We start from the raw sequence: 57,671 nt of genomic DNA, 5'->3' as shown, positions 1-57,671 counted from the left end.
GAGCTGCAATAAAAAACCGGACATCCTGTCCGGTTCACTGTAAGCCTCAGCATTCGGGGGAATAATCGAGGTGTGGTGTGGTCATCCAGTGATTTAAGTAATGAGACACCGCCTGTGTCTCGCAATGTCCAATAATCGGTAAATGCGGCAGCGACGATTTCAATTGATGCATGGCGTTGCCCATGATGAACCCGCTGCCAACGCGCTCCAGCATTTCGCGGTCATTCATTGCATCACCAAACGCCATACAATCCGCCATTGATAGCGACAGATGCTGGCACAGATGCGCCAGCGCCGCGCCTTTGTGGCAATCCAGCGGCAGTACTTCCAGACAATCCCACGCTGAAAAACAGATATTGGCGCGCTCGCCCAGGGCTTGTTGCAACTCTACTTTTAACGCCTGCAGCATCTCATGCGGCGCAATAAAACAAATTTTGGTCACCTCATGCGCTGACATCTGACGCAAATCGCGCAGCTGATAATGGAAGCCACTCATCACGTGCGCTTCTAATGCACCCAACAACGGTTTATCGGTGAACCAGCCCTCATCGTTGAAGATATGAATCGATGCCGGCGTTTGCCAATGCGTGTGGATCACCTCTTCGGCTACAGAAGAGGACAGATCACAGCCAAACAGCTGCTGACCTTCCAGATCGTGAATGCGTGTGCCATTGCCGGTGATCAACCAGGCCGGCAGAGTGAGCTGTTCACGTACCACCTGCACATCCATCAGATGGCGACCCGTGGCAAAGGCAAGGGTGATATCGCGCTGATGCAAGGCATGCAGGGTGTCGATGGTTTCATTCCCTAACCGGTGCGTCGGCAGTAACAACGTGCCATCCATATCAAATGCCGCGAGGCGAGCCATGCAATGTCTCCTGTCTGAGTGAGGAATCTACTATCGCCTGGTAATTACGGAACTAATAGTGAATACTTTCAGGAAACTGTTCCGGGTTTAGCCATGCGCCAACTTCATCGGGTTAATCAATTTCAGCGACTGTGGCAGCTCAGCCAGGGCGAGCCTCTGCGTTTGAGCGTTGCCGCCATGGCACAGCACTGTTTTTGCAGTGAGCGCCATGTACGTACCTTATTACGCCAGTGGCAGGATGCTGGCTGGCTGCACTGGCGCGGCGAATCCGGCCGGGGAAAGCAAGGCGAACTGACGTTTCTGATTTCCCCTGAACAACTCCGCCAACAGCTATTAACCCAACAGCTGGAAGCGGGCGAGGCGATACAGGCGTTGCAGGTACTGGATCTTCATCCTGAGCGGCTGGTGAAAATGCTGCGGCCGCTGATGGGGGGCCAATGGCAGAACCAGGCGCCGGTGCTGCGTATTCCCTATTATCGCGCGATGGAGCCGCTGCGGCCGCTGCGTCTTACCGGAAGGGCTGAGCAGCACCTGGTACGGCAGATTTTCTCTGGCCTGACGCGCTTTAATGGCGACGATGTAGAAGGCGATCTTGCGCATCACTGGCAACATGATGGCAGCGGCTGTGACTGGTATTTCTGGTTACGACCGCAGCTCAGCTGGCACAACGATGAGCCAATTCATGCGGCGCAGCTGGTTGCTCAGTTACAGCAGATTATGCAAACCGTGCGCGGCAGTCGCCTGCTGGCCTCAATCGAACATATCGAGGCGCCACATCCGCTGGCACTGCGTATTCAATTGCGTCAGAGCGACTATTGGCTGCCGCAGCGTCTGGCACACCAATACTGCCTGCTGCCACATCCTGATGCGATGGATATAGGCAGCGGTCCCTGGAAACTGACCCATTTCACTGATGAGTTGGTTCGCCTGGAAAGTCATGCTCGCTGGCATCTGCAACGACCGCTGATTCAGGTAGTGGAATACTGGATTACACCGCAGCTGTTTGCACATGGTCTCGGTACCAGCTGTCGTCATCCGGTGCAAATCGCCATTGGCGATCCTGACGAGCTGGACGCATTGCGCCCGGTCGATCACAGTATCAGCCTCGGCTTCTGTTATCTGGCACCGCGCATTTCCGCCGACTTTACTGCCGCACAGGTCACAACACTGATTGCATTAATACAACACAGTGGAGTGATTCAGCAGTTACCGTTGGATGAAGGCTTGATTACCGTAAGCAAGGAGTTGCTGCCCGGTTGGCCCGTGCCCTCTGCCGGGATGACCACCGCCAGGCTGCCTGCGAGACTGACACTGCACTACCATCTCCCTATCGAACTGCATGTGATGGCGCAGGCGCTGGTGCCTTTGCTGGCCCAACAGGGCTGCGAATTAACCTGTGTTTTTCATGATGTGAAAAACTGGCGTGACGATATCGACCTGAGCGATGCCGATGTGGTGATGGGTGACCGTCTCATTGGCGATGCGCCGCTGTTTACCCTGGCGAACTGGCTGGAGAACGATCCGGTATGGGCTCCCATACGCGCCCCGGTGCTAACCGCGCCGCTTAACGCTATCGCCCATCAGCCCAGCCCAGAGCAACGCGCGGCATTGACGCACCAGCTGTTCCAGCAGTTGATGCGTGATGGACATTTGTTGCCGCTGTTTAACTATCGCTATCAGGTGTTTGCCCCGCCCGGCGTTGAAGGCATCCAGCTCAATACACTGGGCTGGTTCGATTTCACCCGCGCCTGGATTCCACCGCCCGCGACCGCAGGGACTGTTCAGCCCGCGCCTGAGCCAGTACCATAGATGCACTGATTTTTGGGGAAATTGAGATGAAACGAGCCGTTGTCGTATTCAGTGGCGGACAAGATTCCACCACCTGTCTGATTCAGGCACTGCAACAGTATGATGAAGTGCACTGTGTCACCTTCGATTATGGTCAACGCCATCGCGAAGAGATTGAAGTCGCGGCTGAACTCGCGCACAAACTGGGTGCCCGTGCGCACAAAGTGCTGGATGTGACGCTGCTGAATGAACTGGCGGTCAGCAGCCTGACGCGCGATAACATTCCAGTGCCCACTTACGATCCTGACGCCAGCGGTTTGCCGAGTACTTTTGTACCAGGCCGCAATATTCTGTTCCTGACCTTAGCCTCCATTTACGCTTATCAGGTAGAAGCCGAGGCGGTGATTACCGGTGTCTGCGAAACAGACTTCTCTGGCTATCCTGATTGCCGCGATGAGTTTGTTAAAGCGCTCAACAATGCCGTTAGCCTCGGCATGGCGCGCAACGTTCGCTTCGAAACGCCACTGATGTGGCTGAATAAAGCCGAAACCTGGGCGCTGGCAGATTACTGGCAGCAACTGCCACTGGTGCGGGCGGAAACCCTGACGTGCTATAACGGTGTCAAAGGCGACGGTTGCGGTGAGTGCGCCGCCTGCCATCTGCGTGCGCGGGGGTTGGCGGATTACCAGGCCAATGCTGCAGCCGTCATGGCAGCAATGAAACAAAAGAGCGGTTTTAACTGATTGCGTTGAATCGAGGTTGGGACGCATTGAGCGGCTTAGGCTGGCGTTTCTGACGCCAGCTCGCTCTGCTGTTAATCGCTTTCCACCATCAACGCTGACAGACGATCACGCAACTCCCCTTCCATCGGCACCGCTTTTTGCGTGCGCAAATCGATGCAGACGAAGGTTAACGCTGCGTCCGCCACCACCGTGTTATCGCTTGCCAGCAGCACGCGCTGCGAAATAATGCCGCTTTTGCCATTCAACTGTGACACTTCGCTCTCAATATGTAATACGTCGCCCAGCACCGCCGGACGACGATAGTTAATGTTGATATTGACCACCACAAACGCCAGCTTCTGATCCATCAGCCAGTGAAAAGCATCGACATCCTCCAGCCACTGCCAGCGCGCCTCTTCCAGAAACTCGAGATAACGTGCGTTGTTCACATGCTGATAAACGTCCAGATGATAGCCGCGTACTTTGATTGTGGTTTGCATTATTGCTCCTGTTCAGACTGTGAATGGCAACTGGTATGACCTGTTGAGCATAGCACAGCCTGATTGGGTGCTTTATCAATCCTTCAAAGTCGCGACCCGCCTCACAGTTTCAGCCGACCACTGTTACGTTCCACCAGAGCATTGCCGATGCCTGGAATCTCCTTAAGCTGATCAATGGCGGTAAACGGACCATACTGCTCGCGATAACTGACAATCGCCTGAGCTTTCTTCAGGCCGATGCCGTTCATTGCGGCTGCGAGCTGTTCAGCGCTGGCTTGATTGATGCTGACCTGTCCCTCTTGCGGCGAGGATACTTGCGTCGCCTGCGTTTCGCTGGGGCTTTCGGCCGCGGACAGTCCGGTGGTATAGAGTGCGCCACCCAGCGCCAGCGTGATACATAGAGCGCGAAAAGTTGATTTCACCATGCTGTGTTTCTCCTTGTGTTTGACAGCCACAGCAGAGTGTCACAGCGTGTTTTCAGGCTCAAAAGGGCAATTACAGAAATGGAAAAGGCCGCAGAAGCGGCCTTTGAGTTGTTGCAGCGGATTCACATTTTTTGTGAGGCTTACTGGTTTTGTGCAGCCGCGCCGTATTTGATTTTCGCGTCTTTACGCAGGTTTTCCAGCAGCGCTTCAAACGCAATCTGTGCGTTATTCTGCGTCACGCCTTTCACCATCTCATCAATCTGCGCCTGTGGCATATTACCCGGGCTGACTTTATCCAGCGCGACCAGTACCACGTTACCCTGCATATCTTCGCTCACACCCCAGGACGGTTTGTTGTCCGCGGGTTGTGGCAAGTTAAAGGCAGACTGCGCAACCGGATCCTGTGCATTACGATCAAAGGATTTGCTGGCGCTCAGGGTCAAGCCTGCCGCTTTCAGCGCATCTTCTTTACCGGCTTTCAGATCAACCAGCAGCTTATCGGCCTGAGCTTTAGCCTGCTGTGTGGCTTTGTCATGCTTCAGCGTGTCGGCAATCTGCGCTTTCACCTGATCCAGCGGTTTTACGGCTTCAGGCTTGTGCTCGCTGATGCGCAGCACAAACGCACGATCGCCATCGACGCTGATGATGTCAGAGTTATTACCCGGCGCACCGTTTTGGCCCACCAGTCCACCGTTGAAGATCGCCTGCTTGACCTGATCGAAATCGAGTTCAGCCGGAACATTATCACGCGTGATCCAGCCGGTTTCCGTGACTTTCAGACCGGAAGCCTGTGCAGCACCCGCCAACGACTCGTTGTCATTGCTGGCCGCTTCACTGACTTTCTGCTGCAGCTTGTAGAAGGCGTCGACTGCCTTTTCCTGCTTCACCTTGTCAGCAACAGCGTCATGGATCTCAGCCAGCGGCTTAATCTGCTCGGCCTGGATATCATCCAGACGTACCACCAGGAAACCGACTGAAGATTTGATCACGCCTGACAACTGGCCTTTCTGCGTCAGGTTGGCATTTTTAAGCTCATCCGGCGTGGTGCCCGGCTCCAGCCACCCCATATCGCCGCCTTTGCGTGCTGAGATCGGGTCAATGGATTTGCTTTTTGCCAGCGTGGCGAAGTCTTCACCCTTCTTCAGCGCTTCCAGAACGGCATTGGCATCCGCTTCAGTTTTGGTCTGAATCACGCTGTAGCGATTGCGCTGCGGCTGTGAATAGTCAGCTTTGTGTTGATCGAACCAACTCTGAATGTCCGCTTCGCTCACGGTTTCCTGCATGCTGGCTGCATCCATTTTGATGTAGCTGACGCGGAACTGCTCAGGTGCCATGAAGCTGTTCTGATGCTGCTGGTAATACTGATTGATCTCATCATCACTGGCCGTTTGTTTCGCTGCCAGCGCGTTAACATCAATCACCGCCTGACGAATTTCACGCTGCTGCGAGACCAGGTCCACCAGCTTGCTGGTTTCACCTTTCAGCATGAAATCGGTATTAGCGACCGCGTTGATCAACTGCTGTGTGGCTAACTGCTTACGCAGCGCCGCCGCGTATTGATCCGGCGTAAAGCCCATCTGATTGATTAAGCCGTTGTACTTTGCGTTATCAAACTTGCCGTTAGTCTGGAAAGCTTTTTGATTGAAGATCGCCTGCTTGATCTGATCATCGCTGATGCCAATCTTCAGATCTTTGATGTATTGATCGAGCAACGCCTGATCAATCAGCTGAGATAGCGCCTGCTGACGCATCTGCTGCATGTAACCTTCGTTGCTGGCCAGCTGCGAGAATTGATCGCCCAGCATCTGCTGCTGACGATTACGCTCGTTGTTAAAGCCCTGCTCAAGCTCTGCACGGCTAATTTCATGGCCATTAACTTTGGCGGCATAATCGCTGCCACCGCCGATCAGGTAGTTGCCCACCCCGGTCAGTACGAAAGACAGGATGATCAATCCCAGAATGATCTTGAGCACGACATGATTCGACGCCGCGCGTAAATTGTCCATCATGGTATGACAACACTCCGCTGTAGTGTGAATGTAAAGCTCTGACACGATGTCATCATCGTGCAACTGCTGTTCAGGCTGGCAGTTGGCAACCATGCGGAGACAATAGCCTGTGGCCATCGCCGCGCATCAAGAATAAAAAAGGCACATCAAAAATGATGTGCCCGTATGTTACATGAGAACGGCTTTTTCGTCCTCAATCCATAGAAGAAAATGCTTCAATGGATGTGTCAGCGGTCATTAATTGACTGAGTCTTTCAGTGCTTTACCTGCACGGAAGCCCGGAACTTTACCAGCCGGGATGGTGATCTCTTTACCGGTTTGCGGGTTACGGCCTGTACGAGCAGCACGCTCACGTACAGAGAAAGTACCGAAACCAACCAGTGCCACTTCATCACCGCCTTTCAGCGCGTCAGAAACGGAGCCCATGAATGCATCTAACACACGTCCCGCTGCTGCTTTAGAAATGTCAGCGTCTGCAGCAATTTTGTCGATCAACTGTGACTTATTCACTCTATTCATCCCCTCTTTTATTATTCACATCGCACCCGCGCTTCCCGCCCGGTGCGAACGCGCAGCCAGTTATATCAAGCCTGTGGAGCTGAAACAACGGTATTCATCTTAATCGTTGATTCAACAGCCCCCTAAATTAGCGGCACAAAAAAAAGCTGGCAAGCACCATTTGGCCTGCCAGCTTCGCTTTTTAACGGTTTTTGCCGTTAATCACTATTTTGCCGTCGCAACCTGCATGCCGTAAGGCGCATTTTCCAGTGCCAGGTTCAGCACTTCTTCAATACGCTTCACAGGATGGATGGTCAGATCGGCAATCACGTTCTGTGGAATCTCTTCCAGATCGCGCTTGTTTTCATCCGGGATCAGCACGGTTTTGATGCCACCACGATGCGCTGCCAGCAGCTTCTCTTTCAGACCACCAATCGGCAGCACCTGACCGCGCAGAGTGATCTCACCTGTCATCGCCACATCAGAGCGCACCGGGTTACCGGTCAGACAAGAAACCAGCGCCGTACACATGGCTATACCGGCACTTGGACCATCTTTCGGCGTTGCCCCTTCCGGAACGTGCACGTGGATATCACGTTTCTCGTGGAAATCCCCGTTGATGCCGAGTTTCTCCGCACGCGCGCGAACCACTGTCAGCGCCGCCTGGATAGACTCCTGCATCACTTCACCCAGTGAGCCGGTGTAAGTCAGCTTGCCTTTACCCGGTACGCAGGCGGTTTCAATGGTCAGCAGATCGCCTCCCACTTCCGTCCATGCCAGACCGGTGACCTGGCCTACGCGGTTTTCAGTGTCCGCTCGACCATAATCAAAGCGCTGCACGCCCAGGAAATCGTGAAGGTTTTCACCATTAATCTTGATGCTCTTCTTACTTTTGTCCATCAGCAGCGTTTTCACTGCTTTACGGCACAGCTTGGAGAGTTCACGTTCCAGACTACGCACGCCCGCTTCACGGGTGTAGTAACGGATAATGCCGATGATGGCGCTATCGTCAACACTGATCTCTTTTTCTTTCAGTGCATTACGCTCAATCTGCTTCGGCAGTAAGTGCTGTTTGGCGATATTCAGTTTTTCATCTTCGGTATAACCCGAGAGACGAATCACTTCCATACGATCCAGCAGCGGTGCCGGGATGTTCATGGAGTTAGAGGTCGCCACGAACATCACGTCAGAGAGATCGTAATCCACTTCCAGATAGTGATCGTTGAACGCAATGTTCTGCTCTGGATCCAGCACTTCCAGTAATGCCGAAGCGGGATCGCCGCGCATATCGGACGACATCTTATCGATCTCATCCAACAGGAACAGCGGGTTCTTCACGCCGACTTTCGCCATTTTCTGGATCAGTTTGCCCGGCATAGAACCGATGTAAGTGCGACGATGTCCGCGGATTTCCGCTTCATCGCGCACGCCGCCCAGTGCCATACGTACATATTTACGGCCGGTGGCTTTGGCAATTGACTGGCCCAGCGAGGTTTTACCCACGCCTGGCGGTCCGACGAGGCACAGAATGGGGCCTTTAATTTTGCTGACGCGACTTTGCACCGCAAGATACTCAAGAATGCGGTCTTTCACGCGTTCCAGACCGTAATGATCGGTATCCAGCGTTTCCTGCGCCTTCAGCAGGTCTTTTTTCACCTTGCTGCGCGCAACCCATGGCACCTGAACCATCCAGTCGATGTAACCGCGCACCACGGTGGCTTCTGCAGACATCGGCGACATCATTTTCAGCTTCTGCAGTTCTGCTTCGGCTTTTTCGCGCGCTTCAGTCGGCATTTTTGCCGCTTCAATTTTACGTTTCAGCGCTTCGTATTCGTCCGGCGCATCATCCATCTCGCCCAGCTCTTTCTGAATGGCTTTCATTTGCTCATTCAGATAGTACTCACGCTGGCTTTTCTCCATCTGCTTTTTCACGCGATTGCGAATGCGCTTCTCAACCTGCAGCAGATCGATTTCGGATTCCATCATCGCCATCAGATATTCAAGACGTTCGTTGATGTCGGACATTTCCAGCACTGACTGCTTATCAGCCAGCTTCAGCGGCATATGCGCTGCTACGGTGTCGGCGAGACGCGCCGCATCGTCGATGCTGTTCAGTGAGGTCAAAACCTCAGGAGGAATTTTTTTATTCAGTTTGATGTAGCCTTCAAACTGATTAATCGCCGTACGCACCAGCACTTCCTGCTCACGCTCTTCAATTTCTGGCGAGATCAGGTATTCGGCCTGAGCAACAAAATGGTCGCCATTATCAGCCAGTGTGGTGATGTGCGCACGCTGCAAGCCTTCAACCAGCACTTTCACCGTGCCATCGGGCAGCTTGAGCATCTGCAATACGGAAGCGACGGTCCCTACAGAGAAGAGATCGTTAATACCAGGTTCATCCGTTGAAGCCTCTTTCTGGGCAACCAGCATGATCTTCTTGTCATGATCCATTGCCGCTTCGAGGCAACGAATCGATTTTTCCCGACCAACAAATAACGGAATTACCATGTGCGGATAAACCACCACGTCGCGCAAAGGCAACACGGGGATTTCAATGCGTTCAGAACGCTCAGGATTCATAGAGCTCTCTCTTAGTTTAATGTCCGCCAGGTGATGGGTACCGCGTAAAAGAAGTTTGCAGTTCAACCCACAGGATATTGAGTATATGGGGATGCTTGGTCGACATTCAATGTCAGGGGAGAGAGAAAAACAAAAGGGGAAACATTTTCCCCTTTTTTAAGATAACAACATGGTTCGATTGTTTATTTATTCGCCAGAAGCCTGAGCTTCGTGCTTACCATAAATCAACATCGGCTCGGATTGACCGTCAATCACTGACTCATCAATCACCACTTTTTCCACGTCATCCATCGATGGCAGATCGTACATGGTTTCCAGCAACGCACCTTCTACGATAGAACGCAGACCACGCGCACCGGTTTTGCGTGACATCGCTTTCTTAGCGATCGCCGTCAGCGCTTCATCACGGAACTCCAGCTCCACACCTTCAAGGTTAAACAGAGCCTGGTACTGTTTGGTCAACGCATTCTTCGGTTCGCGCAGGATCTGAATCAGGGCTTCTTCACTCAATTCACTCAGCGTCGCCACCACCGGCAGACGACCAATGAATTCTGGAATCAGACCAAATTTGATCAGATCTTCTGGCTCAACCTGGGACAGTAACTCGCCTTCGCTGGCTTTCTGCGATTTACCTTTCACCGTCGCGCCGAAGCCGATACCGGATCCGGTTTCCACGCGCTGGGAAATCACTTTGTCGAGGCCAGCAAAAGCACCACCACAAATGAACAGGATCTTAGACGTATCAACCTGCAGGAACTCCTGCTGTGGATGCTTACGCCCACCCTGCGGCGGAACCGCGGCAACGGTACCTTCGATCAGCTTCAGCAACGCCTGCTGTACGCCTTCACCAGAAACGTCACGCGTGATTGACGGGTTGTCTGACTTACGAGAAATCTTGTCGATTTCATCGATATAGACGATACCGCGCTGTGCTTTCTGCACATCGTAATCACACTTCTGCAGCAGTTTCTGGATGATGTTTTCCACATCCTCACCCACATAACCGGCTTCGGTCAGGGTGGTGGCATCCGCCATGGTGAACGGAACATCCAGCAAACGCGCCAGGGTTTCAGCCAGCAAGGTTTTACCGCTACCGGTTGGACCGATCAGCAGAATGTTACTTTTGCCCAGTTCGATGCCATTACTGGTATCGCCGTTGCGCAAACGTTTGTAGTGGTTATAGACCGCTACCGCCAGCACTTTTTTCGCCCTTTCCTGACCGATGACGTAATCATCTAAATGATGACGGATTTCATGCGGCGTCGGCAGTGCACTGCGCTCACGGTGCGGAGCCACTTCTTTAATCTCTTCGCGAATGATGTCGTTGCATAAATCAACACATTCGTCGCAAATATACACTGACGGCCCGGCAATCAGCTTACGGACTTCATGCTGGCTTTTGCCGCAGAAAGAGCAGTACAGCAACTTACCTGAACCGTCTTTGCGCTTATCTGTCATCAGCTAACCTCTTTTCGTTCTCAGACCCAATTTGGTGTACGGCACTGGCCGCACATCAACGGCCGATATTCATGCAACTCATCGTGCTGCCCCGTTAACTATAGCGTAAGGGGCAGCCAGATGTGTCTTATTGGCGATGCGTCAGAATGGAATCGACCAAGCCATACTCTACCGCTTCGCTGGCAGAGAGGAAACGATCGCGCTCGGTGTCACGTTCGATCTCTTCCAGTGATTTGCCAGTGTGTTCAGCCATCAACTCATTCATACGCTGCTTCACTTTCAGAATTTCACGCGCATGGATTTCAATATCCGTCGCCTGGCCCTGGTAACCGCCCAGCGGCTGGTGAATCATGACGCGGGAATTCGGCAGGCAGAAGCGCTTACCTTTGGTACCTGCAGTCAGCAGGAACGCCCCCATTGAACAAGCCTGACCCATACAAATGGTGCTGACGTCCGGCTTGATGAATTTCATGGTGTCGTAAATTGACATCCCGGCAGTAATCACGCCGCCTGGCGAGTTAATGTAGAGATAAATGTCTTTTTCAGGATTCTCAGCTTCCAGAAACAGCATCTGCGCCACGATCAGGTTGGCCATATGATCTTCAACCTGGCCGGTCAGGAAGATCACACGCTCTTTGAGCAGGCGGGAGTAAATGTCGTATGAACGCTCGCCGCGCGAGGTTTGTTCGACCACCATTGGCACCAGCGCCATGTGCGGTGCAGTAAATTCACGATCGCCACTGTATGACATTACCGTCTCCTGATAAATTTCATTGGCAACATTCTGTACCGATATTACGTGAGGCGCGTCGGGAAAACTATGCGCTGCCCTCTCACTCCGACATAACAGGACGGTTAATCAGCCAGTCTCACTGTTTTCATGCATTCTCCCTGTATCTGGGGATGCTGCCCAGTTGTTTCAAGCATAACAACCTTTTGCCCATTCGCTAACACGGAAAAAGAGCTTAGCGAACAATTTGCCGATTAATTAAGCAAATAGAGGACAATTCTATGCGGTTAATGCCCTAAAACGAAAAAGCCCGCGACTTTTCAGTCGCGGGCTTCGCACTTTCGGTTAACTAACGAATCAGGCCGCTGAGGTCTGGTTCATCAGTTCCTGGAAGTTGGTTGCTTTATCGGTCACTTTGGCTTTCGCCAGTACCGCTTCAACAGCCTGCTCTTCCAGAGCAACGTTGCGCATATTGTTCATTAGCTCGTTGTTCTTGCTGTAGAACTCGATCACTTCCTGCGGATCTTCGTACGCAGAAGCCATCTCTTCGATTAGCGCTTTAACGCGGTCTTCGTCAGCTTTCAGCTCGTTGATGCGAATCACTTCGCCCAGCAGCAGACCAACAACAACGCGACGTTTAGCCTGCTCTTCGAACAGCTCACGTGGCAGCTCGAAAGCTTGCTTCTCGTTGCCACCAAAACGCTGCGCAGCCTGGCGACGCAGAACGTCGATTTCGCTGTCGATCAGTGCCACTGGCACGTCGATGTCGTTGGCTTCAACCAGACCATCAATCGCCTGAGATTTCACGCGGTTACGGATAGCGCCTTTCAGCTCACGATCCATGTTCTTACGCACTTCTGCACGCAGACCGGCAACTGAACCATCTTCAACGCCGAAGCGCTTGATGAACTCTTCAGTCAGCTCTGGCAGCTCGCGCGTTTCCACTTTCTTCAGCACGATTTCGAACTTCGCATCTTTCCCTTTCAGGGTTTCAGCGTGGTAATCGTCTGGGAATTTCACGTCGATAGTGAAGGTTTCGCCCGCTTTGTGGCCAACAACACCTTCTTCGAAGCCTGGGATCATACGACCCTGGCCCATCGCCAGTACGAAGTCAGACGCTTTGCCGCCTTCGAACTCTTCGCCGTCTACTGAACCGGAAAAGTCGATGGTTGCGCGATCTTCAGCAGTCGCTGCAGCATCGCTCTCTTTCCAGGTCGCCTGCTGCTTCTGCAGGGTTTCCAGCATGGTATCAACGTCAGCATCGGTGACTTCAACCACTGGCTTCTCGACTTCGATAGCATCCAGGCCTTTCAGCTCAACTTCTGGATACACTTCGAACTCAACCGCGTAGGTGAAATCTTCACCTTCTTTGTACTCACCTGGCACGTAGTTTGGTGCGCCAGCTGGGTTGATTTTCTCTTTGATGATGGCGTCAACGAAGTTGCGCGTCATCAGCTCGCCCAGCACGTCCTGGCGAACAGAAGCACCGTAGCGCTGAGAAATGATGTTTGCCGGCACTTTGCCTTTACGGAAACCGTCGATACGGACTTTCTTAGCCACTTCCACCAGTTCTTTCTTCACTGCGCTTTCGATGCTGTCTGCTGCAACAGTAATCGAAATGCGACGGCCCAGACCCTGAGTGGTTTCTACTGAAACTGTCATCTTGTTACCTCAAAAAATCACGTGCTCGGTCAACTTCAGACACCACACATTAAATGCGCCGTATCCAACAATCGGGACGGCCTCTGCAGGCAGAACCTAATCCCTGTCACCAGAAGCGTCCCGAAGACATTCCGGAAAAATAGACGCCGCATTATAGCGGCATCGCTGGAATGAGTCGAGGCTGCAAACTCACCACTTTTTAGCGGTTTTGCTGCTTTTTTGCGCCATGGATCGCGTTCAAGGGTAATAGATGAAAAGAAAACGGCCCGCAGGCCGTTTTGAGAGAGGATGAAGTGTGAACTCAGGCGAGGGTGCCCGCTCCCCGACAGTTAGGTGACGCCAGCACGGTATCTTGCAAGCCATCCCACTCTTTTTGCGTGTAAGTGTGTAGTGCCAGTGCGTGCACGCTCCCTGCTAACTCTTCGGTCAGTTCGCCATAAATGGCGCGATGACGCTGCAGGAATCGCTGGCCGGTAAACACATCGCTGACAATCACCACTTTGAAGTGACTTTCAGAACCAGCGGGCACGTTATGACGATAGCTTTCATCATGCACTTCGAGATGTGCAGGTTCGAACGCCTTACGCAGCTTTTCTTCTATTTGTTCGCGAATCATTGTTAACACTCCTCAACGGCGAGCGCTGTGCCCATCTGTTTAAATATTAGTAGGTTTTTTGGCCAACCCGCAGGCGCGCCGGAAATAATTCCTGATCTGCTGCGCATCTTAGCGGGCTCATTCGTCAGGTCAATGCTGTTGCATGACCGCCTGTCCGAAAAAAGCCTTTACAATCAATTTCCACTGGCACGGGGCTTTTTTCGCCGTCGCGCAATGCTATGATGGCCGCAGTTTTGCAAACCAACCCATATGCTAACGAGAATGAGTATGTTGAAAAAACTGTTATTCCCTCTGCTGGCTGCATTTATTTTGGCCGGCTGTGCCAGCAATAACACCACCCTGAACATTCAGCCTAAGATCCAGCTGCCACAGCAAGATCCTGGTCTGATGGGTGCCACCATCAGCGTTAACGGTGCCGATCAGCGTTCCGATCAGGCTCTGGCAAAAGTGAATCGTGACGGTCAGTTAGTCACCTTAACGCCATCGCGCGATCTGCGTTTCCTGTTACAGGAAGTGCTGGAGAAGCAGATGACAGCACGCGGTTACATGATCGGACCAAACGGTGCGGTTGACCTGCAGATTGTCGTCAATGGTCTTTACGCTGATGTGACACAAGGTAACGTGCGTTACAGCATTACCACCAAGGCTGACATTTCCATCATTGCGACCGCAAAAAACGGTAACAAACAGGTTAAAAATTATCGTCAGACTTACAGCGTAGAAGGCGCTTTCACCGCCACTAACGCGAAGATCACCAACGCGGTCAACTCTACCCTGAGCGACGTGATTGCTGATATGGCGCAGGACACCAGCGTTCACGAATTTATTAAACAAAACGCCCGCTAATTCCTCAGCTATTCTGCCCGGTCACCTTTGGCCGGGCATCATTTCAGGTTGGTTATGACTTCTCACTATCTGCGCATTTTCACCCAACGTAATGCAGCCGTATTGCTGCTGCTCGGTTTTGCTTCCGGACTGCCTTTAGCTCTGACAGCCGGGACCTTACAGGCGTGGATGACCGTAGAGAATGTCGATCTGAAAACCATCGGTTTCTTCTCCCTTGTCGGCCAGGCTTACGTGTTTAAGTTCCTGTGGTCGCCGATGATGGATCGCTATACCCCGCCGTTTCTTGGCCGTCGCCGTGGCTGGTTACTGGTTACTCAACTCGCACTGATCGCCGGCATTATCGCCATGGGCTTTATGCAGCCTTCGCGCGATCTGACGCTGCTGGCTGCCCTGGCCGTGCTGGTTGCCTTCTGTTCTGCATCGCAGGATATCGTGTTTGATGCCTGGAAAACCGATGTGCTACCGCCAGAAGAACGGGGCAGCGGTGCCGCGATTACGGTGTTGGGTTATCGCCTGGCGATGCTGATTTCAGGCGGACTGGCGCTGTGGCTTGCCGACCGATATCTGGGATGGCAGGCAACCTACTGGTTAATGGCGCTGCTGATGTTGCCAGGTTTGATTGCGACATTGCTGGCCAAAGAGCCCACAGCACCCGCGCGTGAGCCGCACACCCTGCGTCAGGCCGTTTCGTTCCCTTTAAAAGACTTCTTCCTGCGTAACAATGCCTGGCTGCTGATCACCTTAATCATCCTTTATAAGCTGGGTGATGCTTTTGCTGCGTCGCTCACCACCACTTTCCTGATTCGCGGCGTAGGTTTCAGCGCCGGCGATGTCGGACTGGTGAATAAAACGCTGGGATTACTGGCAACCATCATTGGTGCGCTGTACGGCGGTGTGCTGATGCAACGCCTGAGCCTGTTCCGTGCCCTGATGATTTTCGGCATTCTTCAGGCGGTTTCCAACTTCGCTTATTGGCTATTGGCCGTGACGCCGCCTCATTTATGGAGCATGGCCAGCGCGGTGTTCATTGAGAATCTTTGCGGAGGGATGGGCACCGCCGCGTTTGTGGCGCTGCTGATGACGCTATGCAATAAGTCGTTTTCCGCAACGCAGTTCGCGCTGCTCTCTGCCCTTTCCGCTGTCGGGCGTGTTTACGTCGGACCCGCAGCGGGATGGCTGGTCGAGCTGTGGGGCTGGCCGACCTTCTATGCTTTCACCGTGTTTGCAGGCGTGCCTGGCTTAATGCTGCTGTGGATTAGCCGCAGCACCCTGCAAGCCATTCAGCAGAGCGGGGAGTTTGTGATGCGAACCCGCTGGTCGCAGGGCTATCGCTGGACAGTGCGTCTGTTTAGCTTCGGTAGTGGCCTGCTGGCACTCTGGTTGGTGATGCTAGCCCTGAATGCCGCTGGCATCTGGCATGTCAATGCGCTGCTGACACCGCTTTTTGAGATGGGTATGGCACTGGCGCTGGTGGCCGTGGCGCTGGGTGTGATTCTGGATTGTCTGGCGTTAAGAAAAAGGCCGGAGAAAAATCTGAGTTAAGTAATGATAATTTGCCAGTCGCTAAATATTTGGCTAAAAAAATAACAATGAACTCATTTTAACGAATAGCATTTTTTTCATCGCGAAAAAGAAACATTAAATTAACAAACCAGGATTATATTTAAATCCGGTGCGCAATTACTTTGTAGAAAACTCATCACCCAAATGCTACACAATTGTTAAATAAATGGGCATTAATAGTACGGTTTATGCTTTCCCTGATTTTTCTGCGGTTTCTATCATTGTTTTTTGTTATATTGACGCCAACTGCTTGTCGCAATTAATAATTTGTCACCCTGCGCAACATCTGTGACACCCTTAGCAAAAGGTGTCAACAGCCTTCTGACACATCCTTAAGCTGGTTTACACTGCATAAACCTTCCCGTAAAATGCGCGCACACTTAAACGACAATAGAGCCCTTTGTCATTGAGGTCGTTAAATGAGACTCAGGAAATACAATAAAAGTTTGGGGATTTTGTCATTAATTGCAGGCGCTGTATTACTCAGTGGCTGCGATAGTGCGTTGTTAAATCCCAAAGGACAGATTGCACTGGAGCAACGTTCGCTGATTCTGACAGCTTTTGGCTTGATGATGATCGTGGTTATCCCGGCAGTCTTCATGGCAGTATTCTTTGCCTGGAAATATCGGGCAACCAATACTAATGCGACTTATAGCCCTAACTGGTCACACTCTAACAAAGTGGAAGCCGTGGTCTGGACGATTCCAATCCTGATCATTATCTTCCTCGGGGTGCTGACCTGGAAATCGACCCACGCACTGGAACCGAGTAAACCGCTGGTTTCTGACGTGAAGCCGGTTGAAATCGATGTGGTTGCGCTGGACTGGAAATGGCTGTTTATCTACCCTGAACAGGGTATTGCAACCGTGAACCAGATTGCCTTCCCGGCAAATACTCCGGTGAACTTCAAGATCACCTCCAACTCCGTAATGAACTCCTTCTTTATTCCTACGCTCGGTAGCCAGATCTACGCCATGGCGGGCATGCAGACTAAACTGCACCTGATCGCCAATGAGCCAGGAACATTCGACGGTATCTCTGCGAACTTCAGTGGTCGCGGTTTCTCTGGCATGAAGTTCAAAGCCATTGCAACCAAAGACGATGCGGAATTCCAGCAGTGGGTGGCTAAAGTTAAAGCAGCACCTAACGCGCTGACCACCATGGATGATTTCGAGAAACTGGCTGCGCCAAGCGAAAATCACCCGGTGGAATATTTCTCAACTGCGAATCCAGAACTGTTCAAGCAGGTTATTGATAAGTTCATGATGAGCCACGGGAAGATGGACATGCCAGAGCACAAAGGCATGGACATGAATCACGCCGCTGCTGCGGGAGCCGAGGAATAATACGATGTTCGGAAAATTAACACTGGATGCAGTGCCATACCACGAACCCATTATCGTGGTTACGGTAGCCGCAATCATCTTAGGTGGTCTGGCACTGGTTGCCGCGATTACTTATTTTGGTAAGTGGCAATATCTGTGGTCAGAATGGTTCACCTCCATTGACCACAAAAAACTGGGTATCATGTACATCATCATGGCTTTCGTCATGCTGCTGCGCGGCTTTGCCGATGCGGTAATGATGCGTACCCAACAAGTGATGGCTTCCGCAGGCGAAGCCGGCATATTACCACCGCACCACTACGACCAGATCTTCACCGCGCACGGCGTGATCATGATCTTCTTCGTGGCGATGCCTTTCGTGGTAGGTCTGATGAACATCGCGGTACCGCTGCAAATCGGTGCACGTGACGTTGCCTTCCCGTTCCTGAACAACCTGAGCTTCTGGTTTACTGCGATCGGTGTGATCCTGGTGAACATCTCTCTGGGTGTGGGCGAGTTCGCACAGACTGGCTGGTTGGCTTATCCACCGCTTTCGGGCGCGGAATACAGTCCTGGCGTCGGGGTCGATTATTGGATCTGGAGTCTCCAGTTATCCGGTATCGGTACGACTCTGACCGGTATCAACTTCTTCGTGACCATTCTGAAGATGCGTGCACCGGGCATGGACCTGTTCAAAATGCCTGTCTTCACCTGGGCATCACTGTGTACTAACGTCCTGATCATCGCTGCGTTCCCGGTTCTGACCGTGACGCTGGCACTGTTGACGCTTGACCGTTACCTCGGCTTCCATTTCTTCACCAATGAAATGGGCGGTAACATGATGATGTACGTCAACCTGATTTGGGTCTGGGGTCACCCGGAAGTATACATCCTCGTTCTGCCGGTATTCGGTGTGTTCGCGGAAGTCACTGCGACCTTCTCCAAAAAGCGTCTGTTCGGTTACACCTCTCTGGTGTGGGCGACCATCGCGATTACCGTTCTGTCGTTCATCGTTTGGCTGCACCACTTCTTCACCATGGGTGCCGGTGCCAACGTTAACGCCTTCTTCGGTATTATGACGATGATCATCGCGATTCCGACCGGCGTGAAAATCTTCAACTGGCTGTTCACCATGTATCAGGGTCGCGTTGAGTTCCACTCAGCGATGCTGTGGACGATTGGCTTCCTGGTCACCTTCTCTATTGGTGGTATGACCGGTGTTCTGCTGGCCGTTCCAGGTGCGGACTTCATTCTGCACAACAGCTTGTTCCTGATTGCTCACTTCCATAACGTAATTATCGGTGGTGTGGTGTTCGGTTGTATGGCTGGCGTGACCTACTGGTTCCCGAAAGCATTCGGCTTCACCCTGAACGAAAAATGGGGTATCCGTGCATTCTGGTTCTGGATCATTGGTTTCTTCGTCGCCTTTATGCCGCTGTACGCACTGGGCTTCATGGGTATGACCCGTCGTATCAGCCAGGACATCGATCCTCAGTTCCACTCACTGCTGGTTGTTGCAGCAGGCGGTGCGGCACTGATTGCATGCGGTATCTTGTGCCAGCTGACTCAGTTCTACGTTTCTGTGCGTGACCGCGACCAGAACCGCGATCTGACCGGTGACCCGTGGGGTGGTCGTACGCTGGAGTGGGCAACCTCTTCACCGCCTCCGTTCTATAACTTTGCTGTTATCCCTGAAATCCACGAGCGCGATGCGTTCTGGGAAATGAAAGAGAAAGGCGAAGCTTATAAGCAACCAGAAAAATATGAAGAAATTCATATGCCGAAAAACAGCGGCGCAGCCCTGATTATCGCAGCCTTCATGACCGTGTTTGGTTTCGCGATGATCTGGCACATCTGGTGGCTGGCTGGCCTTACCTTCCTGGCCACAATTGTGACCTGGATTGTGAAGAGCTTCGACGAAGACGTGGATTACTACGTTCCGGTTGCTGAAGTAGAGCAGATCGAGAAGAAGCACTTTGACGAAATCAGCAAAGCAGGTCTGAAATAATGTCAACTGAAACTGCAAAACACCACCACGACGCCCATGCGGAGCATGGGCATCACGATGCAGGAGCCAATAAAGTCTTTGGCTTCTGGATCTACCTGATGAGTGACTGCATTATCTTCGCAACCCTGTTTGCGACCTATGCAGTTATGGTCAATAACACTGCCGGTGGTCCGGCAGGTAAAGACATCTTTGAACTGCCGTTTGTGCTGGTTGAAACCGCGCTGCTGCTGCTCAGCTCCATTACTTATGGAATGGCAGTGATTGCGATGAACAACCAGAACAAGGGTTCAGTCATCAGCTGGTTGGCTCTGACCTTCCTGTTTGGTGCTGGATTCATCGGCATGGAAATCTATGAATTCCATCACCTGATCCTGGAAGGCTTCGGTCCTGACCGCAGTGGTTTCCTGTCCGCGTTCTTTACGCTGGTCGGTACCCACGGTCTGCACGTGACCTCAGGCCTAATCTGGATGGCAGTGATGATGTTCCAGATTTCTAAACGTGGTCTGACTGCAACTAACCGCACCCGTATCATGTGCCTGAGCTTGTTCTGGCACTTCCTGGATGTGGTTTGGATCTGCGTATTCACCGTTGTCTATCTGATGGGAGCCATGTAATGAGTCATTCAGTTAACGAACATGGCGCTTCTCACGGTAGCGTGAAGTCTTACATGATCGGCTTCATCCTTTCTATCATCCTGACCGGTATTCCGTTCTGGATGGTAATGGATGGCGGCGCATCACACGGCACGATTCTGGGTGTGGTTCTGGTGTGTGCGGTGGTTCAGGTGTTAGTACACCTGGTCTACTTCCTGCACCTGGACAGCAAGTCAGAGGGCGGCTGGAACATGGTGGCGATTGTCTTCTCAGCACTCATTATTTTGATTGTTGTCGTCGGATCACTGTGGATCATGTGGAACCTCAACTACAACATGATGGCCGACTAAAGAGTCACACGTAATGATTAAGCAATACCTGCAAGTAACAAAACCAGGAATTATTTTCGGCAACTTAATTTCTGTGATCGGTGGATTCTTGCTGGCTTCGAAAGGCAGCATTGATTACCCCCTGTTTCTCTATTCACTGGTGGGCGTTTCGCTGGTTGTCGCATCAGGTTGTGTATTCAACAACGTGATTGACCGCGATATCGACATCAAAATGGAGAGAACGCGGAACCGTGTTCTGGTCAAAGGCCTGATCTCGGCGAAAGTAAGCCTGGTTTATGCAACCGCATTGGGTATTGCTGGCTTTGCGTTGCTGTATTTCGGCGCTAACCCGCTGGCCATGTGGCTGGCGGTGATGGGCTTCGTTGTCTATGTGGGCATTTACAGCCTGTATATGAAACGCAACTCCGTGTATGGCACGCTGATCGGTAGCCTCTCTGGTGCAGCACCGCCAGTGATTGGCTACTGCGCAGTGACCAACCAGTTTGATGCTGGCGCTTTGATCTTGTTGGCTATTTTTAGCCTGTGGCAGATGCCGCACTCGTACGCGATTGCGATTTTCCGCTTCAAAGATTATCAGGCGGCTAACATCCCGGTTCTGCCTGTCGTGAAAGGTATCTCGGTAGCCAAAAATCATATTACGCTGTACATCCTGGCGTTCATGATTGCTACGCTGATGCTGACACTTGGCGGTTACGCGGGCTACAAGTATCTGGTGGTCGCCGCGGCGGTGAGTGTGTGGTGGTTGGGCATGGCGCTTTCAGGTTACAAAACCTCAAACGATAAAGTTTGGGCGCGTAAACTGTTTGTGTTCTCGATTGTCGCTATCACAGCATTGAGCGTGATGATGTCGGTTGATTTTATGACGCCGGCCTCTAAAGACCTGCTGACTTACGTCTGGTAATACAGCTCCGCAACACCAGAAAGGGCGCGAATTTCGCGCCCTTTCTTTTTGTTACCACTGCTTAACAACAATTGTTTTACCCGCCCTGCCCTGCTCCTTAAAATGAGTGCAGCAAAATTACAGAGGTTGGAATGAACGATAATAAAATGACGCCAGTAGAGCTTCGGGCTACATGGGGTTTAGGCACAGTTTTTTCCCTGCGCATGCTGGGAATGTTTATGGTCCTGCCGGTACTCACCACGTACGGTATGGCGTTGCAGGGAGCCAGTGAAACCTTAATTGGTCTGGCAATTGGCATCTATGGTCTGGCGCAAGCCGTATTCCAGATTCCGTTTGGTCTGTTGTCCGATCGCGTCGGTCGCAAACCGCTCATTGTTGGCGGGCTGTTAGTGTTCGTGCTGGGCAGTATTATCGCGGCGATGACCACCTCAATCTGGGGCGTGATTCTGGGTCGTGCTTTGCAAGGCTCTGGCGCAATTGCCGCTGCAGTCATGGCGTTACTCTCAGATCTCACTCGCGAACAAAACCGTACTAAAGCGATGGCGTTTATTGGCATCAGTTTCGGTGTGACCTTTGCAATTGCGATGGTGGTAGGCCCAATTGTCACCCATGCTCTGGGGTTGCATGCACTTTTCTGGATGATCGCTATTCTGGCCTCGCTGGGCATTGTTATCACGCTATTGGTGGTGCCGAGCGCACCCAATCACGTGCTTAACCGTGAGTCCGGCATGGTAAAAGCCAGCATTCGTGAAGTGTTAGCCAATCCTAAACTCCTCAAATTAAACATCGGTATTCTTTGCCTGCATATCCTGCTGATGTCGAGTTTTGTGGCTTTGCCGGGCCAGTTTGAACAAGCAGGCTTCCCGGCATCTGAACACTGGAAAGTCTATTTGGTCACCATGCTGGTCGCTTTCGTTCTGGTGGTGCCTTTCATCATCTATGCCGAAGTGAAACGCCGCATGAAGCGCGTTTTTGTTACCTGCGTGGCACTGATCATTATCGCGGAAATCGTACTGTGGGGTGCGGCTGGTCATTTCTGGACACTGGTGATTGGCGTGCAGCTGTTCTTCCTCGCCTTCAACCTGATGGAAGCCATTCTGCCTTCGCTGATCAGTAAAGAATCACCGCCGGGCTACAAAGGCACAGCGATGGGCATTTACTCCACCAGCCAGTTCATTGGCGTGGCGATTGGCGGCAGCATGGGCGGTTGGATCTTCGGTCACTTTGATGCGCAGACGGTGTTTCTGGTGGGTGCGATTGTGGCGGCAACCTGGTTGTTTGTGGCGATGTCGATGCAGGAGCCGCCGTACGTCAGCAGCCTGCGCATGGTGCTCAGTGATGCCGTATTAGCGGTGCCTAACCTTGAGAAGCGTTTAAAAGCGCAGCCGGGTGTCTCTTCAGTCTTTATCGTGCCGGAAGAGAAAAGTGCTTACATCAAGATCGACAGTAAAGTGACGAGCCGCGTCGAAATTGAAGCGCTGCTCGCCAGCTGTTAGTTAGTCGTCACAAACTTTGTGGCGGCGCGATTAACCGCACCGCCACAAACCGTCACGCTAATTAAAGCGACATATCAACCACGATGCGCCCTTCAATTTTTCCCGCATGCATACGCGCAAAGATGTCGTTAATTTTGGTCAGCGGTTCAACCGCCACGTTGGCTTTCACTTTATGACGCCCAGCGAAATCCAACGCTTCCTGCAGATCTTTACGCGTACCGACAATTGAACCGCGCACCGTAATCCCGTCCAGCACCATATCGAAAATCGACAAATCAAATTTGCCCGGTGGCAGACCGTTCAGCACCATAGTACCGCCACGACGCATAGTTCCAATCGCTTGCTCAAACGCCTTCGGTGAAACAGCCGTGACCAGCACGCCGTGCGCACCACCGAAGCTTTCCTGGAACACTTTAGCCGGATCGACGTTCTTCGCATTGGCCACTACGCTGGCACCGAGACGCTTGGCAAAGGCCAGCTTCTCATCATCGATATCCACCGCAGCGACATTCAGTCCCATCGCCACCGCATATTGCACTGCCATATGGCCCAGCCCACCAATACCGGACACCACCACCCAATCACCCGGCTTGGTGTCGGTCATCTTCAGGCCTTTGTACACCGTCACACCCGCACACAGAATCGGTGCGATTTCGTTGTAATCGATGTTTTCCGGAATGATGCCGACATAATTAGCGTCCGCGAGGCAATATTCTGCGAAACTGCCGTTCACCGAATAACCGGCATTCTGCTGTGACAGGCACAAGGTTTCCCAGCTATCCAGACAGTGCTCGCAGTGACCGCATGCGGAATAGAGCCACGGCACGCCTACTCGATCGCCCAGTTTTAAATGCTTCACACCTTCACCCAGCGCCACTACCTGTCCTACGCCTTCGTGGCCGGGAATAAACGGGGGATTAGGCTTAATCGGCCAGTCGCCTTCGGCGGCATGTAAGTCGGTATGGCACACGCCAGTCGCCGCGATTTTCACCAGAATCTGGCCCGGTCCCACTTGCGGTACTGGCACCTGCTCAATCACTAACGGTTCGCCAAAGGCTTTGACAATAGCGGCTTTCATGGTGGTTTTGATTTGCATATTCATCTTTCACTCTCCATTTGATCGGATGCGGACTCAGAACAGGCCCAAAGGCGCAGTGCCATAGCTGACCAGCAGATTTTTGGTTTGTTGGTAGGCGCTGAGCGCCATTTTGTGCGTCTCGCGCCCCACTCCCGACTGCTTATAGCCACCGAAAGCGGCGTGCGCAGGATAGATGTGATAGCAGTTAGTCCAGACGCGACCGGCTTTGATACCACGCCCCATGCGGTACGCCAGATTGGTATCACGCGTCCATACACCCGCGCCGAGGCCAAATTGCGTTTCATTGGCAATCGACAAAGCTTCCGCTTCATCTTTAAAAGTGGTGATGCCAATAACAGGCCCAAAAATCTCTTCCTGGAAACACCGCATCTGGTTGGTGCCTTTGATCAGGGTTGGCTGGATATAGAATCCGTTATCCAGTTCAGCAGCGACGCTGGCGCGATCGCCTCCGGTCAGAATTTGCCCCCCTTCGTCGCGCGCGATGTTGATGTAAGACAGGATTTTGTCGAATTGCTGACGGGAAGCCTGAGCACCGATCATGGTGTCGGTATCCAGCGGATCGCCTCGGCGGATATTCGCCACTTTATCCATCACCCGCGCCATAAACGGCTCATAGATGGATTCATGGATCAACGCACGCGACGGACAAGTACAGACTTCGCCTTGGTTGAAGAAACCGAGTACCAGCCCCTCCACTGCTTTTTCGATAAAGTCTGATTCACCGTCCATCACATCGGCAAAGTAGATGTTAGGCGATTTGCCGCCCAGCTCGACGGTACAGGGAATGATGTTTTCAGCCGCACACGCCATGATATGACGCCCAACCGGTGTTGAGCCGGTGAACGCGATTTTGGCGATACGTTTGCTGGTGGCCAGCGCTTCACCGGCTTCCCGGCCAAAGCCCTGCACCACGTTAAGCACACCCGCCGGGAACAGATCGCCGATCAGCTCCATCAACAGCGTGATGGCCAGTGGCGTTTGTTCGGCCGGTTTCAGTACCACGCAGTTACCCGCAGCCAGCGCCGGAGCCAGTTTCCATGCCGCCATTAACAGCGGGAAGTTCCACGGGATGATCTGCCCGACCACACCCAGCGGCTCATGGAAATGATAAGCCACCGTGGTTTCATCAATTTCGGCGGTACTGCCTTCCTGTGCACGCAGACAACCGGCGAAGTAGCGGAAATGATCCACCGCCAGCGGCAGGTCGGCATTGAGCGTTTCACGGATCGGTTTGCCGTTGTCCCAACTCTCTGCCACAGACAACATTTCAATATTTTGTTCAATGCAGTCGGCCACTTGCAGCAGCAGATTGGCACGGTGTTGCACGCTGGTTTTTCCCCAGGCGTCAGCGGCCTGATGAGCAGCGTCCAGTGCTAAATCGATATCCCGCGCATCAGAACGCGGAAACTGCGCAATATCGCTGCCATCAACAGGCGAGGTGTTCGTAAAATACTGGCCGCTGAGCGGCTCTGTGAATTTGCCCGCAATAAAATTGCCGTAGGTCACTTTAAAAGTGACCAAAGCGCCGGCCGTGCCGGGATGTGCATAACGCATCGCAAACTCCTTCGTGTAGGGTCGTTTATTGTTAGCTGGCAGCGGCAACCTGTGGGTCAACAGATTGAACAGCCCGCTGCCTGATAAGCTATTGCAGCGGGCGTGCCAGTTTTTTTCAGCTTGCGAATTTTCGAAAAATCGTTATATCTATCATTGATTTATAAAACTAATAGCCCTTTTAAACGCGCGGGTTCTGCCACCAAAATCCTCATCTGTGTTGCGTATCGCAACACCGCAGAAACCAAGCCGCTACAATGCTGCAACACTTTCGCTTAGGCATGAGGTTACCAATGCAGGGAAATTCAGCCGCGTCTGCCGTTAATACCAACCCGCTGTTAAGCGACTCCTGGTTTCGTAGCCAGCTGTATGGTCTCGACCGCACCGCCGATGATTTTCCTCGCGTCCGCCAGGGTGAGCTGGCTGATGTGCTGGCCAGTAATGCCGGGCTACAACAATTCGCCCAGCCGGTGATCAAACAGCTGGCGCAGAAACTGGCGGAAAAACAATCTGTGGTGATCCTTTCGGATGCCACCGGTTTGGTGCTGAACACCTTTGGCGACATGCAATCGATGGAGAAAGCGCAGCGATTTGCACTCGCTCCCGGCAATTTGTGGAGCGAATGCGGGCGCGGCACCAATGCAATTGGCACTGCACTGGCGATTGACGATGGCTGTGAAATTGAAGGCCAGCAACATTTTCTCACCTTGAATCAGGGGCTGTACTGCGCCGCCATGCCGTTGCAGATGCCCAACGGTCAGATTGCGGGCGTGCTGGATATCTCTGGCCCAGCGCACTTCCCGCATCCGCAAACGTTTCAGTGGGTCAAAGCCGCCGCTAAACAGATCGAGTATTTGTGGGTTAAGCAAAGCCTGCATCCCCAACAATGGTTGATGAGCCTGCACGTTGAGCCGCACGGCATTGATACCAGTGATGAGCTGCTGCTGGTGTTCTCCGATAATGTGCTCACCGCCGCAAACCGCCTGGCGATGCGTGAACTCAATCTCACCACCGAGCAGTTGGGCACCCTGACATTCCAGCAGCTGTTTGATCAACTGGAACAGCAGGCCAACACCATTCCTCTCCCGATTCATTTTGCCCAGCAGCGTTACTACTTCCGCCTGCGGGCACCGCACCGCACGCATTTCGCCACACCGAGCGAACCCGCCGCCGATCTTCCCTTCTCGCTGGGTCGTGATGGCGAGAAAATGGTGCGACTGATGAATGCCGGTGTGTCGTTGTGCATTCACGGTGAAACGGGCAGCGGTAAAGAGTATGTCAGCCGTGCGCTGCATCAGCAGAGCCGCTGGCGCGAGGGCAAATTCGTCGCCATCAATTGCGCTGCCATTCCGGAAGCGTTGATTGAATCAGAGCTATTTGGTTATCAGCCTGGCGCCTTTACCGGAGCCAGCAAAAATGGCTACATCGGTAAAATCCGCGAGGCGGATGGTGGCGTGCTGTTTCTTGATGAAATTGGAGATATGCCGCTGGCGCTACAAACCCGTTTGCTGCGTGTGCTGCAAGAAAAAGAGGTCGCGCCGCTCGGTTCCAGTCGCAGCTGGCCGGTGAATTTTGCCGTGATCTGCGCAACGCACCGTGATTTGGCGCAGCGTGTGGCCGAGGGCGAGTTCCGCGAGGATCTTCTCTATCGCTTGCAGGAATTTTCCATGACCATCCCGCCGTTGCGTGCCTGGCCAGATATCGAAGACTTTATTGGTCGGTTATGGATTGAGTTGGGCGGCGCAGATCGCGATATCCAGCTTTCTCCCGCCTTGCTGGCATCGCTGGCACAATTGCCATGGCCCGGCAACGTGCGGCAGTTACGCAGTTTATTGCGTGTACTGTTAGCGCTCGCCGATGAAGGCGAAGAAGTCACTGATGTGCATTTGCCAGCCGAGTATCGCCGAGTAGCGGCGGTGCCAGTGGAAGATAAGCAGAGCCATGATGAGCGGCTGATTAGCGAAACGCTTCAACGCTTCAATGGCAATATCAGTAAAGCGGCGGAGGCATTAGGTGTCGCGCGCAGCACGCTCTATCGCCGTGCCGCACGCGACAAACGCGATTAGTCGCGGAAGTTCTTGAACTGGAAGGGCTGACCCAGGTTGCCACCGCGCACCAGCGCCATCGCACCCTGCAAATCGTCACGTGATTTACCGGTCACGCGCAGCTCTTCACCCTGAATCTGCGTTTGCACTTTCAGCTTGCTGTCTTTAATCAGCTTCACCAGCTTTTTAGCGATATCGCTTTCGATACCCTTTTTCAGCTTGGCTTCTACGCTCCAGCTTTTACCGCTGTGAATGATCTCTTCTGGCACTTCAATCGCTGCGCCTTCAATGCCGCGTTTCAGCAGCTTTTCACGCAAAATATCCACCAGCTGTTTAACCTGGAAATCAGATTCGCTGGTGATTTTGATGGTCTCATTCTTTTCGTTGAGCTCAATGCTGGCGCTCACGTTGCGGAAATCGAAACGGGTTGAGATCTCACGGCTGGCATTCTCCACCGCATTACGCACTTCCGGCAGTTCGACTTCGGAAACGATATCGAAAGATGGCATCTTTTCTTCTCCTGATACTAAAGTGACATGCATAATACGCGTCTTATGGCGCTAATTAAACACGATACGCGGAAAGCTATACTTAACCATGTCGTGAAATTGAGAACCCGTCAGCGGGAGGCAAAATGAAAATTACCGTGTTGGGTTGTGGCGCCCTGGGTCAAATTTGGCTCGCCGCGCTCGCACGTCAGGGACATGAGGTTCAGGGCTGGTTGCGCGTGCCGCAGCCCTATTGCTCGGTGAACGTGATTGATCCGCAAGGACAGGTCAGCAATCACACGTTTATCGCCAACGATCCGCTGTTTCTTGCCGAAAGCCAGCTGTTGCTGGTGACACTGAAAGCGCCACAAGTTTCCCCGGCAGTCAAAAACCTGCAAAGCATCCTGCCTGCTCATGCTGCCATTTTGTTATTGCACAATGGCATGGGCACGCTGGAAGAGCTGAAGGAGTTGCAGCAACCGCTGCTGCGCGGCATTACCACCCACGCGGCGATGCGCGATGGCACGGTGATCAAACACGTCGCGCAGGGCATCACACATATCGGTCCCACCGGACGTGAAAGTGCCGCGATGAGCGATATCGCCGATATCCTGCACCAGGCTTTGCCGGACGTGGCCTGGCATGACAACATTGCTTCTGCCAGTTGGCGCAAACTGGCGGTGAACTGCGTGATTAATCCGCTTACCGTTGAACACGATTGCCAGAACGGTGCCCTGCGCGCCTGGCCGCAGCAGATTGCCACGCTGTGTGAAGAGATTGCCTGGGTCATGGAGCGTGAAGGCCAGCACATTGCGGTCGATAACCTGCGCGACATCATCTATGACGTCATCGACAGCACCGCAGCGAATACTTCCTCAATGTTGCAGGATGTGCGCGCACAGCGCCTGACAGAAATTGATTACATCACCGGCTACCTGCTGCGCCGCGCTCGCGCGCAGGGCATTGCGCTGCCGGAGAACACCCGTTTGTACGATCTGATTAAACGCAAGGAGTCCCAATATGAGCGCGACCGCATCGGTTCTGGTTTGCCTGGCACATGGCAGTGAAGAGATTGAAGCTGTCACCACTATCGACCTGCTGGTCCGCGCGGGCTTAAGCGTCACCACCGCCAGTGTCGAAAGCGATGGCACGCGCGAAATTATCTGCTCGCGCGGCGTGCGCCTGCTGGCCGATGCGCCACTGGTTGAAGTGGCGGATAACGACTACGACGCCGTGGTACTGCCTGGTGGCCTGAAAGGTGCGGAGACGTTCCGTGACAGCCCATTGCTGGTGGAAACCGTGCGCCAGTTTCACCTGGCAGGAAAAATCGTTGCCGCGATTTGTGCTGCCCCCGGCACGGTGCTGATCCCGCACGATCTGTTCCCTGTGGGCAATATGACGGGCTTTCCTGGCTTGCGTGACACCATTCCCGATAAGCACTGGATGGATCGCCGCGTAGTGTGGGATCCGCGCGTCAATCTGTTATCCAGCCAGGGGCCTGGCACTTCGATTGATTTTGCGCTGAAGCTGATTGATCTGCTGGTGGATAAGGAGAAAGCGCGTGAAGTTGCGTCACAGCTGGTATTAGCGGCAGGGATTTATAACTATCAGGAATTTGAAGAGCGCGAATAACCGCGTTGTGATGGGGTAAAACGCCTGTTTAGCAGCGTATTTCAACAGGCATTGCGATTTAACGGACCCCCGCGATTCAACACAGTCCCGATGATTTAGCGGACCTCGTAGCGGCGCGATTCATCGCCTGTATAGACGATGAATCACGTCGTTACCAGGTTTATCATCGTTACGGACGATAGACCTTCACGTTTTTAAAGCCTTGCTCATGCAGATACAGCGCCTGTAACCGGCTCATCACACCGCGATCGCAATACAGCAACCAGGTTTTGTTCTGATCCAGATCGCCAAACTGAGTGCTCAGTTTGTAGAACGGCAGGGATTTGACTTCAACGCCTTCCAGCGCCAGCGGTGATGCTTCTTGCTCATCCACAGAGCGGATATCCAGCACCACATCATCTGCGGTGAACGAGACCACCGTCTCCACTTCCACCACTTCTTCCTGTGCCTTCTCCGCAATCTCGCGGATATCGACGTTGCTGGCTTCCTGCACCATGCGATTGAGGATCTCGAAATCGAAGTTTTGCTCTTCCGCTTCGATCTTCGCTTTCACCGCTTTTACCGTTGGGCTTTTCGAAATCACACCGCAGTATTCCGGCATGGTTTTGGCAAAGTCTTCGGTGCCGATGTGGCGCGCCAAATCGATGATGTGCTCTTTATCATGCGAGATAAGCGGACGCAGGATAAGGGTATCCGAAGCGTTATCAATCAAACGCAGGTTGGTCAGCGTCTGGCTCGAGACCTGCCCCAGCGCTTCACCCGTCACCAGGGCTTGCACGCCGTAGCGCTCAGCGACCATGGACGCCGCACGCACCATCATGCGTTTCAGCACCACACCCATCTGGCCATCATCGACTTTCTCAAGAATTTCACCGACAACCGGCTCGAAGTTGATCGCCACAAAGCGTACGCGATGCGAACGACCAAAACGTTGCCACAGGTAATGCGCGACCTGACGGACGCCGATTTCATGCGCGGCACCGCCGAGGTTGAAGAAGCAGTAATGCACGCGGCAACCACGACGCATCAGCATATAGCTGGAGACGCCGGAGTCGAAGCCACCAGAAATCAGCGACAGCACATCTTCTTGTGTCCCGATAGGGAAACCACCCAGCCCTTCATAACGGCCGGTGATCAGCAGCAGACGATCGTCTTCAATCTCGAGATTGACCGTCACATCAGGATTTTTCAATTGCACACGTGCGGACTCAATGTGCTGATTGAGCCCGCCACCCACGTAACGCTCGACCTCAATCGAGCTGAAGCTGTGTTTGCCACGACGCTTTACACGCACGCAGAAACTTTTCCCTTCCAGGCGCTCACGATTCAGAGCCAGTGTCTGCTCGAAGATATCGTGCATATCGGTATAAGGCTGATCCTCAACCTCCAGTACATGGTGAATACCGGGAATACGCGTGAGCTCATCAATAACGACGGTACGCAGCGCTTCTTTTTTAGCGCGTACTTCAATATGGTCCCAGTGACGCACCACGGCGATTTCGTCGTCGACAGTACGCAGGGTATTGCGGATGTTGCCGGTCAGGATCTTGATAAAGCGCAGACGCACCGACTGACTTTTGATGGTGATTTCAGGGAAGAGCTTAATGATAAACTTCATGGCGACACAGCTTCGTTGGGCAAATAAGTGCTAAAACCATCGGCACTTAACTGTTAAAATCATATAATTACGGGTAACGCAGAGGCGCCCGCATCCGAGGCGCAAAAGTATACCACCTTTGTCAGATGACCGCTTCTGCAACCGCAATCACATTCATTATTTTGCTAATTAATCCTCGTCGGCTACCATGACCGATTGCAAGATGATTCCTAACCTGTGAGTCGACACTGATTATGCCGAAAAAAGCCGAAGCGCCAGCCAGTTTTGAAAGCGCATTGCAGCAGCTGGAACAAATCGTTAGCCGTCTGGAAAGTGGCGAACTGCCACTGGAAGAAGCATTGAACGAATTTGAACGCGGCGTACAGCTGGCACGCACCGGTCAGCAAACCCTGCAGCAGGCTGAACAGCGCGTGCAGATCCTGCTCAGCGACGATAAAGATGCCGCGCTCGCCCCGTTCACGCCGGAAAATGACTGATGGATTTCGCCAAATTACTCAACGCGTATCACGAACGCGTCAATCTGGCGTTGACACGCTTAATAGATCCACTTCCTTTTCAGAGTTCTCCTCTGGTGCAATCCATGCAATATGGGGCACTATTAGGCGGTAAGCGTCTGCGTCCGTTTTTGGTTTACGCCACGGGCGAGATGTTAAAGGCCGAGACGGCCAGCCTGGATGCGCCGGCCGCTGCCGTAGAGTGCATTCATGCTTACTCTCTGATTCATGATGATCTGCCCGCGATGGATGACGATGCATTACGCCGCGGACAGCCAACCTGCCATATAAAATATGGTGAAGACACAGCGATTCTCGCTGGTGATGCGTTGCAAACCCTGGCGTTTTCGATTCTGGCCGATGAGCCTATGCCCGGCGTCAGCCCGCAAGCGCGCATTGCGATGATTTCAGAACTGGCCCAGGCCAGCGGTGTGGCAGGCATGTGCGGAGGCCAGGCACTGGATTTGGCCGCCGAAGGCAAGCAAATCGACCTCGCTCAGCTGGAGCAGATTCATCGTCATAAAACCGGCGCATTGATTCGTGCTGCGGTGCGTCTTGGCGCACTGACCGCAGGTGAACGTGGCCGTGCGGCACTTCCGGTTCTGGATACCTACGCCAACGCCATCGGACTGGCGTTCCAGGTGCAGGATGACATTCTTGATGTGGTGGGCGATACCGCGGTGCTGGGCAAAACCCAGGGCGCGGATCAGGCATTGGGTAAGAGCACTTACCCGGCCTTGATGGGGCTGGAAAATGCCCGTCGTAAAGCATGGGATCTTTATCAGGAAGCACTGGGTGCGTTAGAGATTCTGGCGGCGCAGTCTTATAACACCACCGCATTACAAGCACTGGCAAGCTTCATAATTGAACGCGATAAATAACTTTCATAATGAGTCTCTGATGAGTTTTGATATTGCAAAATACCCGACACTGGCGTTAGCAAGCACGGTTCAGGAATTACGTTTATTACCGAAAGAAAAACTTCCGGTACTGTGTGACGAACTGCGTCAGTATCTGCTGGATAGCGTGAGCCGGTCTTCCGGCCACTTTGCTTCGGGTCTGGGCGTCGTCGAACTAACAGTCGCGCTGCATTATGTTTATAACACCCCGTTTGACCATCTGGTGTGGGACGTTGGCCATCAGGCCTATCCGCATAAGATTCTGACCGGGCGCCGCGATCGAATCGGCACCATCCGCCAGAAAAATGGCCTGCATCCGTTCCCGTGGCGCGGCGAAAGTGAATACGACGTATTGAGCGTCGGCCACTCATCGACCTCGATCAGCGCCGGATTGGGCATGGCTGTGGCCGCTGAGCGTGAAGGTAAAGGCCGTCGTACTGCCTGCATCATCGGCGACGGCGCCATCACCGCCGGTATGGCGTTTGAAGCCATGAACCACGCTGGCGACATTAAGCCTGACATGTTGGTGATCCTCAACGACAACGAGATGTCGATCTCAGAGAACGTCGGCGCACTCAACAATCGTCTGGCCCAGATTCTCTCCGGTAAAACCTACTCACGTCTGCGCGAAGGCGGCAAGCGTGTGTTGGGCGGCCTGCCTCCGATCAAAGAGCTGGTGAAGCGCACCGAAGAGCACCTGAAAGGCATGGTGGTACCCGGCACGCTGTTTGAAGAGCTGGGCTTCAACTACATTGGTCCGGTTGATGGACACGATGTCCTGACGCTGGTGAGCACGCTGAAGAACATGCGCGACCTGAAAGGCCCGCAGTTCCTGCACATCATGACCAAAAAGGGCAAAGGCTACGCGCCTGCCGAGCAGGATCCCATCGCCTGGCATGCGGTACCGAAGTTCGATCCGGCCAGCGGTTCTCTGCCGAAAAGCGCGCCAGGCCTGCCGAGCTACTCGAAAATTTTCGGTAGCTGGCTGAGCGAAATGGCTGCTGACGATCCGCGTTTAATGGCGGTGACGCCGGCGATGCGCGAAGGTTCTGGCATGGTCAGCTACTCTCGTGACTATCCGCAACAGTACTTTGACGTGGCGATTGCTGAACAGCATGCGGTGACCTTTGCTGCAGGTATGGCGATTGGCGGTTACAAGCCGGTGGTGGCGATTTACTCCACCTTCTTGCAGCGCGCTTACGATCAGCTGATCCACGATGTGGCGATCCAGAAACTGCCGGTGCTGTTCGCTATCGATCGCGGCGGCATTGTGGGCGCCGATGGGCAAACACATCAGGGCGCATTTGATATCGCCTTCCTGCGCTGTGTGCCCGAAATGGTGATCATGACGCCAAGCGACGAAAACGAATGCCGCCAGATGCTCTACACCGGCTATCACTATCAGGCTGGTCCGAGTGCGGTGCGCTATCCGCGCGGCACGGGCACCGGCGCCACGCTGGAGCCGCTCGCCAGCCTGCCGCTGGGCAAAGGTATTGTGAAGCGCCGTGGTGAAAAGCTGGCGATCCTTAACTTCGGTACGCTGTTGCCTGAAGCCCAGGCCGCAGCTGAAGCGCTTAACGCCACGCTGGTGGATATGCGTTTCGTGAAGCCACTGGATGAAGCCTTGATTGCCGAACTGGCCACCAGCCATGATTCACTGGTGACGCTGGAAGAAGGTGCCATCAAAGGCGGAGCCGGTAGCGGCGTCAATGAATACGTAATGGCGAAACGCCTGCGTGTTCATGTGCTGAACCTGGGTCTGCCAGACGAGTTTATTCCGCAAGGCACGCAGGAAGAGGTTCGTCAGGATTATCAGCTGGATGCCGCCGGTATTCAGCAACAAATCACTGACTGGCTGGCGCAGTAATCCCCTCCCCGCTCCTGCTGCTATGCTTAGGGCATTCCTAACGCATAAGAGCAGGAGCTCCCATGAAAACCATTCGTTTAGGCCAGACCGACTTACAGGTTTCGCGTCTCTGTTTAGGCTGCATGACTTACGGCGATCCGATGCGCGGCAATCACGCATGGACCCTGCCCGAAGAGAGCAGTCGACCGCTGATCAAGCAGGCGCTGGACGCGGGCATCAACTTTTTCGACACCGCCAACAGCTACTCCGATGGCAGCAGTGAAGAGATCGTCGGGCGCGCGCTGAAAGATTTCGCCCAACGCGATCAGGTCGTGGTGGCCACCAAAGTCTATTTTCCGCTCAGCAACCTTTCTCAGGGGCTGTCACGCAAGAACATCCTGCAGTCCATCGACGACAGCCTGACGCGTCTCGGCATGGAGTATGTCGACCTGCTGCAGATTCACCGCTGGGATTACGACACGCCGATTGAAGAGACGCTTGAGGCGCTGAATGAGGTGGTGAAATCGGGTAAAGCCCGCTACATCGGCGCTTCTTCGATGCATGCTGCACAGTTTGCTCAGGCGCTGGATCTGCAAAAGCAGAATGGCTGGGCACGTTTTGTCAGTATGCAGGATCAGTACAACCTGATTCAGCGTGAAGAAGAGAACGAGATGCACCCGCTGTGTGAACGTGAAGGTATCGCGGTGCTGCCGTGGAGCCCGCTGGCGCGCGGTAAACTGACGCGTCCATGGGGTGAAACCACCGCACGCTCGGTATCGGATAACGTCATGGAAAAACTCTATACCGGTACCGAAGAGAATGATGCGGCGATTGCAGAGCGTCTGGCGACCATTGCCGCCGATAAAGGCGTGACGCGTGCACAAGTGGCGCTGGCGTGGCTGCTGCATAAACCCGTGGTCACAGCACCGATTATCGGTGCATCACGCGAGCAGCAGTTTGCAGAGTTGGTGAAAGCGGTGGATGTGGCGTTGAGTTCAACGGATATCGCTGAACTGGAAACGGTGTATCAACCGCATCCAGTGGTGGGATTCGAGTAATTATTGAACCGGGTCGCCATAAACGGCGACCCTACCATGTTGAGTGCGCACAGTGGGTAATCCGTAGAGTGCACATTCTCAGCCACATTGGGCAAACCGTAAGATGCACATTCACAGTGACATTGGGTAATCCGTTGGGAGCGCATTGATGCGCACCTGCCGAATTAAAGCACCAGCCCCAATCCATACAAAATCACGGCGGAAATCACGCCCGCGATAATGTCATCGACCATAATGCCCATGCCGCCATGCACGTTCTGATCGAACCAGCGAATCGGCCAGGGTTTCCACATATCAAAGATGCGGAAGATGACAAACCCGGCCAGCACCCATTGCCAGCTCATCGCCGGAATCGCCATCAGCGTAATCCACATGCCGATAAACTCATCCCAGACAATGCTGCCGTGATCGTGCACGCCCATGTCTTTGGCGGTGCGATGGCAGAGATAAACGCCCACGCTAATGCCAATCAGCACCAGCAGAGAGTAAATCTGCAACGGCAAAAAGGTCATCAACCACCAAAAGGGAATCGCGGCAATCGAACCGGCGGTGCCTGGCATGATCGGGCTCAGGCCACTGCCAAAACCGGTTGCCAACAGATGCCAGGGATTGCTCAGGCGCAGGCGGCTTTTCGCTACATCTTTACTTCGCATTAAAGTGATCAAATCCCTTGTGATTAAAACGACGTGGCTTGCCATTTTCCAGCAGCGTCAACCCGTCGGCTTCAGGCGCAATCTGCCCGATGCAGGTATAAGGCACACCAAGATGACCCAGCGCCACGTCCAGCGCACCACGATTGACTTCCGGCACGGTAAAGCACAGCTCATAATCTTCGCCGCCACTTAACGCCCAGGTCAGCACCTGCTCCGTTTCAAAATGATCGCGCAAGGCCGCGGAAAGTGGCAACGCTTCCAGATTGAGGCGCGCACCGACGCGGCTCGCCGTGAGAATATGGCCGAGATCAGCAATCAAACCATCGGAGATATCGATCGCCGATGTCGCCAGATTGCGCAGCGCCTGGCCCTGCAATACACGTGGCATCGGGCGCAGATGGCGCTTGATCAACACTTCATGGACAGCCGGATCGTTCAGGCGATGACGATGTTGTAGCAGCGACAGGCCAGCCGCGCTGTCACCCAGTGTACCGGTGACAAAGATCCAGTCACCAGGTTTGGCCCCCGAACGCTTCAATGCGCGCCCAGTCGGCACCAGACCGTGAATACCCAACGTCAGGCTCAGTGGTCCGCGCGTGGTATCACCACCAATCAGCTGCATATCGTAATAATCCAGCAGCTCAAATAAGCTATCGCTGAATGCGGCCAGCCAGCTTTCATTCACTTCAGGCAAGGTAATCGCCAGCGTCAACCACGCCGGATCGGCACCCATTGCCGCCAAATCACTGAGATTCACGGCCAGCGCTTTGTAACCCAGATCGGCAGGATGGATATCACGCAGGAAGTGCACGCCCGCCACCAACGTATCGGTGCTAATGGCCAGCGTCTGTTTTTCGGGCACGTTCAGTAACGCACAGTCGTCACCAATTCCCTTCTCCACATCGCGGCGGGAGCTGGTAACGCGGTTAAAATAACGTGCGATCAGTTCGAATTCACCACAGGACATAAGTCAGGTCTCAATGAGAAAAAGGCCGGTAAACCGGCCTTTCGCATTTATTTTTTGTTGGGTCGAATTTGTGGGGCTGCTTTATCCAGCACGCCGTTGACAAACTTGTGACTGTCTTCGGCGCCAAACACTTTGGCCAGTTCGATGCCTTCGTTGATGGCTACTTTATAAGGCACATCAGAACGTTTGCTCAGCTCATACAGCGAAATACGCAGAATGGCTTTCTCAACCTGGCCCAGCTCTTCCAGCTGACGTGACAGGTAAGGCTTCATCAGACCGTCCAGGTACGCGCTGTTAGTCGCCACACCGGCCAGCAATTCGCGGAAATAGCTAATATCGACGTCTTTGACGTCTTGTTCCGCCAGAAACTGGTATTCCACATCGGCAATGTCGTTGTTCGACAGCTGCCAGGAGTAAAGCGCCTGGACAGCGCACTCACGGGCGCGACGACGAGCAGCAGGTTTCACAAAATTCCCCTTCCAAAAATCAGGCTTTGATGGCTTTCAATACGTTAATCATTTCGAGTGCAGTCAGGGCCGCTTCGGCGCCTTTATTACCTGCTTTGGTGCCGGCGCGTTCAATCGCCTGCTCGATGTTTTCGGTGGTTAACACGCCGAAAGTCACCGGAATTTCGCTGGTCATCGCCACGTTGGCAATGCCAGAGCTGGCTTCACCTGCCACATATTCGAAGTGGGCGGTGCCGCCACGGATCACGGTTCCCAGTGCCACGATTGCGTCGTGCTTACCGGCTTTTGCCAGTGCGCGCGCTGCCAGAGGCAGTTCGTAAGCGCCTGGAACCCAGACCACAGTGATGTTTTCTGCTTTAACCTGGCCAATACGCTTCAGCGCATCGACCGCGCCATCCAGCAGGCTGTCATTAATGAAGTTGTTAAAACGCGCAATGACGATGGCAATGTTAGCATCAGGCGCGGCAACAGGAGCTTCGATAACTTTCATACATATCCTTTGGGTGTTTGATTTATGGCCCCGCAGAAGGGGGCGGATTCTATCATACTCTTCGACAACGCGCTCAGGCTTTTCAGTCGGTGCTTAAGCGGGCGTCAGGGTCAGTCGCAGGTCTGCGCCAACCTTGCGTACGTCACTAAACTTCAGCGCTGGCGCATCGGACAATTGTTCCAGCCCAGGCAGTTCACACAGGCCGCGCGCCGCATTGCCCAGCAGCTTTGGCGCCACGTAGACAATCAGCTCATCGACCAGTCCAGCCTGTAACAGCGCCCCCGCCAGACTGGCACCAGCTTCGACCCACACCGTGTTAATCTGACGCTGGCCGAGCAACATCATCATCGCCACCAGATCCAGTTGTTCTCCGCGCAGCGGCACCGCAATTTGGCTGACGCTGTCTGGCCATGTTTGCTGATCGGCTTCAGTACGCATCAGCCAGGTTTCACCAGGTTGTTCGATCAGACGGTGTTGTGGCGTGACGCGCTGCTGGCTGTCGATCACTACCCGCACCGGTTGGCGCAGCGTGGCTTCATCGAGTTGCTGACGCACATCCGCGTTAAGCTCATTCCAGCGTACGGTCAGTGAGGGATCATCCGCCAGCACAGTGGCACTGGAGGTAAGAATAGCCGAACTCTGGGCACGTAATTGTTGCACATCGCGCCTTGCCGCCGCCGAGGTTATCCACTGACTTTCGCCACTGGCCATCGCGGTGCGCCCATCAAGGGATGCGCCGAGTTTGAGCTGAATCCACGGGAAGCCGGTACGCATACGTTTCAGAAAACCACGATTCAATGCTTCCGCTTCGCTCATCATTAAACCGTGGCTGACTTCAATGCCGGCCTGCTGCAAGCGATACAATCCACGCCCCGCCACTTGCGGGTTTGGGTCTTGCATTGCCGCTACCACGCGGCTGACACCCGCGGCAATCAACGCGTCGCAGCACGGCGGGGTTCGACCATGATGGCTGCAGGGTTCCAGCGTGACGAAGGCCGTCGCGCCTTTGGCTTTTGCTCCGGCCATGCGCAGCGCGTGTACTTCAGCATGCGGCTCACCGGCGCGGTGATGCCAGCCTTCGCCGACAATCTCGCCGTCGCGCACAATAACACAGCCCACATTAGGGTTCGGTGTGGTGGTGAAACGTCCGCGTCGCGCCAGTTCCAGCGCGCGCGCCATGTAGCGTTCGTCAGTCATGGCTTAGTCCTGTAAGCGGGCGATCTCTTCGCCAAAATCACGGATATCTTCGAAGCTGCGATACACCGAAGCAAAGCGGATGTAGGCAACTTTATCGAGCTTCTTCAGCTCTTCCATCACCAGATTGCCCACCAGTTTGCTGGGAATTTCGCGCTCGCCGGTCGCGCGAAGTTGCGTTTTGATATGATTCACTGCGTTATCGACGGCGTCCGCGCTCACCGGGCGTTTCTCCAGCGCCTTCATCATGCCGCTGGCAAGCTTATCTTCGTTAAAGGGTTCACGCACATCGTTGCTTTTCACCACGCGCGGCATGACTAATTCAGCCACTTCAAAGGTGGTAAAACGCTCATGACACACCAGACACTGGCGGCGGCGACGCACCGAAGAACCTTCACTGACCAGACGTGAGTCGATGACTTTGGTGTCCACAGCGGAGCAGAAGGGGCAATGCATGACGTTTCCTGTCGCGAGATAAATAGGCCACACAGTGTAGCGCGATCTCGGGAGCAACTGAATACACGAGACCGAATCACCGCCCGGCTCACAGTCGCAGTACGCGCTCCGCTGTAAACCTTAAAAGCCACTAAGCTTAAACAGCCAATCCGGCATATTTGCAGGAGGTCACATGGGTCTGTTCAATTTCGTGAAAGAAGCAGGTGAAAAGTTATGGGATGCCGTCACCGGCGCTGACGATCCCAGCAAAAAATTACAGGATCACATTAACCAACTCGGCTTACCTGATAGCGACAAAGTTAAAGTCGATGTGCAAGGCGATACCGTTACTGTGAGCGGTGATGGCATCTCGCAGGAGTTGAAAGAGAAAATCCTGGTTGCCGCCGGTAACGTGGCAGGGATTACGAAGGTCGATGACAAGGTCACCGTCACCGACAGTGCGCCAGAAGCGGATTTCTATACGGTGAAAAAAGGCGACACCCTGAGCGCGATTTCCAAACAGGTTTACGGGAATCCTAATGAATACAACAAGATTTTCGCAGCAAACAAGCCAATGCTGACGCATCCTGATAAGATCTACCCAGGCCAGGTATTACGTATTCCGAAATAACAGAAAGGACAATGCATGACGATCAGGACGTTTTGGGCGCCCGCCGCACTTTCGCTGCTGGTGCTCAGTGGTTGTAGTTCAACGCCGACTTCACCGCAGGTCAAAGAGTTACATCAGGAAGTCAGCCAGCTTAACCAGCAGATGCGCAAACTCACCAATCAGGCAACGGCGCTGGAGATTCAGGGGCAACTGAATGGGCAGTCAACCCAGGGGGCATGGTTGCTACCGCAAGCCAACACTCCCGTCGAGTTACAGACGCAAGTGGGCAAATTGCGCCTGTCACTGTCTCGCGTCGAGGGGGAAGCCAGTGGTAGTCGCGCCAACCTGAATATCCGTTCCACCGATGACCAGCCGGTCCCCGCGCTGAGCGCCACCGTGGTGTGGGGTGAGCTGGATCCAGCCAGTGGCAAACCGCTGAATGCGGAGAGTTTGAGCCAGACCATTCAGGTTGAGGCGAGTCTGATGCCACGCAGTTCAGTGACGGTGCCGCTGCGCCTGAGCGGACTGACGCCGGAGCAACTCGGCTATGTGCGCGTGCATGATGTGCAGAGTGCAACAGCCACCAAAACGGCGCCCTGATCAGCAGGCATAAAAAAACGGGCTGCCCTCGGGCAGCCCGTTTCATTTCATCAGCAGAATTAAGGCAGGATCGAAGGCTGATCTGCGCCCTCTTTCTCCACTTTCTGCACCAGCATGTGTTCACGCTTCATACCCAGTTTCAACGCCAGAGCAGAAGAAACATAGATAGATGAAACGGTACCGATGGTGACACCGATCAGCATGGTCAGCGAGAAGCCTTTCAGCAGCGCGCCACCAAAGATGAACAGAATCAAAATCATCGCCAACGTGGTCAGCGAGGTGATCAAGGTACGGCTCAACGTCTGGGTCAGCGACACGTTAGTAATATCGTAGGAAGAGCCGCGACGAATTTTGCGGAAGTTCTCACGAATACGGTCGGAAACCACGATTTTATCGTTAAGCGAGTAACCAATCACCGACATCAGCGACGCGACAATTGTCAGGTCGATCTCGATGTGCGACAACGCCAGAATGCCACAGGTGATGATCACGTCGTGCGCCAGTGCCAGCACGGTGCCCAGCGCCAGGCGCCACTCAAAGCGGAAGCCGATATAGATCAGAATCGCAATCAGTGCCGACAGCAGCGCCATCGCACCGGCTTGCGCCAGATCGCTACCCACGCTTGGGCCGACGAACTCAATGCGCTTCACGGTCGCGTTTTGCTGCGTCGTCTCATTGATGGAGGTCACGACTTTGTTGCCCAGTTCCTGACCTGCTGCACCGGTGGCTGGTGGCATACGCACCATCACGTCACGGCTGCTGCCAAAGTTCTGCACCAACGGCTCCTGGAAGCCTGCTTTCACCAAACCTTCACGCAGTGCGTCCAGATCGGCCGGTTTTTCCAGGTTAATCTCAATCACCGTCCCGCCGGTAAAGTCGAGGCCCCAGTTGAAGCCACGAACGCCGATAATGGCGATAGACGCCACAATCAGTAAACCAGAGATGATGAAAGCCAGCGTATCCCAGCGCATAAAGTCAACGACCTTACGCCCGTGGTTTAGCTGCTCAATACTATATTCCTGTGCCACAACGCACTCCTCAGATGGACAGCTTGTTGATGCGTTTGCCGCCGTAAACCAGGTTAACGATGGCACGGGTGCCGACGATAGCGGTGAACATTGAGGTCGCGATACCGATAGCAGTGGTAATCGCAAAACCTTTAATGGAGCCGGTACCGACCGCATAAAGAATGATAACTTTGATCAGCGTGGTGACGTTGGCGTCGACGATACTGGAGAAGGCGCCTTTGTAGCCCTCATGAATCGCCTGCTGTACCGAGCGTCCGTTACGCAGTTCTTCTTTGATACGTTCGTTAATCAACACGTTGGCATCGACAGCAACCGCCAGCGTCAACACGATACCGGCAATGCCCGGCATGGTGAGGGTCGCCCCCGGCAGCAGTGACATGATGCCGACAATCAGCACCAGGTTGCACAGCAGCGCGCTGGTCGCAATCAAACCAAACTTCTTGTAGAACACCACCATAAAGATGATGGAGGCGATCAGACCCCACAAGCAGGCTTCGAGACCCTGAGTGATGTTCTGCTGGCCCATGGTTGGACCGATAGTACGCTCTTCCACAATCTGAATTGGCGCGATCAACGCACCGGCACGCAGCAGCAGCGACAGCTGACGGGCTTCGTTCGGGTTGTTGATACCGGTGATACGGAAGCTGTTACCGAGGCGCGACTGAATGTTCGCCACGTTAATCACTTGCTCCTGTTTCACCAGGATAGCACGACCGTTCGCGTCTTTCTTACCGCTGTCCTTGTACTCCACAAACAGGGTCGCCATCGCTTTACCGATGTTGTCCTTAGTGAAGTTCGACATCATGTTACCGCCCGCGCCATCCAGTGAAATATTCACCTGCGGCTGGTTGTACTCGTCCATGCTGGACGTCGAATCGGTAATATGGTCACCGGTCAGAATCACACGCTTGTACAGCACCACTGGCTGGCCTTCACGCGTCTCTTTCACTTCCGAATCACCCGGCACACGGCCACTTGCCGCGGCAGTTGGATCAACGGTGGTGTTGACCAGACGGAATTCCAGGGTCGCAGTGGCACCCAGAATCTCTTTGGCACGCGCCGTGTCCTGAATACCCGGCAGCTCAACCACGATGCGGTCAGAACCCTGACGCTGCACCAGTGGCTCGGCAACGCCAAGCTGGTTGACACGGTTACGCAGGATATTGATGTTCTGCTGTACCGCATACTCACGGGCTTCGCTTAGACGCGCATCGGTCATCACCGCACGCAGCGTATCGCTGCCGACGCTGGAGATCACCAGATCGCGATGACGCGGTGATAAGTAGCTGATCGCCGCATCACGGCTGGCGCCGTCGCGGAAACGCACTTCTACACCGTAGTTAGCGATTTTATTGACGTTGGTATACGGGATGCTTTTGTCGCGCAGGTCACTGCGCAGGCCATCGGCATTCTGCTCCTGCAGTTTGCCCAGAGCGGTATCCATATCCACTTCCATCAGGAAGTGTACGCCGCCACGCAGATCAAGGCCGAGTTTCATCGGCTGTGCAGCCAACATGGTCAGCCAGCGCGGGGTTGCCGGCGCGAGGTTGAGTGCCACAACATAGTCATCGCCTAACGCAGTGGTAATCGCATCACGCGCGCGCAGCTGCACATCCTGATTGTCAAAACGGGCCAGAATGGCGCCATTTTCCAGAGCGAGGGATTTGCTCTGGATATTATCTTGTTTTAATAAAGTCTGGATCTGATCCAACGTCTGTTCACTGGCGGCGCCACCGCGCGCACCAGTGATCTGAACGGCCGGATCCTCACCATAAAGGTTAGGAAGCGCATAGAGCAGGCCGACGAGAATCACGACGACCAGCATGATGTACTTCCACAAAGGATAACGGTTTAACACGGCAGTTCCCTTCGGGAAGAAAAAATTACAGCGCCTTCATAGTACCTTTCGGCAGAACGGCGGCCACGAAATCACGTTTTACAACTACTTCAGTGGTGTCGTTCAGGGCGATAGAAACGTAGCCGTTGTCAGCCACTTTGGTCACACGACCTACCAGGCCACCGCTGGTCAACACTTCATCACCTTTAGAGATGGAATCCATCAGCTTCTTGTGATCTTTAGAACGTTTCTGCTGCGGGCGCAGAATCATGAAATAGAAGATCAGACCAAACACCACCAGCATGATCACCAGAGAATAAGGACTTCCCTGAGACGGAGCGCCTGCTGCGGCAACGGCGTCAGAAATGAAAAAGCTCATTAAATTTCCCTCATTGATAGAATTATCAGACGTTTAACGGTGGAACCGCTTTACCCGTCCGTTGGTAGAACTCGCTAACAAAGTGCTCTAATTTACCCTCTTCGATGGCCTTACGTAAACCCGCCATCAGACGCTGGTAATAGCGCAGATTGTGAATCGTATTCAGACGTGCGCCCAGTATTTCGTTACAACGATCAAGATGATACAAGTAGGCGCGGCTATAATTGCGACAGGTGTAACAATCACACTCCGCATCCAGCGTTGCCGTGTCATCTTTATACCTGGCGTTACGGATTTTCACCACGCCATCGGTCACAAACAGGTGACCATTACGCGCATTACGCGTTGGCATGACGCAGTCAAACATATCGATACCGCGGCGAACGCCTTCCACCAGATCTTCTGGCTTGCCGACGCCCATCAAATAACGCGGTTTATCTTGCGGAATTTGCGGACAGACGTGTTCCAGGATTCGGTGCATGTCCTCTTTAGGCTCACCCACCGCCAGGCCGCCCACAGCGTACCCATCAAAGCCGATATCTACCAGACCTTTAACCGAGACATCTCGTAAATCTTCGTAAACACCGCCCTGAATAATGCCGAACAGCGCGTTTTTATTCCCGAGTGAATCGAAGCGATCGCGGCTACGCTGTGCCCAACGCAGTGACATCTCCATGGAACGCTTGGCGTAATCCCAGTCGGCTGGATACGGCGTACATTCGTCGAAAATCATCACCACGTCTGAACCGAGATCGTACTGAATTTCCATCGATTTTTCCGGATCGAGGAAAATCGGGTCGCCGTTGATCGGGTTACGGAAATGCACGCCCGCTTCGGTGATCTTACGGATGTCACCGAGGCTGAACACCTGGAAGCCACCGGAGTCAGTGAGGATCGGTCCCTGCCAGTTCATGAAATCGTGCAGGTCACCGTGCAGTTTCATGATCTCCTGGCCCGGACGCAGCCACAGGTGGAAGGTGTTACCGAGCAGGATCTGCGCACCGGTATCTTTCACTTCTTCCGGTGTCATGCCCTTCACGGTGCCGTAGGTGCCCACAGGCATAAATGCTGGAGTTTCCACGACACCGCGATCGAACACCAGACGGCCACGGCGTGCGCGTCCGTCGGTGGTATCTAATTCAAATTTCACATTAACCTCATTAGATAATCAGAGAAACAGTCTGATTATTAAGCTCCAACCACTTCGTCAGGAGCCTGTGGATTACGGGTGATGTACATGGCATCCCCGTAGCTAAAGAAACGGTACTGCTCTGCCACCGCGCTTTGATAAGCCGCCATGGTATTTTTGTAACCGGCAAATGCCGACACCAGCATAATCAGCGTCGATTCCGGCAGATGGAAGTTGGTGATCAGCGCATCAATCACCTGATAGTGATAGCCCGGATAGATGAAGATCTGCGTGTCGTCGAAGAAGGGCGCAATCAGCGCATCCTGAGCCGCCTGCGCCGCGCTCTCCAGAGAACGCACGGAGGTGGTGCCAACCGCGACCACTTTGTTGCCGCGCGCTTTACACGCCAGCACGGCATCCACCACATCCTGCGGCACTTCGGCATACTCAGAGTGCATGATGTGGTCGTTGATGTTCTCGACGCGCACCGGCTGGAAGGTACCTGCGCCAACGTGCAGCGTGACAAACGCCATTTCGATGCCTTTGGCGCGCAGCGCGTCCAGCAGCGGTTCATCAAAATGCAAACCGGCGGTCGGTGCGGCTACCGCACCCGGACGCGCGCTGTAAACGGTTTGATAAAGTTCACGGTCTGCTTCTTCATCCGGACGATCAATATACGGCGGCAGCGGCATATGGCCGACGCTGTTCAGGATATCCAGCACTGCGCGATCGTCGGCAAATTCAATCTCAAACAGCGTATCGTGACGCGCGACCATGGTGGCTTTGACGCTTTCGTCATCGCCCAGCAGCAGTTCTGCACCCGGCTTCGGCGCTTTCGAGGCACGCACATGCGCTAGCACGCGTTTGTCATCCAGCATGCGCTCCACCAGCATCTCGATTTTGCCGCCACTGGCTTTGCGGCCGTAGACACGCGCCGGGATCACGCGGGTATTGTTAAACACCAGCAGGTCGCCCGGATTGAGTTTATCCAGTACGTCGGTAAACACTTCATGGCTTAACACCCCACTTGGGCCATCCAGCGCCAGCAAGCGGCAACCGCTGCGCTGCGCCTGCGGATAGTGGGCGATCAAAGATTCTGGCAACTCAAAAGCAAAATCGGCTACACGCATGCATCACTTCTTTCAGGACTCAAAAAACAGGCGGCATAGTTTAGCGGAAAAGCGGGAAATTCTGAACAACTGGCTGCATCTCTGTGCTGCTGCCTTTACACAACATCATTCGAGGTATAGAAAGGTGGCAAATGGGAGCAGCACGATGTGCTGACTTTAGTCAGTGATGCAGGTGAGCGAGCGCAGCCAACGCACCTGTAACTTGAAGTATGACGTGTATATAATGCGCCATGAACTTTCTTGCTCACCTCCACCTCGCACAGCTGGCAAACAGCTCCCTGCTGGGCAATCTGATGGCCGACTTCGTGCGCGGCAATGTGCAGTCACAATGGCCGGAACCGGTTGTGGCGGGTATCGCCATGCATCGCCGGGTTGATGTTTTGACCGACAGCCTGCCGGAAGTGCGTGAAGCACGGCAATTTTTCCGGGCCGAAACGCGCCGCGTTGCACCGATTACCCTGGACGTCATCTGGGATCACTTCCTGGCCCTGCATTGGGATAGATTGCATCCCACGCAATCCCTGGTGGACTTCACCGCATCAGCTGAGCGTGAAATTATGCCGCAGTTGCCGGGCACGCCAGAGGGGTTTATCGAGCTGAATGCGGTGATGTGGCGCGAGCGCTGGTTTGAGCACTATGCTGAACCCGCGCGTTTGGCTCGCGTGCTTAATGGTATGGCACATCGCCGCCCGCGCCTGGCAGCACTGCGCGACTCCTATCAGGATTTTGTCGAACATTATCAGAAACTTGAACCGCTGTTCTTCCAGTTCTATCCGCGCCTGATGGACGCTGCGCGCCACCAGCAGCTCTAAACCCGCTTTTTTTCACAATCCCTGCATTTCCGCCTCTTGCCAGCCGCAGTCATCTGCGGCTTAATGAAACCTTTCTTAACTTTTGTTAAGTAGGTCACACCGCCAGGTCGCCTTTTTCGGCGTTTTTTGTCACTTCGTTTGCCAGAAAATGATAAGAGGGAAAGATGTCATCAGCTACGCTAACCGAACTTGACGCGCGTTATCACTTTGCCTGTGATGTCGCTAAAACTGCAGCCAGCCGCGCTTTATCCTGGTATCAGCAGCGTCATCAACTGGCGATTGAGCATAAAAAGGATTTACAGGATGTGGTCAGCGAAGCGGACCGCAACGTGGAAGAACTGGTCAAGCATCTGATTCGCGAGCGCTTTCCCGATGATGCCGTATTGGGTGAAGAGAGCGGCGGCGATACCGCAGGCGCGCGCTTTATCTGGGTGAACGATCCCATTGACGGTACCAGTAACTTCCTGAATGGATTACATAACTGGTGCGTGTCACTGGCGATAGTTTGTGAAAATGAGCCGGTAATTGGCGTGGTCTGCGATCCCAACCATCATGAAACCTTCCACGCCTGCCGGGGTAAAGGCGCATGGGTTAACGAAAAACGTATTCAGGCGCACAGCGCACAGCAGCTTAATCAGGGCGTGCTCGGCATTAGCAGTTCCAACAGCCAACCCGTGGAGCCATTGACGGCGTTTATTGGTGGATTGCTGTCACAGGGTGGCATGTTCATCCGTAATGGTTCCGGCGCATTAATGAGTGCCTGGGCCGCCGCCGGTCGTTTAATTGGTTATTACGAAGCTCACATGAATCCGTGGGACGGGTTACCCGGTATTGTGTTGATGCGTGAGGCCGGAGGCATGACCAATGATTATCTTGGTCACAATGGTCTGCAGCAGGGCAATCCTGTGCTGCTCGCCAATACGGTTCTCTACCCCCAGCTCAAAGCGCTGTTACCCGCGCATATTAGCCTGTAGCTGATTTACCACATCATAAAAGATAAGCCTGAAGGATAATCCAGGCTTATCTTTTCGCTGTTTATGCTTCAGCCCGGCAAATATAAATCACACCCTATAGTGCGATTATTCTAATTTTCTTGCGCCCTGATATTTAGCGGCTAAAAGCGCGTATTCTGTCAGCGTCAATCATCCCTTGTAATACACATTTTTCTCCTTTGTAATTTTTTTCGGCGACAGGATGCGCCGATTTATTTTTTCTGGAACGCACAACCATCCTTATCCTAACTTCTGGGTTAAATTATGACTGCGAATGCCTCTCACCGCTATCGGGCGGATATTGACGGCCTGCGCGCCGTTGCCATAATTCTGGTGGTGCTTTTTCATTCCGGCGTTAACTCGCTGCAGGGCGGTTTTATTGGTGTCGACCTTTTCTTTGTTATTTCCGGTTTTCTGATCGGCGGCATTATCAGCAAAGAAATATCCGAGGGTCGCTTCTCATTTTATCAATTCTATTTGCGCCGCATTCGACGTATCGCCCCTGCGTTATTTTTCATGATGACGATATTGCTGCTACTGGGCTTTACCCTGCTCTCACCACTGGAGTTCAGCCAGCTAGCCAAATACAGCCTGTCGGTATTTATCGCCGTACCCAATATGCTGTTACTCAAGAGCGGCGACTATTTTAGTACCGATTCCGATTTAAATCCCCTGCTCATGACCTGGTCATTGGGAATAGAAGAACAGTTCTATATTGTGCTGCCCTTCATTCTGCTTTTGGCCGTACGACTCAAACGTTCGATGCGCTCTGTAGTACTGATACTGAGTGTGATCTCTTTGGTGGCCTGTATCGGGATCACACCGTTTGCCACCACCCACGCCTTTTATCTGTTGCCAACCCGCGCCTGGGAACTCGGTGCCGGTGTGCTGCTGGCGCTGTGGAAACCACAACCGCTCACTGGCCGAGCGGCCAGCCTGCTCAATTTACTGGGCTGGTTGATGATAATCTCCGCCAGCCTGTTGCTCAGTAGCCATAGCCAATTTCCGGGCTGGTTGGCGATCATTCCCGTGCTGGCGGGTTGCCTGATGATCGGTGCGCGCAGCGAGCTTAACCAGTTACTGTTAGAAAATCCGCTGATGCGCTTTATCGGCAAGATCTCTTATTCCTGGTACCTGTGGCACTGGCCGCTGCTGAGTCTGGCGCGCATCTGTAGCGATCATCCCCTTACCGTCTGGCAAGGTCTGATGATCAGCGGCACAGCGCTGGGTCTGGCCTGGTTTTCGTGGCGCTTTGTCGAGCAGCCCTTCCGCCAGACGCGCATGGGCACGCGTTGGGTGATCCCCGGCTACTGTGCCTCATCCCTGATTGCGGCGGGCGCGATGCTGCTGTTGTGGCAAACCGGGGGCATGAAATCGCGGGTTAGTGAACTCGTCGTCAATGCGGACAGCTGGAAAATTTCGGCGCAGCGTAATCCGTGCTTGCTTGATTACGGGGCAAACCTGCCCTCCGGGCATGAGGAGTGTCATCCAAACACCGATCGCCCCGGTATCGCCTTAATTGGCGACAGCCACGCTGCCGCACTGCGTGCTTCGGTGTCGGGCTATGCACAACGTCAGCATAAACCGCTGTATCAACTCACCAAAGCCTCCTGTCCGTTTCTGATTGGTGCCACGCGCGTGGTGAGCCAAATGCCACATCATGCGCAGCAATGCATCACCTTTAATCAGGAAGTGCTGAAGATGGTGCTGAGCGACAAGGTGGACGAAGTGGTGATCAGCGCCTATTGGGCATCGGGTATGAGCCTGTTACCCGGTGCTGGCTTCCGCGAAACCGGCCATCCCGAGAAGAGTAACCTGGAGGCGCTGCATGCGGGTATGGATCGCGTGGTGGCCCAGCTGACTCAGGCGGGAAAAAAGGTCACGGTCATTGAGGATGCCCCCTCAGTGGATGTCGACCCACTCCGCTACAGCAATAACCGTAACATCCCGATTCGTCGCGAACTGAGCGCCTGGCTGAGCAAATGGGAAGCCCCGCCGCTGCTCTCTGAGCGCACCAGATTGTTCCAGTTCCCGGAAGAGGCCGTGGAGAAATTATTACAGCGCTATAAGCAACAAGGCGTACGCGTGCTATCACTGCGAGAGAATCTGTGTAATGAACAGGGCTGTTTGATCACCAGCGGAGGATTGCCGCTCTATTATGACGACAATCACCTGAGTCCGGCGGGCGGCGAGATTGCGTTGGGGAGCAATTGGTAGTTGCGCTACGATCTGAAACGTTGAGCACGTTTACCCTGCTCAAAAGCTCAGGGCGGGAATCTCTCCCGCCCTGAAGGATAACCCTCTCACCACGCTTAACGGGCAAGCACTCAGCCCGTTATGCGCATCGGGATAATCAGGCTTTACGTTTCTTCGCCAGCGGCCAGGCCAGCAACAGCAGCACAATCCACGCGAAGCCGACATACAGCGACACACGCGTGTCAGGGAAATAACCGATCAAGGCAATGATGAACACCAGGAAAGCCACGCCAACCCAGGCCGTTTTGCTGCCGCCTGGCAAGGCGAATTGCAGTTTACCTGCCTGCTCTTTGCCAATTTTGCGGCGAAACGCAATTTGCGACAGCAGAATCATGATCCACACCCACACCGTGGCGAAGGTCGCCAGTGACGCGATCACCAGGAACACTTTTTCCGGCATCAGGTAGTTGAGATACACCGCGATCAGCATCGCCACCATCATCACCAGCACGGTGACCCACGGAATCCCGCGATCCGAGACCTTCTGGAACATCTTCGGCGCGTGGCCCTGCTGCGCCATGCCGTGCAGCATACGCCCGACGCCAAACACGTCGCTGTTGATCGCCGAGAGTGACGCCGTCAATACCACAAAGTTAAGAATCGAGGCCGCAGCCGCAATGCCCAAATGCTGGAAGGTCAGCACAAAAGGACTGCCGGAGGTGCCGACCTGGTTCCACGGATAGATCGACATGATGACAAACAGCGTACCGACATAGAACACCAGAATGCGCAGCGGAACCGAGTTGATGGCGCGTGGGATCGACTTCTCTGGCTCCTCCGCTTCACCGGCGGTAATCCCGATAATCTCAATGCCGCCATAGGCAAACATCACCATCTGCAATGACAGCAGCATGCCCACAATGCCGTGAGCGAAGAAGCCACCGTTGGTCCACAGGTTATGGATACCCGTAGGCTGACCGCCGTTGCCGATGCCCCAGAAAATCATGCCAAAACCAGCGATAATCATGATGATGATGGTGGCAACTTTGAAGAAGGAGAACCAGAACTCCACTTCGCCAAACACCTTCACGCTCATCAGGTTAATAGCACCAATAATCAGCACCACCGACAACACCCAAATCCAGTGCGGCACTTCCGGGAACCACACGCCCATGTAGATACCAAAAGCCGTCACGTCGGCAATCGCCACAATCAGGATTTCAAAACAGTAGGTCCAGCCAGTGATGTAACCCGCTAACGGCCCCAGATAGTCTTGCGCGTAGCGCGAGAACGAGCTGGCCTGCGGGTTATTCACTGACATCTCACCCAATGCACGCATGATGATGTACGCCACCGCACCGCCGATGATGTACGCCAGCAGCACGCTGGGTCCTGCCATTTTGATCGCATCCGCCGAGCCGTAAAACAGCCCGGTACCGATTGCCGATCCCAGCGCCATAAAACGGATGTGGCGCGTGCTCAGTCCGCGTTTGAGCTTGTTGGTTTCTTGCATAACACCAATACCTTGTAAATGAAAAAACCACGGGCAAGCCCGTGGTTGAAATTAACAGCAATGTCGCTTACTGGTGGACAGCGACTTGTTCGCGTCCTTTTGCCCGATCCACCACCGCGGCAATCACCAGCATCACCAATGATGGCGGCAACCAGGAAAGTCCCTGATCGGCCAGCGGCAGATGCTGGCTGAACAGCGGCAGCACATCTTTAAAATTGGTGGTTTTGATGGCATCAACGATGCCAAACAGCAGGCTAACCAGCATGGTTGGCGCGATAATGCGCGAGCTCTTATTCCACCATTTCAGGGTGAAGCTCAGCACCACCAGCACGATGCACGGTGGGTAAATCGCCGTCAGCACCGGAATGGAGATCTGAATCAAGTGGCTCAGGCCGAGATTCGACACCACCATCGAGAACAGACCCAGAATAAAGACCAGCGTCTTATACGACAACGGCAAGTATTGCGCAAAGAATTCTGCACAGGCGCAGGTCAGGCCAACCGCCGTGACCATGCAAGCCACGAAGATCAGTGCCGCCAGGAAGAAGCTACCCATACCGCCAAAGGTCTGCTGCACATACGCATGCAGAATCGCCGCACCATTGGCATTCTGATCGACCAGGCCGGCGCTGCCAGAACCGAGTTTGAACAGGCTCAGATACACCAGCGTCAATCCAACACCGGCAATCACGCCCGCCAGCATGGTGTAACGGGTCAGCAGTTTCGCATCTTCAACGCCGCGAGAACGTGCAGCATTGACAATAACAATACCGAACACCAGCGCACCCAGCGTATCCATCGTCAGGTAGCCGTTGACGAAGCCACTGGAGAACGCCGCACGCTGATAATCAGCCGTGGCAGGTGCAATCCCCCCTGCTGGCCACAGCAGCGCAGCGATACCCAAAATGGTCAACGCCACGATTTTCAGTGGTGCGAGGAAGTGGCCAACAGTGTCCAGCAATTTCCCCGGATACAGAGAGATGCCGATCACCAGCGCAAAGTAAATCAGGCTGTAGATAAACAGCGGCAGTGCACCGTCACCCGTCAGCGGAGCAATCCCCACTTCAAACGAGACGGTCGCCGTGCGCGGCGTCGCAAACAACGGACCGACCGCCAGGTAGCAAACCGTTGCCAGCAGCAGACCTGCGGCTTTGCCAATCGGTGAGCTGAGGGCATCAATGCCGCCGCCCACGCGCGCCAGGGCGATAACGGTCATCACCGGCAAGCCAACAGCCGTAATCAGAAAGCCGAAAGCGGCAATCCAGACGTGTTCGCCAGACTGAATCCCCACCATCGGTGGAAAGATAATGTTTCCTGCGCCAACGAACAGGGCAAACGTCATGAAGCCCAGCGCCAGGATATCCTTGGAGGTTAAACGATGTGTCATAAACTTCTGTACTGCCTGTAGCTGATGTTGCGGTGGAAGTTGAGTGCGTGTTGTCCTCTGCATGCGCGAAAACAAAGGCTTACCTGATGAAGTCAGAGCGTTATGCGGGCCTAATCGTTAAAGCGCAGGTGATTTAATCTACTTTTCTTCTGTTCGCAGAGGGATAAATCGACAACGGCGCAAATTAAAACGTTTATAGCGAAGAAAGGCAATACAGGATCGGAAAACCAGAAGGATATAACAAGAAAGTGATACAAAGCAGTGTATCAGCGGGGAATAGCGCGAAAACACCTCAGATGATTTGCTTAAAGTTTCCGCATTGCGGGAGATCTCCTCGCAAAATTTGGCTTTCAGATGCACAAAAGGCGCGATTTACGCGCCTGTTTGCACAAGTTTACAGCATCACCACACCTGATTGGCGATATCCACCACCAGACGAATCTTCTGCCACTGCTGCTCTTCCGTCAGGCTGTTGCCCTCTTCTGTCGAGGCAAAGCCACACTGTGGGCTGAGGCAAATCTGGTTCAGGCTAACAAACTGCGAAGCTTCCTGCAGGCGCGCTTTCACCTGATCCGGATCTTCCAGTTCACCGTTTTTGGTGGTGATCAGACCCAATACCACTTGCTGATGGCCGGGTTTGATAAAGCGCAGCGGTTCAAAACCACCGGAACGCTCGTTGTCATATTCGAGGAAGTAGGCATCAATATTCACCTGCCCAAACAGAATCTCGGCCACCGGCTCATAGCCGCCTTCGGAAATCCAGGTTGAGCGGAAATTGCCGCGGCACACGTGCAGACCAATGGTCAGGTCAGCCGGTTTATCTTCCAGCGCTTTGTTCAGCACCTCAGCGTAAATACGCGCCAGTTCCTGCGGATCTTCACCACGCTCACGGATCTGCTGCTGCTGATCCGAAGAGCACAGGTAAGCCCAAACGGTGTCATCCAGCTGCAGAAAACGGCAGCCCGCCGCGTAGAAAGCCGCGATCGCATCTTTGTAAGTCTGCGCCAGGTCAGCAAAGTACTCTTTCAGATCGGGATAGACGGTGGCATCGATCACCTTACGCCCACCGCGGAAGTGCAGCACGCTTGGGCTTGGGATGGTCATCTTCGCCACAGCGTCACCCGCAATGCTCTTCAGAAAGCGGAAGTGATCCAGCATCGGGTGATGCGGATTAAAGGCTAATTTGCCCGTGACTTTCACGCCGTGTGCTTTGGTTTGTACGCCGTTGAACTGGATGCCCTGCTCCGCTTCAAATAGCTCAACGCCTTGCAGATCGCCAAAGAAGTCAAAGTGCCACCAGGCGCGACGGAACTCGCCGTCAGTGACCACCTGCAAGCCGTTGGCACGCTGATGTTCGACCACGTGGCGGATTGCTTCATCTTCTACCTGACGCAGTTGCTCAGCCGTGATCTCGCCATTAGCAAACTGCACGCGCGCTTGCTTGATCGCCGCAGGACGCAGAAAACTGCCGACGGTATCGGCACGGAACGGTTGTTGTTGTGGCATGTTCACTCCTGGCTAAACGCATAATTGCGTCAGGGTATAATTTCATCTGGTTATTTACAGCCATCTGGATGGCTAAATGTCCAGAAAGAGTGACATGCTGAAACAAATTGGGCAATGGAAGAAAATTCAGGTGACGTGAATAAAATTCATGATCGGATGCTCGTTCTTCAATTTTACTCAATGGCGGCGCGCGCCTGGGCCATCTGACTTTCGGAAAGTGGCAAATACCCGGCTTCCGTTACCCGGCGCTGCCCTTCTGGTGATAACACCTGATGTAAGAACGCATTCACCAGCGGCGGCAGCGGTTTGCCCGGCGCTTTATTGACGTAAATATAGAGCGGGCGCGACCACGGATAACGGCCACTGCGAATGGTTTCGGCGTCCGGCATCACGCTATCGCCGCTGGCAGTGACGATCGGTACCATCTTCACGCCACTCAGGTGAAAGCCAAAACTGGCATAACCAATGCTGTTGGGGGTCGCCGCGACCGCTTGCACCACCGCCGCCGAGCCGGGAAACTCCGCGACGTCCGAACGGAAATCCCCTTTACACAGCGCCTGCTGTTTGAAGAAGCCCCAGGTACCTGATGCCGAATTACGGCCAAAACGCTGAATACTGCGTCGCGCCCAATCCCCCTGGTTGAGGCCAAGATCACCCCAGTGCTGCGGCACCGAGTGCGCACCACACAGACGAGTGACAGAGAAAAGGGCATCGAGTTGCGGTTGATCGATACGCGTTAGCGGGTTGTCCTGATTGACCACCACCACCAGCGCATCCATCGCCACGGGCACCGCCAGCGGGGGATAGCCATAGCGCGTGGTAAACAGTTGGCGTTCATCAATTTGCATTGGGCGGCTCATCGCCCCAAGCTGGGCAGCACCTGCTGCCAGCGCGGTGGGGGCGGTTGAAGATCCAGCCGCCTGTACCTGAACGTTAACGCCCGGTGACTGGCGGCTGAAATCCTCGCCCCATAAGGTCATCAGATAGCCGAGGGTGTCGGAACCGACGCTGCTCAAATTGCCGGTGAGCATGGTTTGTTGGCTTTGTGCCAGCGTAGAGCACAGCAGCAACGTGAACAGCAACAGCGATCTCATCAGGTTTTCCGCAAATCAGGTCATGAACATTGAACTGCACATTCTGTCGCGCCGCGAATCATCACGCAATCAATTGCGCCACTTGATCGTGCTTAACTGACCTTACTGTGCACGCTCTTCGCCACAATCAAACGTGGCGGCAGCACGAAACTAAAACAGGTTTCCTGATGCGGAATACTGGTGATTTCCAGCCGCGCATTATGGTGGCTCAAGGCATGCTTAACGATCGCCAACCCTAAGCCACTGCCGCCGGTGGCGCGCGAGCGTGCTTTATCCACCCGATAGAAACGCTCGGTCAGGCGCGGCAAATGCTCCTCGCTGATCCCCGGGCCGTTATCACACACTTTGAACTCCGCCCCTTCTTTGCTGCGCAACCAGCTGATATCCAGTCGCGTTCCGTCCGGTGTGTGATTCACCGCGTTGTACACCAGATTGGAAATGGCGCTGCGAAGCTGTTCGTCATTGCCGAAGACTTTGAGGTGCGGATCGGTGCGGAAATGAATGCTGTGCCGGCCCTGGCTGAGCGTTTCCGCTTCGCGCTGCAACAGTTGCAGCATGCCCGGAACATCCACAGTCTCTTTGAGATCGATAGCGGGCGCGGCCTCGATACGCGACAAGGTCAGCAGCTGTTTCACCAGGCTATCCATGCGACGTGTCTGCTCCTGCATGGTGTGCAACGCCTTACTGCGCGTGCGCTCGTTCATCGTCGCATCGTCCATCATTTCCAGATAGCCCTGCAACACCGTTAACGGCGTACGCAGTTCATGACTGACGTTGGCAAAGAAGTTACGTCGTGCCCCTTCCAACTGGTGCATCTGCGTGACATCGCGCGCCACCATCAACCATTGCCCTTCGCTGTAGGGCATCACACGGAACTCCATATGATGTTGATTGTTCAGGACCAGCGTCAGCGGCTTGTCAAAATCACGCTGGCGGATATAGCGGGAAAACTCAGGATAGCGCAGCAAGTTGAGGATGTTCTGGCCATTATCTTCCGGCCAGCGTAGCCCAAGATGCTGTTGTGCCAGTCCGTTGCACCAGAAAATGGTGCCCTCTTCGGTGGTCAGAATCACTGCATCGGGCAGAGATTCCGCGCCGCTGCGGAAGCGCTTAATCAGGTTACCCAGCTCACGACGACGGCGACGGTTACGCAGTTGCATCTGGTACAAACCGTAGAACAACGGTTCCCAGCTACCGCGCCCGGCAGGTGGCGTCATAGAACGATCGACCCACAGCCAGTGCGACAGACGCATCAGGTTTCTAAAGTGCCAAAACATCACACCCGCTACTGCAATCAACAGCAGCCAGGGCAGATAACCGAACAACAGACCAAGCACCAGCGCGGGCAAACAGACCAGCGCCAGCTCAGTCAATAATCTCTTCCAGGAGAGTCGTTCCAGCACGGTAAAAGACTCCGTTTAGTAGCGGGCAGAGAAACGATACCCTGTTCCGCGTACGGTTTGAACCATGCGATCGTGGCCAGATACTTCCAGTGCTTTACGTAAACGACGGATATGCACATCAACAGTACGATCTTCAACGTAAACGTTGGTACCCCATACGTGGTTTAGCAGCTGCTCGCGG

54 protein-coding genes (2 of these 54 running past the window's edge) are annotated in these 57,671 nt (G+C 53.9%); 23 read left to right on the top strand and 31 right to left on the bottom strand.

Annotated elements, in window-relative coordinates:
• Positions 1-12, top strand: the final stretch of a protein-coding gene (locus tag VH86_RS20330; protein ID WP_045813788.1) for a PLP-dependent cysteine synthase family protein. 1,023 nt of this gene lie to the left of the window's left edge; 12 of the gene's 1,035 nt are visible here — the last part of the coding sequence; its start codon lies off the left edge, out of view; its stop codon occupies positions 10-12.
• Between the two features lie 34 nt (positions 13-46).
• Here the strand turns inward: VH86_RS20330 and cof are convergent, their stop codons facing one another.
• Positions 47-868, bottom strand: coding sequence for an HMP-PP phosphatase (cof, locus tag VH86_RS20325; RefSeq protein WP_045833929.1), 822 nt, complete (start codon positions 866-868; stop codon positions 47-49).
• Positions 869-961: 93 nt separating this feature from the next.
• Here cof and VH86_RS20320 point away from each other — a divergent pair, with 93 nt between their 5' ends.
• Positions 962-2,677 carry an SgrR family transcriptional regulator gene (locus VH86_RS20320; protein ID WP_045833928.1) on the top strand — a complete coding sequence of 572 codons (1,716 nt, stop codon included), beginning with the start codon at positions 962-964 and terminating at the stop codon, positions 2,675-2,677.
• A 26-nt stretch (positions 2,678-2,703) separates the two neighbouring features.
• A complete protein-coding gene (gene queC / locus VH86_RS20315) occupies positions 2,704-3,399 on the top strand; it encodes a 7-cyano-7-deazaguanine synthase QueC (RefSeq protein ID WP_038648549.1) in 696 nt (231 codons plus the stop codon).
• A 71-nt stretch (positions 3,400-3,470) separates the two neighbouring features.
• On the opposite strand, the gene VH86_RS20310 is transcribed toward queC, so the two are convergent.
• The 9 genes from VH86_RS20310 to bolA all read right to left on the bottom strand — a co-directional run bounded on the left by VH86_RS20310 (position 3,471) and on the right by bolA (position 13,856).
• The gene (locus tag VH86_RS20310) at positions 3,471-3,878 is read right to left on the bottom strand and encodes a thioesterase family protein (RefSeq protein ID WP_038648551.1); all 408 of its coding nucleotides are present in this window, start codon (positions 3,876-3,878) and stop codon (positions 3,471-3,473) included.
• Between the two features lie 101 nt (positions 3,879-3,979).
• Positions 3,980-4,303, bottom strand: coding sequence for a ComEA family DNA-binding protein (locus VH86_RS20305; protein ID WP_038648552.1), 324 nt, complete (start codon positions 4,301-4,303; stop codon positions 3,980-3,982).
• A 140-nt stretch (positions 4,304-4,443) separates the two neighbouring features.
• Positions 4,444-6,312, bottom strand: coding sequence for a peptidylprolyl isomerase (ppiD, locus tag VH86_RS20300; RefSeq protein WP_045813793.1), 1,869 nt, complete (start codon positions 6,310-6,312; stop codon positions 4,444-4,446).
• Between the two features lie 237 nt (positions 6,313-6,549).
• Positions 6,550-6,822, bottom strand: coding sequence for a nucleoid-associated protein HU-beta (gene hupB / locus VH86_RS20295; protein ID WP_034828113.1), 273 nt, complete (start codon positions 6,820-6,822; stop codon positions 6,550-6,552).
• A 213-nt stretch (positions 6,823-7,035) separates the two neighbouring features.
• On the bottom strand, positions 7,036-9,390 hold the full coding sequence (gene lon, locus VH86_RS20290; protein WP_034828111.1) for an endopeptidase La: 2,355 nt from the start codon (positions 9,388-9,390) through the stop codon (positions 7,036-7,038).
• Positions 9,391-9,576: 186 nt separating this feature from the next.
• A complete protein-coding gene (gene clpX / locus VH86_RS20285; protein WP_034828109.1) occupies positions 9,577-10,848 on the bottom strand; it encodes an ATP-dependent protease ATP-binding subunit ClpX in 1,272 nt (423 codons plus the stop codon).
• Between the two features lie 127 nt (positions 10,849-10,975).
• Positions 10,976-11,599, bottom strand: a complete 624-nt coding sequence (gene clpP, locus VH86_RS20280) for an ATP-dependent Clp endopeptidase proteolytic subunit ClpP (RefSeq protein WP_008103933.1) — start codon at positions 11,597-11,599, stop codon at positions 10,976-10,978.
• Positions 11,600-11,935: 336 nt separating this feature from the next.
• A complete protein-coding gene (gene tig, locus VH86_RS20275) occupies positions 11,936-13,240 on the bottom strand; it encodes a trigger factor (protein WP_045833927.1) in 1,305 nt (434 codons plus the stop codon).
• A 301-nt stretch (positions 13,241-13,541) separates the two neighbouring features.
• Positions 13,542-13,856 carry a transcriptional regulator BolA gene (gene bolA, locus VH86_RS20270; RefSeq protein ID WP_034828103.1) on the bottom strand — a complete coding sequence of 105 codons (315 nt, stop codon included), beginning with the start codon at positions 13,854-13,856 and terminating at the stop codon, positions 13,542-13,544.
• Positions 13,857-14,123: 267 nt separating this feature from the next.
• Between bolA and VH86_RS20265 the strand changes: the two genes are divergently transcribed.
• The 8 genes from VH86_RS20265 (at position 14,124) to VH86_RS20230 (ending at position 22,938) form a co-directional block, all read left to right on the top strand.
• A complete protein-coding gene (locus VH86_RS20265; protein WP_034828101.1) occupies positions 14,124-14,702 on the top strand; it encodes a lipoprotein in 579 nt (192 codons plus the stop codon).
• Between the two features lie 54 nt (positions 14,703-14,756).
• On the top strand, positions 14,757-16,244 hold the full coding sequence (ampG, locus tag VH86_RS20260) for a muropeptide MFS transporter AmpG (protein ID WP_045833926.1): 1,488 nt from the start codon (positions 14,757-14,759) through the stop codon (positions 16,242-16,244).
• A 440-nt stretch (positions 16,245-16,684) separates the two neighbouring features.
• Positions 16,685-17,611, top strand: a complete 927-nt coding sequence (gene cyoA / locus VH86_RS20255; RefSeq protein WP_034828097.1) for a cytochrome o ubiquinol oxidase subunit II — start codon at positions 16,685-16,687, stop codon at positions 17,609-17,611.
• Positions 17,612-17,615: 4 nt separating this feature from the next.
• Entirely contained in the window at positions 17,616-19,598 is a 1,983-nt protein-coding gene (gene cyoB, locus VH86_RS20250; RefSeq protein WP_034828096.1) for a cytochrome o ubiquinol oxidase subunit I, read from the top strand.
• Positions 19,598-20,212, top strand: a complete 615-nt coding sequence (locus VH86_RS20245) for a cytochrome o ubiquinol oxidase subunit III (protein WP_038648564.1) — start codon at positions 19,598-19,600, stop codon at positions 20,210-20,212. Before cyoB ends, VH86_RS20245 begins: the two co-directional genes overlap by 1 nt.
• A complete protein-coding gene (locus VH86_RS20240; RefSeq protein ID WP_034828092.1) occupies positions 20,212-20,541 on the top strand; it encodes a cytochrome o ubiquinol oxidase subunit IV in 330 nt (109 codons plus the stop codon). The genes VH86_RS20245 and VH86_RS20240 overlap by 1 nt, the downstream gene beginning before the upstream one ends.
• A 13-nt stretch (positions 20,542-20,554) precedes the next feature.
• Positions 20,555-21,442, top strand: a complete 888-nt coding sequence (cyoE, locus tag VH86_RS20235) for a heme o synthase (protein WP_034828090.1) — start codon at positions 20,555-20,557, stop codon at positions 21,440-21,442.
• A 131-nt stretch (positions 21,443-21,573) separates the two neighbouring features.
• Entirely contained in the window at positions 21,574-22,938 is a 1,365-nt protein-coding gene (locus tag VH86_RS20230) for an MFS transporter (RefSeq protein WP_045833925.1), read from the top strand.
• A 61-nt stretch (positions 22,939-22,999) separates the two neighbouring features.
• Here VH86_RS20230 and adhP read toward each other — a convergent pair whose 3' ends face one another.
• Entirely contained in the window at positions 23,000-24,040 is a 1,041-nt protein-coding gene (gene adhP / locus VH86_RS20225) for an alcohol dehydrogenase AdhP (protein ID WP_045833924.1), read from the bottom strand.
• 30 nt (positions 24,041-24,070) lie between these two features.
• The gene (locus tag VH86_RS20220; protein ID WP_045833923.1) at positions 24,071-25,591 is read right to left on the bottom strand and encodes an aldehyde dehydrogenase family protein; all 1,521 of its coding nucleotides are present in this window, start codon (positions 25,589-25,591) and stop codon (positions 24,071-24,073) included.
• Between the two features lie 290 nt (positions 25,592-25,881).
• Between VH86_RS20220 and VH86_RS20215 the strand changes: the two genes are divergently transcribed.
• Positions 25,882-27,654 carry a sigma-54-dependent Fis family transcriptional regulator gene (locus tag VH86_RS20215; protein ID WP_045833922.1) on the top strand — a complete coding sequence of 591 codons (1,773 nt, stop codon included), beginning with the start codon at positions 25,882-25,884 and terminating at the stop codon, positions 27,652-27,654.
• On the opposite strand, the gene VH86_RS20210 is transcribed toward VH86_RS20215, so the two are convergent.
• Positions 27,651-28,142 (bottom strand): YajQ family cyclic di-GMP-binding protein, encoded by a 492-nt coding sequence (locus VH86_RS20210; protein ID WP_034831052.1) that lies wholly within the window; start codon positions 28,140-28,142, stop codon positions 27,651-27,653. The two genes, VH86_RS20215 and VH86_RS20210, sit on opposite strands and share 4 nt — an antisense overlap.
• A 125-nt stretch (positions 28,143-28,267) precedes the next feature.
• Here VH86_RS20210 and panE point away from each other — a divergent pair, with 125 nt between their 5' ends.
• On the top strand, positions 28,268-29,188 hold the full coding sequence (panE, locus tag VH86_RS20205; RefSeq protein WP_045833921.1) for a 2-dehydropantoate 2-reductase: 921 nt from the start codon (positions 28,268-28,270) through the stop codon (positions 29,186-29,188).
• The gene (gene yajL, locus VH86_RS20200) at positions 29,142-29,753 is read left to right on the top strand and encodes a protein deglycase YajL (protein ID WP_034831049.1); all 612 of its coding nucleotides are present in this window, start codon (positions 29,142-29,144) and stop codon (positions 29,751-29,753) included. The genes panE and yajL overlap by 47 nt, the downstream gene beginning before the upstream one ends.
• Positions 29,754-29,922: 169 nt before the next feature.
• Here yajL and thiI read toward each other — a convergent pair whose 3' ends face one another.
• Positions 29,923-31,371, bottom strand: coding sequence for a tRNA uracil 4-sulfurtransferase ThiI (thiI, locus tag VH86_RS20195; RefSeq protein ID WP_038648586.1), 1,449 nt, complete (start codon positions 31,369-31,371; stop codon positions 29,923-29,925).
• Between the two features lie 233 nt (positions 31,372-31,604).
• Here thiI and xseB point away from each other — a divergent pair, with 233 nt between their 5' ends.
• The 4 genes from xseB (at position 31,605) to VH86_RS20175 (ending at position 35,668) form a co-directional block, all read left to right on the top strand.
• Positions 31,605-31,847 carry an exodeoxyribonuclease VII small subunit gene (xseB, locus tag VH86_RS20190; RefSeq protein WP_034831045.1) on the top strand — a complete coding sequence of 81 codons (243 nt, stop codon included), beginning with the start codon at positions 31,605-31,607 and terminating at the stop codon, positions 31,845-31,847.
• A complete protein-coding gene (gene ispA, locus VH86_RS20185) occupies positions 31,847-32,746 on the top strand; it encodes a (2E,6E)-farnesyl diphosphate synthase (protein WP_045813779.1) in 900 nt (299 codons plus the stop codon). The genes xseB and ispA overlap by 1 nt, the downstream gene beginning before the upstream one ends.
• A gap of 19 nt (positions 32,747-32,765) precedes the next feature.
• Positions 32,766-34,631, top strand: a complete 1,866-nt coding sequence (gene dxs, locus VH86_RS20180; protein ID WP_038648591.1) for a 1-deoxy-D-xylulose-5-phosphate synthase — start codon at positions 32,766-32,768, stop codon at positions 34,629-34,631.
• Positions 34,632-34,693: 62 nt separating this feature from the next.
• Entirely contained in the window at positions 34,694-35,668 is a 975-nt protein-coding gene (locus VH86_RS20175; protein WP_045833920.1) for an aldo/keto reductase, read from the top strand.
• A 164-nt stretch (positions 35,669-35,832) separates the two neighbouring features.
• Here the strand turns inward: VH86_RS20175 and pgpA are convergent, their stop codons facing one another.
• From pgpA to nrdR, 6 genes are all read right to left on the bottom strand, one after another.
• The gene (pgpA, locus tag VH86_RS20170; protein WP_038648594.1) at positions 35,833-36,321 is read right to left on the bottom strand and encodes a phosphatidylglycerophosphatase A; all 489 of its coding nucleotides are present in this window, start codon (positions 36,319-36,321) and stop codon (positions 35,833-35,835) included.
• A complete protein-coding gene (gene thiL / locus VH86_RS20165; RefSeq protein ID WP_045833919.1) occupies positions 36,311-37,288 on the bottom strand; it encodes a thiamine-phosphate kinase in 978 nt (325 codons plus the stop codon). Before thiL ends, pgpA begins: the two co-directional genes overlap by 11 nt.
• A gap of 47 nt (positions 37,289-37,335) precedes the next feature.
• Complete coding sequence (nusB, locus tag VH86_RS20160) at positions 37,336-37,755, bottom strand: transcription antitermination factor NusB (protein WP_039330019.1); 420 nt, start codon at positions 37,753-37,755, stop codon at positions 37,336-37,338.
• A gap of 19 nt (positions 37,756-37,774) precedes the next feature.
• Entirely contained in the window at positions 37,775-38,245 is a 471-nt protein-coding gene (ribE, locus tag VH86_RS20155) for a 6,7-dimethyl-8-ribityllumazine synthase (RefSeq protein WP_038648599.1), read from the bottom strand.
• A 93-nt stretch (positions 38,246-38,338) separates the two neighbouring features.
• Positions 38,339-39,442, bottom strand: a complete 1,104-nt coding sequence (ribD, locus tag VH86_RS20150) for a bifunctional diaminohydroxyphosphoribosylaminopyrimidine deaminase/5-amino-6-(5-phosphoribosylamino)uracil reductase RibD (protein WP_045833918.1) — start codon at positions 39,440-39,442, stop codon at positions 38,339-38,341.
• Between the two features lie 3 nt (positions 39,443-39,445).
• Entirely contained in the window at positions 39,446-39,895 is a 450-nt protein-coding gene (nrdR, locus tag VH86_RS20145) for a transcriptional regulator NrdR (protein ID WP_034831027.1), read from the bottom strand.
• Positions 39,896-40,067: 172 nt separating this feature from the next.
• On the opposite strand from nrdR, the gene lysM reads away from it, so the two are divergent.
• Complete coding sequence (lysM, locus tag VH86_RS20140; protein WP_045833917.1) at positions 40,068-40,505, top strand: peptidoglycan-binding protein LysM; 438 nt, start codon at positions 40,068-40,070, stop codon at positions 40,503-40,505.
• Between the two features lie 15 nt (positions 40,506-40,520).
• Positions 40,521-41,084 carry a DUF3251 domain-containing protein gene (locus VH86_RS20135; protein WP_045833916.1) on the top strand — a complete coding sequence of 188 codons (564 nt, stop codon included), beginning with the start codon at positions 40,521-40,523 and terminating at the stop codon, positions 41,082-41,084.
• Between the two features lie 59 nt (positions 41,085-41,143).
• On the opposite strand, the gene secF is transcribed toward VH86_RS20135, so the two are convergent.
• From secF to queA, 5 genes are read right to left on the bottom strand one after another with little or no spacing between them, the layout of a single operon-like run.
• On the bottom strand, positions 41,144-42,112 hold the full coding sequence (gene secF, locus VH86_RS20130; protein WP_038648607.1) for a protein translocase subunit SecF: 969 nt from the start codon (positions 42,110-42,112) through the stop codon (positions 41,144-41,146).
• 10 nt (positions 42,113-42,122) lie between these two features.
• Positions 42,123-43,970 (bottom strand): protein translocase subunit SecD, encoded by a 1,848-nt coding sequence (gene secD, locus VH86_RS20125; protein WP_072050631.1) that lies wholly within the window; start codon positions 43,968-43,970, stop codon positions 42,123-42,125.
• 25 nt (positions 43,971-43,995) lie between these two features.
• Positions 43,996-44,328, bottom strand: coding sequence for a preprotein translocase subunit YajC (yajC, locus tag VH86_RS20120; protein WP_034831018.1), 333 nt, complete (start codon positions 44,326-44,328; stop codon positions 43,996-43,998).
• Positions 44,329-44,353: 25 nt separating this feature from the next.
• The gene (tgt, locus tag VH86_RS20115) at positions 44,354-45,478 is read right to left on the bottom strand and encodes a tRNA guanosine(34) transglycosylase Tgt (RefSeq protein WP_038648613.1); all 1,125 of its coding nucleotides are present in this window, start codon (positions 45,476-45,478) and stop codon (positions 44,354-44,356) included.
• Between the two features lie 38 nt (positions 45,479-45,516).
• Complete coding sequence (queA, locus tag VH86_RS20110; protein WP_045833914.1) at positions 45,517-46,587, bottom strand: tRNA preQ1(34) S-adenosylmethionine ribosyltransferase-isomerase QueA; 1,071 nt, start codon at positions 46,585-46,587, stop codon at positions 45,517-45,519.
• A 230-nt stretch (positions 46,588-46,817) separates the two neighbouring features.
• On the opposite strand from queA, the gene VH86_RS20105 reads away from it, so the two are divergent.
• The 3 genes from VH86_RS20105 to VH86_RS20095 all read left to right on the top strand — a co-directional run bounded on the left by VH86_RS20105 (position 46,818) and on the right by VH86_RS20095 (position 50,608).
• A complete protein-coding gene (locus VH86_RS20105) occupies positions 46,818-47,399 on the top strand; it encodes an ACP phosphodiesterase (RefSeq protein ID WP_045833913.1) in 582 nt (193 codons plus the stop codon).
• A 164-nt stretch (positions 47,400-47,563) separates the two neighbouring features.
• Positions 47,564-48,373, top strand: a complete 810-nt coding sequence (locus VH86_RS20100) for an inositol monophosphatase (RefSeq protein WP_045833912.1) — start codon at positions 47,564-47,566, stop codon at positions 48,371-48,373.
• Positions 48,374-48,655: 282 nt separating this feature from the next.
• Positions 48,656-50,608, top strand: coding sequence for an acyltransferase family protein (locus tag VH86_RS20095; protein WP_045833911.1), 1,953 nt, complete (start codon positions 48,656-48,658; stop codon positions 50,606-50,608).
• Between the two features lie 136 nt (positions 50,609-50,744).
• Here VH86_RS20095 and proY read toward each other — a convergent pair whose 3' ends face one another.
• From proY to phoB, 6 genes are all read right to left on the bottom strand, one after another.
• Positions 50,745-52,100 carry a proline-specific permease ProY gene (proY, locus tag VH86_RS20090; RefSeq protein ID WP_038648624.1) on the bottom strand — a complete coding sequence of 452 codons (1,356 nt, stop codon included), beginning with the start codon at positions 52,098-52,100 and terminating at the stop codon, positions 50,745-50,747.
• Positions 52,101-52,167: 67 nt separating this feature from the next.
• Positions 52,168-53,487, bottom strand: coding sequence for a branched-chain amino acid transporter carrier protein BrnQ (brnQ, locus tag VH86_RS20085; protein WP_045833910.1), 1,320 nt, complete (start codon positions 53,485-53,487; stop codon positions 52,168-52,170).
• Between the two features lie 402 nt (positions 53,488-53,889).
• Positions 53,890-54,993 (bottom strand): cobalamin-independent methionine synthase II family protein, encoded by a 1,104-nt coding sequence (locus VH86_RS20080; RefSeq protein ID WP_045833909.1) that lies wholly within the window; start codon positions 54,991-54,993, stop codon positions 53,890-53,892.
• A gap of 173 nt (positions 54,994-55,166) precedes the next feature.
• The gene (locus tag VH86_RS20075) at positions 55,167-56,087 is read right to left on the bottom strand and encodes a PstS family phosphate ABC transporter substrate-binding protein (RefSeq protein WP_045833908.1); all 921 of its coding nucleotides are present in this window, start codon (positions 56,085-56,087) and stop codon (positions 55,167-55,169) included.
• Between the two features lie 92 nt (positions 56,088-56,179).
• Positions 56,180-57,490, bottom strand: coding sequence for a phosphate regulon sensor histidine kinase PhoR (gene phoR, locus VH86_RS20070; protein WP_038648633.1), 1,311 nt, complete (start codon positions 57,488-57,490; stop codon positions 56,180-56,182).
• A 15-nt stretch (positions 57,491-57,505) separates the two neighbouring features.
• Positions 57,506-57,671, bottom strand: the 3' end of a protein-coding gene (gene phoB / locus VH86_RS20065; RefSeq protein ID WP_034830536.1) for a phosphate response regulator transcription factor PhoB. It continues 524 nt past the right edge of the window; only the last 166 of its 690 coding nucleotides appear in the window; its start codon lies off the right edge, out of view; it ends in the stop codon at positions 57,506-57,508.

It is taken from the genome of Pantoea sp. BL1 (assembly GCF_000963985.1).
Lineage (GTDB): Bacteria > Pseudomonadota > Gammaproteobacteria > Enterobacterales > Enterobacteriaceae > Pantoea > Pantoea rwandensis_B.
This window is presented reverse-complemented; position numbering and strand designations above follow the sequence as displayed.

Excerpts from the sequence above, each read along its gene's own strand:
- cof (WP_045833929.1), bottom strand. The coding sequence starts at position 868 with ATGGCTCGCCTCGCGGCATTTGATATGGATGGCACGTTGTTACTGCCG.
- VH86_RS20320 (WP_045833928.1), top strand. The coding sequence starts at position 962 with ATGCGCCAACTTCATCGGGTTAATCAATTTCAGCGACTGTGGCAGCTC.
- queC (WP_038648549.1), top strand. The coding sequence starts at position 2,704 with ATGAAACGAGCCGTTGTCGTATTCAGTGGCGGACAAGATTCCACCACC.
- VH86_RS20310 (WP_038648551.1), bottom strand. The coding sequence starts at position 3,878 with ATGCAAACCACAATCAAAGTACGCGGCTATCATCTGGACGTTTATCAG.
- VH86_RS20305 (WP_038648552.1), bottom strand. The coding sequence starts at position 4,303 with ATGGTGAAATCAACTTTTCGCGCTCTATGTATCACGCTGGCGCTGGGT.
- ppiD (WP_045813793.1), bottom strand. The coding sequence starts at position 6,312 with ATGATGGACAATTTACGCGCGGCGTCGAATCATGTCGTGCTCAAGATC.
- lon (WP_034828111.1), bottom strand. The coding sequence starts at position 9,390 with ATGAATCCTGAGCGTTCTGAACGCATTGAAATCCCCGTGTTGCCTTTG.
- clpX (WP_034828109.1), bottom strand. The coding sequence starts at position 10,848 with ATGACAGATAAGCGCAAAGACGGTTCAGGTAAGTTGCTGTACTGCTCT.
- clpP (WP_008103933.1), bottom strand. The coding sequence starts at position 11,599 with ATGTCATACAGTGGCGATCGTGAATTTACTGCACCGCACATGGCGCTG.
- tig (WP_045833927.1), bottom strand. The coding sequence starts at position 13,240 with ATGACAGTTTCAGTAGAAACCACTCAGGGTCTGGGCCGTCGCATTTCG.
- bolA (WP_034828103.1), bottom strand. The coding sequence starts at position 13,856 with ATGATTCGCGAACAAATAGAAGAAAAGCTGCGTAAGGCGTTCGAACCT.
- VH86_RS20265 (WP_034828101.1), top strand. The coding sequence starts at position 14,124 with ATGTTGAAAAAACTGTTATTCCCTCTGCTGGCTGCATTTATTTTGGCC.
- ampG (WP_045833926.1), top strand. The coding sequence starts at position 14,757 with ATGACTTCTCACTATCTGCGCATTTTCACCCAACGTAATGCAGCCGTA.
- cyoA (WP_034828097.1), top strand. The coding sequence starts at position 16,685 with ATGAGACTCAGGAAATACAATAAAAGTTTGGGGATTTTGTCATTAATT.
- cyoB (WP_034828096.1), top strand. The coding sequence starts at position 17,616 with ATGTTCGGAAAATTAACACTGGATGCAGTGCCATACCACGAACCCATT.
- VH86_RS20245 (WP_038648564.1), top strand. The coding sequence starts at position 19,598 with ATGTCAACTGAAACTGCAAAACACCACCACGACGCCCATGCGGAGCAT.
- VH86_RS20240 (WP_034828092.1), top strand. The coding sequence starts at position 20,212 with ATGAGTCATTCAGTTAACGAACATGGCGCTTCTCACGGTAGCGTGAAG.
- cyoE (WP_034828090.1), top strand. The coding sequence starts at position 20,555 with ATGATTAAGCAATACCTGCAAGTAACAAAACCAGGAATTATTTTCGGC.
- VH86_RS20230 (WP_045833925.1), top strand. The coding sequence starts at position 21,574 with ATGAACGATAATAAAATGACGCCAGTAGAGCTTCGGGCTACATGGGGT.
- adhP (WP_045833924.1), bottom strand. The coding sequence starts at position 24,040 with ATGAATATGCAAATCAAAACCACCATGAAAGCCGCTATTGTCAAAGCC.
- VH86_RS20220 (WP_045833923.1), bottom strand. The coding sequence starts at position 25,591 with ATGCGTTATGCACATCCCGGCACGGCCGGCGCTTTGGTCACTTTTAAA.
- VH86_RS20215 (WP_045833922.1), top strand. The coding sequence starts at position 25,882 with ATGCAGGGAAATTCAGCCGCGTCTGCCGTTAATACCAACCCGCTGTTA.
- VH86_RS20210 (WP_034831052.1), bottom strand. The coding sequence starts at position 28,142 with ATGCCATCTTTCGATATCGTTTCCGAAGTCGAACTGCCGGAAGTGCGT.
- panE (WP_045833921.1), top strand. The coding sequence starts at position 28,268 with ATGAAAATTACCGTGTTGGGTTGTGGCGCCCTGGGTCAAATTTGGCTC.
- yajL (WP_034831049.1), top strand. The coding sequence starts at position 29,142 with ATGAGCGCGACCGCATCGGTTCTGGTTTGCCTGGCACATGGCAGTGAA.
- thiI (WP_038648586.1), bottom strand. The coding sequence starts at position 31,371 with ATGAAGTTTATCATTAAGCTCTTCCCTGAAATCACCATCAAAAGTCAG.
- xseB (WP_034831045.1), top strand. The coding sequence starts at position 31,605 with ATGCCGAAAAAAGCCGAAGCGCCAGCCAGTTTTGAAAGCGCATTGCAG.
- ispA (WP_045813779.1), top strand. The coding sequence starts at position 31,847 with ATGGATTTCGCCAAATTACTCAACGCGTATCACGAACGCGTCAATCTG.
- dxs (WP_038648591.1), top strand. The coding sequence starts at position 32,766 with ATGAGTTTTGATATTGCAAAATACCCGACACTGGCGTTAGCAAGCACG.
- VH86_RS20175 (WP_045833920.1), top strand. The coding sequence starts at position 34,694 with ATGAAAACCATTCGTTTAGGCCAGACCGACTTACAGGTTTCGCGTCTC.
- pgpA (WP_038648594.1), bottom strand. The coding sequence starts at position 36,321 with ATGCGAAGTAAAGATGTAGCGAAAAGCCGCCTGCGCCTGAGCAATCCC.
- thiL (WP_045833919.1), bottom strand. The coding sequence starts at position 37,288 with ATGTCCTGTGGTGAATTCGAACTGATCGCACGTTATTTTAACCGCGTT.
- ribE (WP_038648599.1), bottom strand. The coding sequence starts at position 38,245 with ATGAAAGTTATCGAAGCTCCTGTTGCCGCGCCTGATGCTAACATTGCC.
- ribD (WP_045833918.1), bottom strand. The coding sequence starts at position 39,442 with ATGACTGACGAACGCTACATGGCGCGCGCGCTGGAACTGGCGCGACGC.
- nrdR (WP_034831027.1), bottom strand. The coding sequence starts at position 39,895 with ATGCATTGCCCCTTCTGCTCCGCTGTGGACACCAAAGTCATCGACTCA.
- lysM (WP_045833917.1), top strand. The coding sequence starts at position 40,068 with ATGGGTCTGTTCAATTTCGTGAAAGAAGCAGGTGAAAAGTTATGGGAT.
- VH86_RS20135 (WP_045833916.1), top strand. The coding sequence starts at position 40,521 with ATGACGATCAGGACGTTTTGGGCGCCCGCCGCACTTTCGCTGCTGGTG.
- yajC (WP_034831018.1), bottom strand. The coding sequence starts at position 44,328 with ATGAGCTTTTTCATTTCTGACGCCGTTGCCGCAGCAGGCGCTCCGTCT.
- queA (WP_045833914.1), bottom strand. The coding sequence starts at position 46,587 with ATGCGTGTAGCCGATTTTGCTTTTGAGTTGCCAGAATCTTTGATCGCC.
- VH86_RS20105 (WP_045833913.1), top strand. The coding sequence starts at position 46,818 with ATGAACTTTCTTGCTCACCTCCACCTCGCACAGCTGGCAAACAGCTCC.
- VH86_RS20100 (WP_045833912.1), top strand. The coding sequence starts at position 47,564 with ATGTCATCAGCTACGCTAACCGAACTTGACGCGCGTTATCACTTTGCC.
- VH86_RS20095 (WP_045833911.1), top strand. The coding sequence starts at position 48,656 with ATGACTGCGAATGCCTCTCACCGCTATCGGGCGGATATTGACGGCCTG.
- proY (WP_038648624.1), bottom strand. The coding sequence starts at position 52,100 with ATGCAAGAAACCAACAAGCTCAAACGCGGACTGAGCACGCGCCACATC.
- brnQ (WP_045833910.1), bottom strand. The coding sequence starts at position 53,487 with ATGACACATCGTTTAACCTCCAAGGATATCCTGGCGCTGGGCTTCATG.
- VH86_RS20080 (WP_045833909.1), bottom strand. The coding sequence starts at position 54,993 with ATGCCACAACAACAACCGTTCCGTGCCGATACCGTCGGCAGTTTTCTG.
- VH86_RS20075 (WP_045833908.1), bottom strand. The coding sequence starts at position 56,087 with ATGAGATCGCTGTTGCTGTTCACGTTGCTGCTGTGCTCTACGCTGGCA.